Below are 57,671 nucleotides of genomic sequence, written 5' to 3'. Positions count from 1 at the left end.
CAGTCAGCTTTTGCAGACGTGGTCAAAGCACGTGAAGATGAAGTCAGACAGAAGAATGAAGCTGAAGCCTACGCAAATGATATTATCCCAAGGGCTCGCGGGCAGGCCTTCCGTGATATTCAGGAAGCTGAAGCTTACAAGAGTCAGGTGGTTGCCAAAGCAAATGGTGAAGCCAGTCGTTTTGTTCAGGTTATGACCGAATACGAGAAAGCCCCGTTAATCACCCAGGAACGTCTCTATATTGATGCTATGGAATCTGTCTACAGTCGCAGTCAGAAAGTAATGGTAGATATTGATAGCGGTGGAAACAATGTTCTTTACTTGCCATTGGATAGAATGCGTAGCAGTGGTGGTAATGCTCCTCGTGTAGATTTAAATAACTTGAATTACCCGACAACGGGTAATAGCACCACTACATCCACAACAAGTTCTTCTGATCAAGATGGATCACGTAGCCGGGGAGGACGTTAATCATGAGTTCTAAATTTACTACAATTATTTTTATTGTTGTCCTGGCATTGATCACGATGAGTTCTGCCATCTTCTTTGTGGATGAACGTGAGCGCGTTATATTGCTTCGTTTAGGTCAAATTGAACATGCTGACTTTGAGCCGGGTATTCATTTCAAAATTCCATTTGTGAATGAAGTTCGTCGTTTTGATGGTCGTATTCTCAGTCTTGATGCCACACCAGCACGATACCTGACCGGCGAAAAGAAAAACGTTATTGTGGATTCTTTTGTCCTATGGCGTATTTCAAATGTTGCTGATTACTTCACTTCGATGGGTGGAGATGAAGAAAGCGCCAAATTACGCATATCCCAGATTATCAAAGATGGGCTACGTGCCGAATTTGGGCGCCGCACGATTCAGGAAGTGGTTTCTGGTGAGCGTTCTGAGATGGTCAGTGGCTTGATGGATGAAGCAAACAGGATTTCAAACGAGTTTGGTATTGAGGTTGTTAATGTCCGCATTAAGCGTATTGATTTGCCTACTGAAGTAAGTTCATCGGTTTACACGCGGATGGAAGCTGAACGTGAAAGGGTAGCGAAAGATTTACGGTCACGCGGTGCAGAAGAAGCTGAAAAAATCCGTTCAGATGCAGACAGACAACGTACCGTAATACTGGCTGAGGCAAATCGCCAATCAGAAATGTTACGTGGTGAAGGTGATGCGATTGCAACCCAAATTTATGCCGATGCGTATGGTCAGAATGAGAATTTTTATTCATTCTATCGCCGTTTAGGTGCATACAAGCATATCTTCCAAGGAGATGACATGCTGGTCATTGAACCGAAAGGCGATTTCTTCAGCAGTTTTAGTGACTTGAATACATTGGAACAGTGAGTGACTCACTGATTCAGAGTCTATGGCTCGCCACCGCATTAATGTTGATCATAGAAGGGATTTTGCCGTTTGTTAATCCCACAGCATTAAGGCGAGCCATACTCCAAATTGCCACAATGACGGATCAGCAAATACGCATAACAGGATTGCTGAGTATGCTGGCTGGCCTGTTGATTTTATACTGGGTTAATTAATTTACATGACACTAAAAGAAAGTTGGTTGCTCCCTGAGGGCATCGATGAATTAATGCCTGAAGAGGCTGCACAGCTGGAACGAATGCATCGGCTGTTGGTTGATCGTATGCAAAGTTGGGGCTACCAGCTTGTTGTACCGCCTCTTGTTGAATATCTGGATTCCTTATTAACCGGCACCGCAAAAACCCTGGATCTGCAAACCTTTAAATTGATAGACCAGTTATCCGGCCGATTGCTTGGAATTCGCGCTGATATGACCCCCCAAGTTGCCAGAATCGCTGCCCATCGTTTACGCGATAATTCAGATGTATTACGTCTTTGCTACATCGGTAGCGTATTGCATACATTGCCGGCTGGTCAGGCCAGTTCACGTAATCCGATCCAATTAGGGGCTGAAATATACGGCCATGCTGGTCCAGAAAGTGATATGGAAAGTATCCAACTGATGGTCGAGTTACTGGAGATCAGTGGGGTTTCAGGTTCAATCTCTTTAGATATTGGTCATGTTGGTATTTATCGTGGATTAGCGGATTTTGCAGAATTGGATGATGAGCAAGAGCAGGCATTGTTTTCTGCCATGCAACGCAAAGCCTTGCCGGAAATACTGCATTTATTATCAGGTTACGCTATTGCTGAAAACGCTAGTAATATGTTGGCGGCCCTATCCGAGTTGAATGGTGACGTCAGCGTTTTGGATAAAGCAAAACGAATATTACAGGATGCCCCTGATTCGGTATTAAAAGCACTCGACACACTGGTTCTTCTTGCTGATATGGCAAAACAACGGTTACCAGAGATTCAATTGAATTTTGATCTGGCAGAGCTTCGAGGCTATCACTACCATACGGGAGTGGTTTTTGCGGCTTATCAGTCAAATTCGGCACAGGCGATTGCCTTAGGTGGCAGATATGACGATATTGGTCAGGATTTCGGTCACGCTCAGCCAGCGACTGGCTTCAGTCTGGATCTGAAAAAGCTGGTAACCAGTTTCCCCAAACCAACTGAAAAACGTCAGGTTATAGCGACGCAATGGTCAACTGATCAGCAACAGCTTGAATTGGTCTCAAACTTACGTGAACAGGGAAATATTGTTGTATTTGATTTACCTGGCAGTACCACACAAACTGAAAAAACATTGATTCAACAAGATGGCCGCTGGCAAGTGGTCGATACAGGAAATAACACGCGTGGCTAAAAATATTGTAGTAATTGGTTCCCAATGGGGTGATGAAGGTAAAGGCAAAGTCGTTGATCTGTTAACCGACAGTGTCTCTGCCGTTGTGCGTTTTCAAGGCGGACATAATGCAGGACATACCCTGGTTATTGAGGGCAAAAAAACCATTTTGCATCTGATACCGTCCGGTATATTGCGTGAACATGTTCAATGCCTTATTGGTAATGGTGTGGTGCTATCGCCAGAAGCATTGATCAAAGAAATGAACGAATTGGAAGCCAATGGTATTCCGGTTCGCCAGCGTCTTAAAATCAGTGCTGCCTGTCCGTTGATTCTGCCTTATCACGTAGCGCTGGATGTCGCCAGAGAGTCACGCCGTGGCAAAGACGCGATTGGCACCACTGGCCGAGGCATCGGTCCAGCCTATGAAGATAAAGTGGCTCGTCGGGGGCTGCGGCTTGGCGATCTGGCTAACGAGCAAAAATTTGTGGAAAAACTGCGTGAAGTTGTCAGCTTTCATAATTTTGCCTTGATAAATTACTATCAGGCTGCTCCTGTGAGTTTTGAACAGGTACGTGATGAAACTTTAGCCATGCGTGATGTACTGTTGCCAATGATTGCCGATATTCCGGCTATGCTGCAGCAGTATTATCTCAACGGTGATCGCGTGATGTTTGAAGGTGCTCAGGGCGCGTTGCTGGATATTGACCACGGAACCTACCCTTATGTCACTTCATCCAATACGACTGCCGGTGGTAGCGCAACGGGTGCGGGTGTTGGACCTTGTCATATTGATTATGTATTGGGTATTACCAAAGCCTATGCTACTCGTGTCGGCGCAGGTCCATTTCCATCAGAATTAAGCTGTGGGATTGGTAAACATTTATCTGAAAAGGGACACGAAAAAGGTTCGACAACCGGTCGTGATCGTCGTTGTGGCTGGCTTGATATGGTGGCGCTAAACCGTGCCAGCTGGATTAACAGCATTACCGGTTTATGTTTAACAAAACTGGATGTACTGGACGGACTGGAAACGATTCGCTTATGCATTGGTTACAAACGCCATGGAGAAGATGTAACCGTTCTGCCACTGAGTGCTGATGAGTTTGAGGGATGTGAACCGGTATATATTGATATGCCTGGTTGGCAGGACTCCACCTTGGGTATCACTGAGTTTGATGCCTTGCCGGAAAATGCTCGTAATTATATTAACAAGATTCAGGAATTGGCCGGTGTGCCGATTGATATTATTTCCACCGGTCCCGACCGCTGTGAAACGATTATTCGCCGTGATTTGTTTAGCTTGTAATTCCTGTTGTAAGCCTTATCAAAACGCCCTCTAACAGAGGGCGTTTTTGATCATGGAATTATTTTCTATCAGGTGAAATCGCGGCATATATTGCCGAATAATCAGTATTCTCCAGACCCATAGCAATTGTTTTATCCAGTAATCGACTGATACCTTCTAATGCACTGGTATCAAGACGAAGTTGCTCCCCAACCTCGAGAAATAAACGAGTATCTTTTGCAAGATGTTTGGTCGGGAAATTAGGATCGCTGAAATCACGATTGCGCATACGATCCAGCTTTTTATCAAAGGTTGGAGCATATAAAGCACTTTCACGCAAAATCTGCATAAATTGATCAACGTCAATCCCATTCTCTTCAATCAAGGCCAGACTTAATGAAAAGGTTGCTGTAAGGCCAGCAATTAATTGATTCAACGCTAGCTTAATGGTCGCTGCCTGGCCAGTCCTTCCAATATATCGAGGCGTTTCGCCAATCATTTTTAATAAAGGAAGCGCCTGTTGATAATTATCCTCTGTTCCAGCTGCCATCAGAATCAGTTTGCCGCTTCGCGCTTCTGGCAAACTTCCTAAGACCGGGCACTCAAGATATTCTGCACCGGCATTGTTTAGCTGGTGTTCAATGTGCTGCGACTGTTGTGGTGCGATCGTACCCATTTGGATAAACAACTTATCCATAAATGCGCCGGGCGCAACACTGTCCAAAACGGTAGCAATAGCATCGGCATCGCTTAACAGTAAAACGATAATCTCGCTTTTTTCAACAGCTTCACTGGCAGCACTACAGATACGGGCGCCATGTGTGTTTAAATCTGCAATTTTTTCAATACTTCTATTGTAAATACTCAACTCACATTGTTGGGTGAGAAGGTGTTGTGCCAGGGCATTTCCCATAAGGCCACCACCAAGAATACCTATTTTCATAATGACTCCAGTTTGGATGAATTAAAAAGTCTATTCTTACATAGATGCTACGTGCGTTGTGGGATACAATATGCGGGCATTTACAGCCGCTACAGGGGAAAACTGTGTACAAAAAAAACATGAGCATTGCTGATTTTGATGACGAGTTGTTTCAGGCAATTTCTGCTGAAGAACAGCGTCAGGAAGATCACATCGAATTAATTGCTTCTGAGAACTATACCAGCCCACGGGTGATGGAAGCTCAGGGCTCATTGTTAACCAACAAATACGCAGAAGGTTATCCCGGTAAACGTTACTATGGCGGTTGTGAACACGTTGATACCGCTGAAGATTTGGCTATTGAACGAGCAAAAGCTTTATTCGGTGCTGATTACGCTAACGTGCAACCACATTCAGGTTCACAGGCCAATGCTGCAGTTTATCTGGCTTTATTGCAACCCGGTGATATGATTCTGGGCATGAGTCTCGCACACGGTGGTCATTTAACTCATGGCGCAAAAGTCAGTGCTTCTGGCAAAATCTATAACTCCGTGGCTTATGGCATCAGTAGTGCTTCTGGTGAAATTGATTACAGTGAAGTTGAACGACTGGCAAAAGAACATCAGCCTAAATTGATCGTTGCCGGTTTTTCGGCTTATTCTCGCATTATCGACTGGCAAAAATTCCGTGATATTGCGGATTCAGTCGGTGCATATTTACTGGTTGATATGGCTCATATTGCCGGCTTGGTCGCTGCAGGCCTGTATCCAAATCCGGTCCAAATCGCTGATGTGACAACCACAACGACTCACAAAACATTAAGAGGCCCGCGTGGTGGTCTGATTCTGGCCAAATCCAATCCTGAAATTGAGAAAAAGCTGAACTCAGCCGTTTTCCCTGGTTTTCAGGGTGGGCCATTAATGCATGTCATTGCGGCAAAAGCAGTTGCTTTCAAGGAAGCAATGTTGCCGGAGTTCAAAACCTATCAACAGCAAGTTGTGAAAAATGCCCAGGCGATGGCCAAAGTCTTTATGGCACGTGGCTATGATGTAGTCTCTAAAGGAACCGATGACCATTTGTTCCTGGTCAGCTTTATTGAAGCTGGTTTGACTGGTAAAGAAGTTGATGCCTGGTTGGGTAATGCCCATATTACGGTCAATAAAAATGCTGTGCCTAATGATCCACAATCACCATTCGTTACCTCTGGTATTCGTGTCGGAACACCTGCGGTTACAACACGTGGCTTCAGCGAGCAGGATTGCACCGATTTGGCAGGCTGGATGTGTGATGTTATTGATAGTCATGGTGATGAAAAAGTGATTGCAGCTATTCGTGACAAAGTAATGACGATCTGCAAACGATTGCCAGTTTATTCATAAGTTTGAGCTGACTGATGCGTTGCCCGTTTTGCGGAGCTGAAGATTCAAAAGTCGTCGATTCGCGTCTTTCTTCTGAGGGAGATGCGATTCGACGACGTCGTATGTGTCAGGAATGTAATGAGCGGTTTACCACTTATGAAACCGCTGAGCTGAGTTTGCCAAGGTTGATTAAGCGTGATGCCACCCGTGAAGCGTTTGATGAAAATAAATTACGCGCGGGCATTATGCGGGCCCTGGAAAAACGCCCGGTCAGCATTGACGCTATTGATAATGCCGTAAAAACTATCACTCGACGCTTATGGGCAACGGGTGAAAGAGAAGTGCAAAGTCGTCTGGTGGGTGATTGGGTAATGGATGCATTACGTGAACTGGATGAAGTAGCTTATGTCCGATTCGCATCTGTTTATCGAAGTTTTCAGGATGTGAATGCGTTTCGGGAAGAAATTGAACGTATGGAAAATCGTGCATTATCTGACAAAGACAGCTGAATCTTACGGTCAGCACCAGTTTGTTCCAACGCATCATTCGAATGCGATTACAATCATAACGAACATTAATCTGTGGAGGCACTCCCAATGAGCCAACACGAACAATTTATGGCACAGGCAATACAACTTGCCTGGAAAGGATTATATACAGCAGATCCAAACCCTCGCGTTGGCTGTGTGATTGTAAAAAATGATCAGATAATCGGCCAGGGTTGGCACCATCGTGCCGGAGAAGCACATGCCGAGATAAATGCTCTGCATGATGCCGGACATGATGCAGAAGGTGCAGATTGTTATGTAACCCTTGAGCCCTGCAGTCATTTTGGACGAACTCCGCCATGTGCTGATGCATTAATCCGTGCGGGTGTCAAACGTTTATTTGTTGCAATGACTGATCCGAATCCGGTTGTTTCTGGAACAGGTATTCAGCGTATTGAACACGCGGGTATTGAAGTTCATCAGGGGATTTTGCAATCTCAGGCGGAACAACTAAATCCAGGCTTCATTCAACGTATGCGCCTCGGCAGACCCTATGTACGAAGTAAAATGGCGATGAGTCTTGATGGCCGCACCGCAATGGCTTCAGGAGAAAGTAAATGGATAACTGGCGCTGAAGCGCGTGCCGATGTACAGAAACTCCGGGCTCGCAGCTCAGCGATCCTGACAGGGGTCGGTACGGTACTGGCAGATGACCCGTTACTTAACGTTCGTCATGTAGATGACTGGTATCCTCATGGTGAGAGCATCCGTCAGCCGCTAAAAGTTGTCGTCGACAGTGAACTGCGTATGCCGAATTCAGTCCGGATCCTCAATGACGCTAAAGTATTGTTGTTTACCGCTTGTGAGCGAATGGTTCGCGCTGATGTGGAAACCATTGTATTACCTGCGCCAAACAATCAGGTTGATTTGAGCGGTATGCTGGCTGTATTGGCCAAGCGTGAAATTAATGAAGTAATGGTCGAAGCAGGTGCAGTGTTAAATGGTGCTTTGTTACGATCACAATTAATTGATGAAATGATTTTTTATGTGGCACCAAAACTGATGGGGGATGCGGCCAGAGCTGTATTTCATTTACCGGGCATGGATCGCATGGCGCAAAATATTCAATTACACATTACCGATATACGGGCAATTGGTCAGGACTGGCGTATTACCGCAGTCCCAGAGTACAACGAGGCTTTTTAAACATGTTTACAGGTATTATCGCGGCCGTAGGCCAGCTGAAATCACTGGAATCACGCGGCGGTGATATTCGTTTGCATATTGATCCGGCCAAACTAGATCTGACTGACGTAAAACTGGGCGATAGTATCGCGGTCAATGGTGTGTGTTTAACCGTAGTCGAAATGGCGAGCAGAAGTTTACAGTTTGATGTCTCTCAGGAGACCCTACAACGAACCAGTCTGGGACAATTAAAAAAGGGTAGCGAAGCCAATCTTGAAAAAGCCCTTGCCGTTGGGGATCGTTTAGGCGGTCATATGGTTAGCGGGCATGTTGATGGTTTAGGTGAAGTGATCAGTAAAACGGCTTCGGCCCGTTCCTGGCAATATAAGATAAAAGTCCCGACAGAGCTGGAGCGTTATATTGCAGAAAAAGGTTCAATTACCATCGATGGGGTCAGTCTGACCGTGAATGGCGTATTTGATGGAGGTTTTGATATCAATATCATTCCGCATACGCTTGAAGAAACCATTATCCAACACTATCAAACCGGCACTCGGGTCAATCTGGAAGTGGATTTGATTGCCCGTTATCTGGAACGTCTGTTACCTCAGACTGGCTCCACCATCAGCCGGGATTTTCTCACTCAACAGGGTTATATTCGCTAAATGCAAATCAACAGCACCCAGGAAATTATCGACGACCTCAAGCAAGGCAAAATGGTCATCATCATGGATGATGAAGATCGCGAAAATGAAGGCGATTTAGTGATGGCGGCGGATAAAGTTACTGCTGAAGCCGTTAACTTTATGGCTAAATTCGGTCGGGGATTGATTTGCCTCACATTAACTGAAGATCGTTGCCGTCAGTTGCGTCTGCCACTTATGGTGATCGATAATCAAACACCTTATGCCACCAACTTCACTGTTTCAATTGAGGCGGCTGATGGCGTGACCACTGGTATTTCTGCAGCCGATCGTGCATTAACCATCCAAAAAGCCGTCGCACCTCAGGCTAAACCTGAGGATCTGGTGCAACCCGGACACATCTTTCCATTAAAAGCACAACCAGGTGGCGTTTTAACTCGTGCCGGACACACAGAAGCAGGTTGTGATTTGGCTTATCTGGCAGGCTGTACGCCGGCCGCAGTTATTGTCGAAATTCTCAATGATGATGGCACCATGGCCCGCCGTCCGGATCTGGAAAAGTTTGCCGAAACCCATCAGCTTAAAATAGGCACGATCGCAGATTTAATCAGTTATCGTCTGCAAAATGAAATGACGATTAAAGCGATGTCGACCTGTGAATTTCCCACCGAATATGGTGATTTCACTCTGCACAGTTACCAGGATGATGTAAGTGGTCAAACCCATCTGGCGTTAGTATATGGCGAAATTAATGCAGAACAGGAAACATTAGTACGTGTGCATATGGCCGATCCTTTAGGGGATTTACTGGCATCGAAACGTGAACCAACCCATTGGCCTTTACCGGATGTGATGCAACGAATTCAGCAAGCTGGAAAAGGTGTGCTTGTGGTATTAAGACAGCCAGAACAGAACAAACAACTGGCCGCAAAAATCGCCCGTTATCAGCAGCAGGATCAAGGCGAAGCTGCACCGTTCAAAGCCAGCTGGGATCTGAGAACCTTTGGTGTTGGCGCGCAGATCCTTGCAGATTTAGGGATACGTAAAATGCGGGTGATTGGTACTCCAACCAAGCTGACCGGTGTTTCTGGTTTTGGACTTGAATTAACCGGGTATGTAGAAGACTGAGCCAGTATTAGTGAGTCATCATATTTACATTGTGGCGGGTGAAGCTTCGGGCGAAGCGCATGCCGCTCGTCTGGTGTCCGCATTAAAGCAGCAGCAACCTTCAATCTATATAACGGGTATTGGCGGTGACAAAATGCGGGCTGCAGGGGCTGATATTAGTATTGATTTTGCTGAATTAGCGGTAATGGGACTAGTGGAGGTGATCAAACGCTATCCCAAAATCAAAGGCATTTTTAATCAGGTGGTCGAGGAATTACGCCGTCAGCCACCAGATTTGTTAATTTTGATTGATTATCCTGGCTTCAACCTAAAACTGGCAAAACAAGCCAAAAAACTCGGCATTAAAGTTTTGTATTACATCAGTCCGAAGATCTGGGCCTGGCGGGCAGGGCGCATCGAACAAATCAAACGTTATGTTGATCATATGGCCGTGTTATTTCCGTTTGAACAGGAAATCTACGAGAAAGCAGAGGTTGCCGTTACCTGTGTAGGGCATCCTTTAGTTGATGCTGTGCATACCCAGTTATCCAAAACTGCAGCACGGGAAAAATTCTTATTAGATAAAGATATTCGGGTTATTGGTTTATTTCCCGGCAGCCGTCGCAGTGAAATTTCAGTCTTACTGCCAGTGATGCTGGAAGCGGCTGAACGAATAGAAAAACGGCATTTTCCGATTCAGATAGTCATTCCCCAGGCCCCCGGTATTGATGAAAGCTTTCTGCAACAGTATCTGGCTGGCTCATGTTTGAATGTAAGGGTTATCAAGGATGATTTTTATGAGGTTATCCAGGCCTGTGATGCGATTGTTGCTGCATCGGGTACCGTGACGCTGGAAATTGCGTTACTGGGAGTCCCCCATTTTATTACCTATAAAGTTTCTCCATGGAGTTACCGGATACTCAAACGTCTGGTGAAAATTCCCTATGTTGGGTTATGCAATATTGTGACAAAACAGCCGGTGATTAAAGAGTTGCTCCAGGATGACGTTACGCCAGTCCGGTTGGAACAGCAGCTAATGGATCTGCTTACCCATCCCCAACGGCAGCAACATGCTGAAAACATTCGTCAGCAGGTCAAACAAGCACTTGGTCCAAGTGGCGGGGCAGAGAATGCTGCCAAACTCGTACTGAGTTTAATTTAATGCAGTCGGTTGTTTTAATTGCTGGAATAGATGAAGTTGGCAGGGGGCCTTTGGCAGGGCCAGTGGTGACCGCAGCAGTCATACTCGATCCTAATAAACCTATTACAGGATTGACCGATTCTAAAAAGCTCAGTGAAAAGCGCCGCGAACAACTTGTCCCGTTAATTGAGGAATATGCTTATGCGTGGGCGTTGGGCCGGGCAGAAGTGGAAGAAATTGATCAATTAAATATTTTGCAAGCCAGCTTATTAGCGATGCAACGTGCAGTGGCCGCTTTGCCTTTTGAGCTGGAACATGCACTGGTTGATGGTAATCATGCCCCCCAATTGACTTGTCCGGTCACCACAATCATTAAAGGTGATTTAAGTGAACCAGCCATAGCGGCGGCTTCCATATTGGCAAAGGTTGCCAGAGATCGTGAAATGTTGGTGTTGGATCAGCTTTACCCTGGCTACGGACTCGCGAAGCATAAAGGGTATCCGACGGTACAGCATCAGCAAGCACTAATGGATTTAGGACCTTCACCAATTCACCGACAGTCATTTGCCCCGGTTCGCCGGGCAATGAGATAAATTAATGCAATTTCCGGCTATCGTCTTTAAGCATGGTATTATTCGCACCTTATGCTTTCGATAAATTCACTCATTAATTCATTCAAACGGATCAAAGCCGGTAAAAAAAGCCGTGCAGCAGCCGAGGGAGCCGCACCACTTATTGTGTCGCGCGCCGATCATAATATTTCTCGACAGTTAATCAGTCCCAGTGCCTTAAAAGTGCTTTATACCCTTAAAGATGCTGGGTTTGAGGCCTATCTGGTCGGTGGCTGTGTACGGGATTTGTTATTAGGTTACGAACCCAAGGATTTTGATATTTCTACCAATGCTCTGCCTGAGCAGGTGCATCGGTTATTTCGTCGCAGCCAGTTAATTGGTCGTCGTTTCAAACTGGTTCATGTGCGCTTTGGTCGTGATGAGATTATTGAAGTAGCCACTTTCCGAGCGCCACCTGAAGCTAAAAATCATGTCGATAAGCAAGGTCGTATCATGCAGGATAATGTGTACGGCACATTAGAGCAGGATGCATGGCGTCGCGATTTCACCATTAACGCCCTTTATTACAACATCAGAGACTTCTCTATTGTTGATTACACCGGTGGTATTGCCGATTTGCAGGCAGGTCTGATTCGCTTAATTGGTGATAAACCCGTCAGATATCGTGAAGATCCGGTGAGAATGCTTCGTGCTGTACGGTTTATGGCTAAATTGGGTTTAAAGCTGGAAGCCGAAACCGAACAATTGATTGTGGATCTGGCCCCATTACTCAGCGATATTCCTCCGGCCAGATTATTTGATGAAACCTTAAAACTGTATTTAAGTGGGCAGGCAGCAGTAACTCACGAGTTACTTTGTCACTACGGTGTGTTTGATCATCTTTATCCTCAAACCGCGGCTTTGTTACATCAGGAAAATAATGGTTTTCCTCGCACTTTGCTGATGAAAGCGTTGGAAAATACCGATAAAAGACTGGCTGACAACAAGCCGGTTACTCCCGCGTTTTTGTTCGCTGCATTATTATGGGAGCCATTGCGCCAACGTTGGCTGGAACTGAGTAAGGAAATGCCCGAAATACCCGCCATGCAGCGTGCTGCCGGTGAAGTATTATCCGAGCAGATTCAAACCGTCGCCATTCCCAAACGCTTCAGTCTGGTTACCCGTGATATCTGGACCATGCAACCACGATTGACACGCCGTCAGGGTAAACGTGCTTTTGCTTTGTTATTGCATCCCAAGTTTCGTGCTGGTTACGATTTTCTGGCATTGCGGGCCCAATCCGGTGAACCTTTGCAAGAGCTGACTGACTGGTGGACAACCTTTCAGCAGACATCTGCTACTGCGCAGGCCGAAATGGTAAATGCTTTAGGTAATGGCGGAGAGACAGATAAACGTAAACCTCGCCGTCGCCGCCGTCGTAAACCTGCTAATAAAAAAGTTGAATAATGCTCGTTTATATTGGACTCGGCAGTAATCTGCAAAACCCACTGCAACAGATAAAAACGGCAATAAATGATGTACAGTCATTAGCCGGAGTAACCATCATCACCGTATCCTCGTTGTATCAGAGCCCGCCCATGGGGCCAGCCGATCAACCTGATTACATTAATGCGGTGATCTCACTGGAAACATCTCTCAGTCCACATCAGTTACTTGATGCTTTACAATCTGTTGAACAACTCCATGGACGCGAACGAAAGCGGCATTGGGGTGAACGGACGCTGGATTTGGATATTTTGCTCTACGGTGAGCAAATATTAGATGATGAGCGACTGAAAATACCGCACCCAGGCATGCATGAGCGGGCCTTTGTGTTATATCCATTGGCCGAAATAGCACCGGATATTGAGATTCCCGGCATAGGTGCTTTACAGCAAATATTGCTCTCCTGCCCGCAAGGTGATTTACAACTAGTGGATAAGATTAGCTTATGAAAACATTGCCACATCGCTATATTGTTGTCGAAGGTCCTATTGGTGTCGGCAAAACCCATCTGGTTAAAAGGTTGGCTGATAGCTTTTCTGGAAATACCTTGTTGGAAGCGCCGGAACAGAACCCCTTTCTGGAACGCTATTACCTGCATCCCAAACAATCCGCATTGCCAACGCAGCTGAGCTTTCTGATGCAGCGCGTTAAATTAGCCAAAACACTACAACAGGATGATTTATTTACCTCATTGCATGTTGCTGATTTCATGCTGGAAAAAGACCGTTTGTTTGCCCAGATATCGCTCGATGATGACGAACTGGCCTTATACAACATGGTTTACGATAGTTTGACCATGCACCATCGGACACCTGATTTGGTGATTTACCTGCAAGCCTCTCTGCCGATCCTGAAAACCCGGATTTCTCAGCGTGGTATCAGTTATGAGCAACATGTCGAGGATGCTTATCTAAAACGATTGGCTGATTCCTACGCTGATTTTTTCCATTATTACGATGCTTCTCCATTATTGATCGTTAATGCAGAACAAATTGATTTGGTGAAAAGTGAAGCCGATTATCAGCAATTGCTGGATCAGATCTGCACTATCCAGAGTGGTCGTCAGTATTACAATCCGTTACCGGTGAAAGAGAAAAACTCATGAGCCGTACCAGTCTCAATCAGCTACGTAAAATGAAAGCCGAGCGTAACAAAATTGCCGTGCTGACGGCATATGATTCAAGTTTTAGTCACGTTCTGGAACAGGCTGGAGTTGATATCGTATTGGTGGGTGACTCACTTGGAATGGTCATTCAAGGTCAGGAAAGCACCTTGCCAGTCACGGTCGAGCATATGATTTACCATACCGCCAATGTGATTCGCGGTAGTGAACGTCTGTTTGTGATCACCGATATGCCGTTCATGAGCTATGCCAATACTGATCAGGCTTTGCACAATGCAGCCCGGTTAATGGCCGAAGGCGGGGCGCAGATGGTTAAACTGGAAGGGGGAGCAGAGCTGGTTGAACTAATTTCTGCCTTAACCCGACGTGGCATTCCTGTTTGTGGTCATCTGGGATTATTACCCCAGTCAGTGCATAAGCTGGGTGGGTATCTGGTTCAGGGGAGAGAACAGTCTGCTGCGGATAAAATTCTGCAGGATGCGATTAGTTTGGAAAAAGCAGGTGCCGATATGCTGGTACTTGAGTGCGTCCCTGCGGCATTGGCGAAGATCATCAGTGAAGCGCTAACGATTCCGGTTATTGGCATTGGTGCTGGCGCTGACTGTGATGGACAGGTTTTAGTGTTACACGACATGTTAGGGATCACTCCTGGTAAACGTCCGCGTTTCAGCCATGATTTCCTGGCCGACAGTGGTCACATCCCTGCAGCAATAAGTCGTTATGTTGAAGCCGTTAAAAATAGTGAGTTTCCCACAGCTGAGCAACAGTATTAATGCAAATTGTTGAATCGATTCTGAGCCTGCGTGGTCAGATAAAGACCTGGCGTGCTGAACATCGGACTATTGCCTTTGTACCGACGATGGGAAACCTTCATGACGGGCATATCTCTCTGGTGAAAAAAGCCCAGACTCTGGCTGACAAAGTGGTGGTCAGTATTTTTGTCAATCCATTGCAGTTTGATGACAAACGGGATTTAGCCAACTATCCCCGGACGTTGCAGACAGATATTAAAAAGCTGACTCAGGTGGGCTGTAATCTGTTATTTACTCCTGATACTGAGGTGATGTATCCGCAGGGCAAGGATTTTCATACCTTTATTCACGTGCCTGGTATGGATGACAAGCTCTGTGGTCTTGAGCGACCCGGACACTTTGATGGTGTTGCCACAGTCGTTACCAAGTTCTTCAATATAGTGCAGGCCGATGTTGCGGTGTTTGGTGAAAAGGATTACCAGCAATTATTGCTGATTCGTAAACTGGTGGCTGATTTGAACTTGCCGATTAAGATCGTGGGCGCAGCTACTGTAAGAGAAGATAGTGGTCTGGCGATGAGTTCTCGTAATCAACATTTAAACGAAACGCTGAAACAGCAAGCTGCAGCGTTGTATTCAAATCTGCTTGAACTCAAACAACAGCTGGAGTCTGGCAATCAGGACTATTCGGCTTTACTGGCTCAAGCCCATATGCAATTAACTGCTTCCGGGTTTACATTGGATTATATTGATATTCGTCGGGCAGAAGATCTGCAATTGGCTAATCCTGCAGTGGATAAAGAGTTGCGGTTGCTGGCGGCGGGACGTGTGGGCAGTGTAAGATTGATTGACAATATTGCTTGTAACCTTGCTTGAGCTTTCTTAAAAAGCGATAATATACGGCTTACTAACGGAATTTTGCCAGCTATGCATCTGACACTGTTAAAAGCTAAATTACATCGTGCCTGTGTAACCCATTCTGAACTGGAATATGAGGGTTCATGCGCGATTGATGGCAAATTACTCGAAGCCGCCGGCATTCACGAGTATGAACAAATTCATATTTACAACGTCGCTAATGGCGAACGTTTCGTGACGTATGCAATTCGAGCTGAAGACGGTTCTAATATCATCTCAGTTAACGGTGCTGCGGCACATAAAGCCTCTCCGGGCGATCGCATTATTATCTGTGCATATACTGCTATGAATGCAGAAGAAGTAAAAAGCTTTAAACCGACGTTGGTATATCTGAATGAAAATAATGATATTACCCATATGCGTCATGCTATTCCTGTCCAAGCGGCCTGATTAAACCCCTTAGATATAACGGTTTGTGAGACTGTCACTGAACAGTCATCAAACCGTTATTTTTTTGTCATATGTGTTCTCTAGACTTTGCAGCATGAAGTTACCAGAGAAACCTTATGCTCAATATTGAACAAGCTGTTCAACAAAAATTCCCCAATTTTCAAAATCAAAAACCTTGGGTCAGAATTCCGACGTTAGGCTTTCTCCGAAAAATCACTCATGAACAGGAAGTTAATCGTTTCCTGGAACAGCATAAGCAGCTTGAAGGCTTTGATTTCATTGATGAGGTCCTGGATTACTTCAACTTCAGCTATAGCATTACGCATCGTCATCGTAACAATATTCCGGCTACAGGTCGTGTTGTCATTGTCGCCAATCATCCATTAGGTGCGTTAGATGGGCTATGTTTATTAAAACTGGTGGGTGAAGTCAGGCGTGATGTGAAAATTGTTGCCAATGACATGCTGTTGAATTTTTCAGCATTAAGTTCGTTGTTTCTGCCGGTAGATAATCTCTCCAAATCTACCCGTAAAAGTAGTATTGCCAGGATTGTTGAGTGTCTGAACAATGATGAGGCTGTGATTGTGTTTCCGGCTGGAGAAGTTTCACGTATACGACCCGGTGGTGTTCGTGATGGTAAATGGAACAGTGGGTTTTTAAATTTTGCCAAAAAAACGCAATCGCCCATTTTGCCGATATATGTTGAAGCCAGAAACTCTTCGCTGTTTTATAGCGCCTCGATGGTTTATAAACCATTGTCAGGCATGATGCTGGCGCATGAAATGTTCAATAAAAACTCCAAAACTATCTCGATGCGGGTAGGGGAGTCTATTGCTTATCAACAGGTTGAACAATTGCCGTTGATAAAGGCCGAAAAAGCCAAGTTATTAAGGCGCCACTTATATCGACTGGCCAAAGGTAAAAAACCGCTGTTTGTCACTGAGCAGACGATTGCCCATCCGCAGGAACGTCGGGCAATCAAAAAAGAATTGCAGCAGGCTGAATTATTGGGTGAAACGGCCGACAATAAAAAAATATATCTGTTTGACTATCAATCAAATTCAGCTGTTATGCAGGAGATTGGTCGTTTACGGGAAATCACTTTCAGACAGGTTGGCGAGGGAACAGGTAAAAGACGTGATTTAGATCATTATGATCGTGATTACCGGCACTTAATTCTCTGGGATGAGCAGGAACTGGAGATAGCCGGTGCTTATCGAATTGGCGAAGTCGCTCGTATTATGAATGCAGGTCGTGATATCTATACCAGTGAATTGTTTCAGTTTACTGCGGCAATGCAGCAATATTTCCCGGTAAGTATTGAATTGGGTCGCAGCTTTGTCAGCCCCAAATACTGGGGTAAGCGCAGCCTGGATTATTTATGGTATGGCATCGGTGCCTACCTAAAACGTTATCCAGAAGTACGGTATCTATTTGGTCCTGTCAGTTTGAGTAATACCTATCCTGATTTTGCCAAGGCGTTGATTGTCAGTTTTTATCAAAAGCATTTTGCCGATGCAGAAAATCTGGCGAAGGGCAGAGTCCCCTATATATTTGATAATGAAATCAAGCAAAGGGTTAATTCAACGTTAGTGAATCATGATGCTGACAATGACTTTACGGCGGTACGCGAGCAACTGGCGCATATGAATGTAACGGTGCCGACACTCTATAAACAATACGCCGATATTTGTGAGCCAAGTGGTGTGCGGTTTATCGATTTTAATATTGATGCCAATTTTGGTAACTGTATCGATGGACTGGTGATGGTTGATCTGCAGCAATTAAAACCAGCTAAACGCAAACGTTATTTAGATGAAAAAAATACCTAACATCACCCGTGGCAGCGTTTAAGTTTTTTTCCACTGCCACAAATGCATTTATCATTCCGGCCAAGTTTGATGGGAGGCAGAAATTCACCATCAAGATAAAACCATAGGCCATCCTGTCGACAAAACCGTGATCTTTCATGTAATTGCCCCATCGGATTATCCAGATAAAAGGCAATAAATTCGACCTCAGCTTCATCGCCGTCTTGTGAATGTTCGATAATAGTTAAACCCAGCCATTGTGTTGTTTGCATCGTTTGCTGCAAGCTGTTTGTGTCGTCTGGCTGTCTTTGAGATGGATGCAAGGTAGTCTGCAAATAATTGCTCTGTTTCATTACAAACGCACTATAACGCGAACGCATTAACTGTTCAGCCGTGACTGCAGTCTGTTTACCCTGATGTAATAAACCACAACAATCTTGATACGTTTTCCCACTAAGGCAAGGACAGTCTTGGTCACTCATTAAAATACAATCTTCATTAAGTCAGGATGTTGAAAGGTATAGTTAAGTTTTGTTTTAATTTTTTGATTACTGATTATTTTGTATTTAACTTCTGTTTCAGTGTCAAACTCGGGAGCGGGTAGCCCCATCAACTTTCTCGCATAACTATAAAATTCACGTTTGCTGGGATGGGTGTCAGCACAACCGTTAAAGGTTTCTCCCCAGGCTTGCTGTTGCAAAATGGCATCAATAATACCGAGGCAATCATCAAGGTGAATCAGATTCACCGGAGCATCTGCTTGAGGCACACGACGACCATTTCGGAAAAACCTGCCTGGATGACGGCGTTTATCAATCAAACCACTGAAACGTAAGATGGTTGTTTGGAAATGATTGCTGGATTGAAACTGCTGTTCTATTTTCCACAAGATGCTGTCGTGGTCTTCAGCATGTTCATCCTCATTCACTTCACGATTGAGACTTTGATAAACCGAGGTGGAACTGATAAACAATATCTTTTGAATCGGTGATTTCTCGATTTGCTGAATAAGATTGGTAAAACCAGTTTGATTTTTAGAGGTAATATTTATAATCAGAATTTCGCTATGCAAAAATTCTTGGATATCGGATATCTGGTCAATATCAACATAAAATGCGCTGGCACCAGCTGTAGAAATTTCAGAGAATCTTTCACGATGACGAGTCGATGTTTTTACATGAAAGCCTTGTTTATATAGTTGAGTTGCCAGTGGTAAGCCCAGCCAGCCGCTCCCTAAAATACTGATAGTGTTAATGCTCATTTCCTTCTAGACAAAGACATAATTTGTCTATTGTGCAGCTTGATGTAGATCAAAACAAACCACTTCGTTACATAGGCCTAACCTATAAACACGTTATGCTAAGGTTATGATCGTTACCAGGAGTTACTGATGAAACAGAATATGCAGACTCAACCATTCGAACAATCCTGGCATCACCTTAGTTCAGAGGAAAGTTTGTCACTACTCGAGAGTGACAAGCATGGATTGGATTCCGAAACTGTTGAACAACGTTTGCAGCAATTTGGTGAAAATCATTTGCCTCGGGTTAAAGGGCGTTCAGCAATAGCCAGGTTATTTGCTCAGCTGCACAATTTGATCATTTATGTGTTGTTAGCTGCAGCGTTGCTTACCGCTTTGCTGGGGCATTGGATAGATTTCTGGGTAATTCTTGCGGTTGTCATATTAAACACGCTAATTGGCTTTATTCAGGAGGGAAAAGCCGAAAAAGCGCTTGATGCTATTAAAGATATGCTGGCGCCTCATGCAACAGTAATCCGTAGTGGGCATCGTCTGCAGATTGAAGCCGATCAGTTGGTTCCCGGTGATGTAGTGGTGTTGGAACCCGGTGATAAAGTGCCAGCAGATTTACGTGTTTTCAGCGCAAAAGGCTTACAAATTCAGGAAGCGGTATTAACCGGCGAATCGGTTGCTGTTGAAAAACACAGTGAGCCGGTAGCGGCAGATGCTGTGTTAGGTGATCGATTGTGTATGGCGTATTCCGGCACCTTGGTCACATCCGGTCAGGGACATGGCGTTGTGGTTGCGACCGGAGCACATACCGAGATTGGCCGAATCAGTGGCATGATTTCCGATATCGAAAATCTCACTACCCCGTTACTACAGCAAATTTCAGTGTTCTCTCGCTGGCTGACCCTGGTCATTATGGTGATTGCCGGATTGGTATTCAGCTATGGTTACTGGTTGAATCAGACCCCGCCTATTGAGATGTTTATGATTGTGGTTGGTGTGGCCGTAGCGGGTATTCCTGAAGGTTTACCGGCTATTCTGACCATCACGCTGGCGATTGGTGTGCAACGCATGGCCAGTCGCAATGCCATTATTCGACGGCTTCCAGCAGTAGAAACTCTGGGCGCGGTATCCATTATCTGCTCTGATAAAACCGGTACCTTAACCCGCAATGAAATGACGGTTTCCACTGTGATGAGCTCGGTAAATAACTATAGCGTCAGTGGTGTGGGTTATTCTCCAGCGGGTGAGTTTACTATTGATGATCAGGCCATTGAAACCGAACAGCACGAAATTTTAACGTTGCTTTTACGCTGTGCCGCTATTTGCAATGATTCGGCATTAAAGCGACGTGGTGATGATTGGCTGGCCGAAGGCGATCCGATGGAAGCAGCGATGCTTAGCGCCGCATTAAAGGCAGATTTTACACTGGAGGAGCTGAAACAATTTTACCCAAGACGTGATGTTATCCCGTTTGATACCGCACATCGTTTTATGGCCACCCTGCATCATGATCACCAAGGCCATGACTTTATTGCTGTAAAAGGTGCACCGGAAAAACTCATCGAGCTTTGCCAATTTCAACGAACAGAACTAGGAGATGTGGAAGTTGATCAGACTTATTGGCATGCACAGATTGAAAAAATTGCAGCAGAAGGCCAGCGAGTGCTGGCCGTGGCCACTAAAACGGTGGAGCAACATACAGGGGAATTGCAGTTTAAAGATTTAGACCAGGGATTGGTGTTACTGGGCTTGATCGGGCTGATTGACCCACCCCGTGAAGAGGCCATTACTGCTGTCAGTGATTGTCATAAAGCCGGTATTCAGGTCAAAATGATTACCGGTGATCATGCCGCAACAGCCAGTGCGATTGCAGCAAAACTGGGTTTGCATCATACGAAAACAGTGTTGACCGGGCACGATCTCACACAACTCAGTGACGCAGAGTTGCAACATGCTGTTCACCAAACTGATGTTTTTGCCCGTACAGCACCGGAGCATAAATTAAGGCTGGTCAGAGCTTTACAGGCCAATGGTCATGTTGTTGCGATGACGGGGGATGGGGTAAATGATGCCCCGGCATTGAAACGAGCAGATGTAGGGATAGCAATGGGACAAGGGGGGACTGAGGCAGCCAAGGAAGCGGCAGAAATGGTGTTAGCCGATGATAACTTTGCTTCGATTGCCAAAGCTGTTAGAGAAGGACGTACGGTATATGACAACTTGAAAAAAGCCATCTTATTTTTACTGCCCATCAATGGAGGTGAATCATTAAGTATTATTGCGGCAGTAATGGCGGGCATGACCTTACCGATCACTCCTTTACAGATATTGTGGATCAATATGGTCAGCTCAATTGCTTTGGCGTTATCTCTGGCATTTGAACCGGGTGAAGAGAATGCCATGAAGTGTAAACCAAGACAACGAGATGAAAAAATGCTCTCCGGGTTTCTGGTCTGGCGTATCAGCTTTGTGTCATTACTGTTTGTTATTGGGGTTTATGGCATGTTTTTATGGACCCAGTCTCAGGGGGCTTCAATTGAACAATCCCGGACATATGCCGTGAATACTCTGGTGGTGATGGAAGTATTTTATCTGTTCAATGTGCGTTGTTTAAACAGTGCATCCTGGTCAATCAAACGGTGGTTCACCTCATCTATAGTGTTTATTTCAATCGGAATGGTCATTTTATTGCAGCTGATTTTTACCTACGCGCCATTTATGAACACATTATTTGAATCAACTCCAATTGGATTACGCCATGGTACCGAGATCATTGCGGTGGGTATTGTTATGTATTTGATTTTAGAGCTGGAAAAATGGCTGCGTCGATTTATGAGCAACCATCATAAAGTTGAAGAAACAGTTAGTTAAAGAGAAAATTTGATTGCTCTCAATTGCCCAACGGTTTTATTTTCGTCGGGAAAAGTGTTTTATCAAACGGCGAAGCACCAAAACGATAAAACCGCTTAAACCAAATAAAATCAGTGCTATTGGCCAGGGAATAGCGTGTGGTTTTGGATTAACTGGTGGTTGCTTGTGAAAAGAAGCTGGAATATTACGTTCAGCTAACTCGATAGTAACCCACTCATCCCTATCGGCCGGTGCCGTTTCCACATATTCGCTAAAACTGTAAACCGGTGCATCACCATAGATCCGACTAGATGGTATTTGTGGTATTCGGACAAACCAGATGGCCTCAATAGAATCAGCAAGAATTTTTTCGTAGCTAGAAAGCGATCGTGTTGCTTGACCGGTTGTTAAACGTAGTAAATCTTCCCCAATAGCATCAAATGCTACGGCTGGTAACAGGCGAGTGGTTTCGGTCGTCAGATAATCATAAATCTGTCTGGCTGCATTCAGATCCATTTCAATAATAGCCGTATAAAAATAGGCACCAATCGCCTGAACATAGCCATTTATGCCACGTGTGGGGATATTCCAATTTAATGCACGCAAGCTATCGATGCTGATGCCGGTACAGTTTGCGTCTGCGTGGTTATAAATGAAATTACCCCGATAGAAATAATTCATTACCTGATTAATAGATTGTTGAAATTCTGCTGCTGGCTGATGATTTTTAAGCGTAGCTACCAGCATGTAGGACGGCCGATAATAATTTTGTCCGGCATTGAGGTCTGCCAGATAGTTGTCCATTGGAGTGACGGCAGCAATAATGCCTTTTTCACTGATGGTTTCCAGATTGTAAAAATTATTGACCAGCCAGTCAGCGTAACTGCCATTATCACCGAACTGGCCGGTCACTACTGCAAAATGCCCCGCCAGAGCTTCATGATCATCTCCCTGAGCACCATTAAGCATCAAGCCTAAAACCGGTTTACCAGCAGCCTCCATGGCAGAGCCGAGCGTTCGCTCCCATAACAGACGACTTTGATGTGGTTGTTGTACGCCGCCATCATCAGCCTGAACCAGAGCTTGCAAATCTTCATCTTCGCTGAGTGGCAATAACTGATAATTGTTAATGGCAAAATCCAGCGGCCAGACGGTGCGCGCAATAAATGCATTCCCCGTCATTTTGCCGCGTAAACGAATATCGCGTTGTTTAAAAAACTCAGTGGTATTTTTATTCCAGAATGATTGATTTTGTGGAATTTTAGCTATTGTTTCAAAATTGACTTGTGTGCCGTCATCCAGAATAAGTGATTTACCTGATTTATTGAGCCTGGCTGACTCAATTACTGTAGGGGAAGCAATCCATATGGGGATATTGTCATTAATTTCAGCTTGTTTTTCCAGCCATTTGGGTAAGCTGACTGATGCAGAAGATGGCGTTGGTAGGGAAGCAATAATCTCCTCCTCAAAATACCATTTAGCCTGATCTGATAGATGGCAGTTTGTACAACTTCCACTGGTCAGTGGAGGTTGTACCATTTCTGCTGAAACAGGATCAAAAAATGGCGTTGACTGGGCAAAACTTGTGCCCAGCAACACAATGAACAGGGAGGGTAGAAATGACATGCGGCAAGCATATCATGTGACAGCGTTGTTTTTAGCCTGGTGGATTTCGGCTTTTAAAGCCTCATCAAGTTTAAGCTGACGTGCTAGCTCATCCAGATACACTTTTTCCATAAAGCTATCTTCATCAATCATAATCAAACTGGCCAGATACATTTCAGCGGCCATTTCCTGTGTAGATGCTAATTTGGCAATTTCAGCAGGATTAACCGGTTTTTTTAACTCAGAATCTATCCAATGTTTTAGCTCAGAATCATCTGTGATTTGCGCAACTTGCTGATCAATTAACAAACGTTCCTCATCATTAATATGCCCATCAGCTTTGGCGGCACCAATCATGGCTTGTAATATTGCCTGGCTATGCAGTTCAGCTTCTGGAGCGGGTAAGCGGTCTAAGGTTTGTGGCATGGCTTGAGGTGCGGTTTGTTGATTGTTTTGCTGCCAGCTCTGATAAGCTTTAAATGCAACGGCACCCAATGCCGCCACACCGCCATATTTCAGAACACTGCCACCCATTTTGCGAGCTTTTTTATTCCCGAGCAGAAGACCTACCGCTGTTCCCGCCAAAGCGCCCCCACCAGCCCCCGTTAAAAACTGACCAATTTTATTGTCACTGGTATTGGAACTAGTATTTTGCTTGTCGAGAAACTGCTGACCAGATTGCAGAAGTTTATCCATCAGACTGCGTGTGTTCATTTGCTAATATCTCCAGGTTTGGATGTAATTCAAGTGGCTTGCCCGCATAATGTGATTCTCTGACCGCGGTTATATTAAATTGGTTTTACCTTAACTGAATTAACTTAAATGAAAATGAATCCAGCACATCAAAAAGGCTCGTCAAAAGCATTTACCATTATTTTCTGGTTGTTATTAATGGGGTCTCTGACCTTATTTTTTAATGGCTTTATTGAACAGAAATATAATCCTAACCGCCATCTGATGGAGATGGAGGCAGGTCTGGGGACAGATGTGGTGTTATTGCGAAATCAAGCAGGACACTATGTTGCTCCAGGATTTATCAATGGGCATGAAGTGACCTTTTTGCTGGATACCGGTGCAACCAATATCAGCGTGCCGGCAGGAATTGCCAGAGAGGCGGGTCTGAAGCAGGGCCGACAGGCGATGGTCAATACGGCAAATGGCGTGGTTCCTGTGTATTCTACCGAATTAGATACCGTGCAGCTGGGCGCAATCAAATTACAGCATATTCAGGCACATATTAACCCTCATATGTCAGACGATATTGTGTTGCTTGGTATGAGTTTTATGAAGCATCTCGAGATGACGCAGCGTGATGGTACGTTGACGCTCAGTTTACCTGGAATCTGATGTCTGGCCACTTTTTTCAACAGCCCATTTTTCATAATGTGAACCTGGCTCACCCGGTTGAAAACAACACGTCACCCAAAAATTACCTATCAATTCAGTTATCACTGATTTTGCACCATCACTGGTCTGCCACCATTTATTGAGTGCAAAACCTTGTGGCGCCGCCGCATATATACCTATTTCGACATTGGGGAATGCCTCACGATATAAACTGCGAGTTCTTCTGGCATGTACATCACTGGTATGGACGTTTAACCCTTTTAAATCAGTCTCTTTCAACGCCAGCCAGTCTCGCACCATTACCGCACTGAGATAGGTACGTTCCTGTGCGGATTCCGGCGCAGGAATCATAATCAGTTTTTCAGCATCCAGACCATGCTGCACCATAAATGCACCCGCCTGTTCAGCATAGGAAGCATGGGCCGGGCTTAAGAAACGGACATTCGGGCCGCCTGTGGTGATCATATATTGATACTGTTCAGCATTAAATATCGCCAGGGCTGCCAGCAAACTGTCTTCATCCTGCCAGCCTTCCACTACCAGATATGTTCGATCCGCGACTGGATCGGTAGGGGCGAGGATAACGGCCAGTTGTCTTAATAGAAGCAAACTACAAAGGGTTAGCAGTAATAAAATTATTAAGCCACCCCAAATTGTTGGAAACCACAACTGGCGTTTTCTAAATAAGCTGAATTTAGACAAAAAGCTATCCCTGATAATAAAACAATTAAGGTTAAGTCAGAATGGCCTGGCTCAGCCTTCCTGTCCATAACGCTGATGCAAGATGCCAACGCGCTCAACATATACTTCTGTCTCGGCATAGGGGGGGATGCCCTTGTAACGTTTGACCGCGCCTGGACCGGCATTGTATGCGGCCGTTGCGAGTTTGATATTCCCATCGAAAGTGTGTAACAAACCGGCCAGATATTTCACGCCACCTTCAATATTCTGTTGCACATCAAATGCATTGGTGACCCCCAGATCTTTAGCAGTACCAGGCATCAGTTGCATCAAACCTTGTGCACCTTTTTTAGATAAAGCTTTGGCATTAAAAGCCGATTCGGCATGAATAACGGCACGGACCAGAGCGGCATCAATTTTATATTTTTTGGCCATGGTTCTGACCGTGTCAGCATAATCGTCGGTATTCAGACTGATGGTATGCCAATTTATCTTTGAAGTGGGATTACAGGCATAACATTCATAAGCCAGAACCTCAAAGTCACCGTTTAACGGTTTCTTATCAGAAAAACTGAAACTTTCCCCATCATTGGAAAGTGATTTATAAATGATGGTTTTATTGCTGTGAATAGATGTGGGCTTACGAACATCGATATCAGCATTACTAAATTCCACCACACCGTCACTGTTTCGGACCTGTTTAATATCATTTGCCAGCACTTCTCCCGTCAATACGAGTGAAAGCAGTGAAATATAAAAAGGTTTAAGCGTCATGGATACTAAAAATAACGGCCAGCTGAGCCAATGACAATAACTATTAAGCCAAGAATGAGATTTGCTCGTACAAATTTGCGAATTTTATCCAGTTCATTAGCCGAGGCGATCCAGTCATGTTCTGCTACAGCCCATTTGAGTTTGCGGTAAGGGTTAAAAAATACATGCATAAACAATAGCATCATGAAAATTCCCAGTAGCAACATGATATGCACATGAATACCGACGGCTCCCATACCGCCCAGCATAAACAGCATGCCGAAGCCGGTAATCAATATCGTGATCACTGACGCCCATACCCATGGAAAAAATCGTTTAAAAACACTTGCCCAAAGCGGAAAGCGCTGTTCGGGTTCAAGTAAGGTCCCAGCAACGGGGCGTAAAAACATAAAAGCGAAAAATAATCCGCCCACCCAGATAACCGAAGCCAGTAAATGTAAACTTATTGTAATGCCCATAATAATTCTCTCTAAGTTGTTATCGTTTTAATGGGAATACCAGCAATTTTCTGCCGCCATTCCTGAGGACCCGTTTGATGTACCGAGCTTCCGCGACTATCAACTGCTACAGTGACGGGCATATTTTCTACATAGAATTCACGAATTGCTTCCATGCCTAATTCTTCAAAAGCTATCAAGCGTGAAGATTTAATTGCTTTTGATACCAGATAAGCAGCGCCACCCACCGCGATCAAATAGGTCGATTGATACTTTTTGATTAAATCGACGGTTTGTTCACCGCGTTCGGCCTTGCCTATCATGCCTAACAGACCTGTTTTCGCCAGCATGGTTTCAGTAAATTTATCCATCCGGGTTGCCGTGGTGGGACCTGCTGGACCGACAATTTCATTTTTAACCGGATCCACCGGACCGACGTAGTATATAAAGCGATTATGAAAATCCAGCCCTTCGGGTAACGGCTTACCACTATCCAGCAAATCAGCAATCTTTTTATGCGCTGCATCCCGGCCGGTTAAAAAATGACCGGTGAGTAATAAGGTATCACCAGGTTGCCATTGTTTAATCTCATCATGCGTTATTGTGTCGAGATTGATATGCCGGGTGTTTTCCGCAGCCTGCCAAGTGATTTCTGGCCAGTCAGTTAAAGAGGGCGGGGTGAATGTTGCCGGACCAGAACCATCCAACGTGAAATGCACGTGACGGGTGGCGGCACAATTAGGAATCATGGCAACGGGAAGCGAAGCCGCATGGGTCGGATAATCCTTGATCTTGATATCCAACACCGTCGTTAGACCGCCTAAACCTTGAGCACCAATTCCCAGTTGATTCACTTTTTCGTATAACTCAACCCGCAACTTTTCAGTGGCCGTTTGTGGGCCACGTTCCAGCAAATCCTGAATATCAATATCTTCCATCAGGCTTTGTTTAGCCATCAGCATGGCTTTTTCTGCCGTTCCGCCAATGCCAATACCCAGCATGCCAGGCGGACACCAACCCGCACCCATTTTGGGAACAGTTTCCAGTACCCAATCCAACAGACTATCGCTAGGATTCAAAATGGTGAATTTGGCTTTGTTTTCGCTACCACCACCTTTGGCGGCAATATCAATTTCTATCTTGTTGCCGGGCACCAGTTCGGTGTAAATCACTGCTGGTGTGTTATCACCAGTATTTTTGCGGCTGCCAATCGGATCAGCGACGATAGAAGCACGTAATACATTATCCGGATGTTGATAAGCCTGACGTACGCCCTCATTAACCATATCTTCCAGGCTTTGCTGGGTCTGCCATTGCACTTGCATACCGACTTTGAGAAATATATTAACAATGCCGGTATCCTGACAAATCGGCCGGTTGTTTTCAGCACACATCCGTGAGTTGACCAGAATCTGTGCTATTGCATCTTTCGCCGCCGGCGATTGTTCACGCTCATAGGCTTTGCTCATCGCCTGAATAAAATCCTGAGGATGATAATTGGCAATAAACTGCAACGCATCAGCAATGCTTTGCACAAAGTCCTGTTGGCGAATTACTGTCATGTTTATGCTGTTGCCAACTTTTGTTGAATTGCTTCAAGCACACGCTCCAAAGCGAATTCATCCGCTTCACCTGACGCACGATGTTTATATTCAATCACACCGTTATCCATACCACGTTCGCCCAAAATCAAGCGATGGGGTATGCCGATAAGCTCCATATCTGCAAAAGCGACACCCGGACGCAAACCACGATCATCAAGTAATACATCGACACCAGCAGCAAGCAACTGCTGATAGATCTTCTCAGCTTCATCACGAACACGTTGTGATTTATGTGCATTGACGGGCACTAATACCACTTCAAATGGTGCGATCGCTTGTGGCCAGATAATGCCATTCTCATCATTGTTTTGTTCAATAGTGGCTGCAACGACACGAGACACACCAATGCCGTAACAACCCATAGTGATGACCTGAGATTGTCCGGTTTCGGTTAACACCACGGCATTGAGTTTGCTGCTGTAGTTTTCACCGAGCTGGAAAATATGACCTACTTCAATACCTCGGGCAATTTCCAACGTGCCTTGGCCATCAGGGCTAGGATCACCTGCTACTACATTACGTAAGTCTGCTGTTTCTGGTTCTGGACAATCGCGGCCCCAGTTCACTCCGGTCAGATGTTTTTCATCTTCATTGGCACCACAGATAAAATCTGCAATGTTTGCCGCGGCATGATCAACAACCATTGGAATGTTCAGGCCGACCGGACCGATAGAACCGATATTGGCGCCGGTGGCTTCATGCACCTGTTCAGGCGTTACGAACGTTAAAGGAGCAGCAATTAACGGATGTTTTTCCGCTTTGATTTCATTGAGTTCATGATCGCCACGCAGTACCAAAGCGACAACGCTGTTTTTCTCAGCGCCTTCTACCAGCAATGTTTTCAGACATTGCGAAGCAGTTACTTTTAAAAAGTTGCTGACATCCTCAATGGTATGTTTGTGGGGAGTTTCAACGGTTTGCATGGCGGCAGATGCTGCAGGACGCTCACCTGCTGGTTTGACTGCTTCAGCCAATTCAACATTGGCAGCGTAATCACTGCTATTGCTAAAGGCAATCGCATCTTCACCTGAACTGGCCAGTACATGGAATTCATGTGAGGCATTACCGCCGATACTACCGGTATCTGCCAGTACTGCACGGAAATTCAATCCGATACGCTGGAAAATGCGTGTGTAAGTTGCATACATTTCATCATAGGTTTGCTGCAAAGATGCTTGATCCACATGGAAGGAATACGCATCTTTCATTAGAAACTCACGAGCTCGCATCAAACCAAAACGTGGACGGATTTCATCACGGAATTTGGTTTGAATCTGATAAAAATTAACCGGTAATTGTTTGTAACTGCGAATTTCCTGACGCACCAGATCAGTAATGACCTCTTCGTGAGTTGGGCCATAACAGAATTCACGTTGATGACGATCAGTTATACGCAATAGTTCAGGACCATACTTTTCCCAGCGCTGGCTTTCCTGCCACAATTCAGCTGGTTGCACGGAAGGCATTAATACCTCCTGGGCTCCGGCTTTATTCATTTCCTCACGCACAATTGCTTCGGTTTTACGCAGTACCCGCAAACCCATCGGCATCCAGGTATACAGACCGGATGCCAGACGGCGGATAAGGCCTGCCCGCAACATTAACTGATGGCTGACGATTTCAGCGTCTGCAGGTGTTTCTTTTAAAGTGGAAATGAGAAGCTTCGAAGTACGCATGGAAAAGGTGATTCCTGATTATTGAATTAAAAAACTGCGCTGACACACCGTATCAGCGCAGTTGAATTTTGTTAGAAAGTACTGTGATCCCAGCCCCAGTTTTGTCGTTCGGAGTCGGTCATACTGATGTAAACACGGCTGCCACTGACGCCAATCTGCTCCTCAATCATCGAACATAAAGCATCAGATAACGCTTTGCGGTCGCTGGGCAGGCCAAGCGAACGATAATCCAGAATAGCGGTAGGCTCAGTACTGCCGCCAAAAGACATTGCAGTTTTGGATTCAACAGCCACCATCACATAACTTTCCGGTTTACCAGAAGCCTGCGCTACGGTTTTACTGGCAACTTTAAGTAAGGCTGTTTCATCAGTAATAGGCTGATTGGTCACAATATTTAAATAAGGCATGGTTACTTCTCCTGTTTACAGAATTGGTTAACTTGCTGTTTAAGCGTGCTTATTTTCTGTTGTCTTTCTTCTTCAGTTGGGCGGGTCACATTGCCCTCTGAGTCCATCACGCGCCGACCGGGATTGTCCTGGTACTGCTGTAAATTATATTTGGCAATTCGACAGTTTTCCGCTAAAGCTTCAGCAGCCTGTTCTTCCTGTTGTTGATTTTGTTGTTGCTCCTCACGGGCTTCATCGCTTGCTTTCTGTTGTTCAATCAGCAACTCGATTTCTTTTTTTGCCGCTTCCGGATTCATCGACGGTGGAGGGGGGGTATCCATTTTTTCATAGGGTTTATCGACAGGCGGGGTTTGTGAGTAGATAACTTCACCATCATCATCAACCCACTTGTAAGCATCCGCCTGAACCGTCATGGCAAGGACTAAAGCAAGACAGCAACAGCTTAATTGCGGTATAAACATCACGGATACCTATAAAATAAATCATTATTCTACGCCAAAGCGCTATTTCATAAAATGTCTGATAATACTGTTCGTTTTGAATTAAAAATTCCGGTGGAAAAAGGCTCCGTAAATGCCATCGATCTGTTAGCTGACCACTGTGAACTTTCCCGTCAGCAAATCAAGCAGGCGATGAGCAAGGGAGCTGTCTGGTTGCAAAAAGGTAAACGCACCCAACGTTTGCGTCGAGCGACAAAAAACTTGAATTCTGGCGAGCTGTTACAGCTTTATTACGATAAGAGTTTATTGGATCAAACCCCTGTACCCCCAAAGTTATTACATGATTTTGGGGCTTACAGTGTCTGGTTTAAACCCGCCGGTATGTTGGCACAAGGCACCGAGTGGGGCGATCATTGCAGTTTACTGCGAGTATCCGAGCTGGCCTTTGCTAAACCGAGACAGAGTTTTCTGGTGCAACGGCTGGATCGGGAAGCTTTTGGATTGATGATTATTGCCCATCAGCAAAAAGCGGCGGCTCAGTTATCTACCTTGTTTCAACAACGAAAGATTGAAAAGCACTATGAGATCGAAGTGGATGGTGACGTTGAATGGCAAAAACTGACCGTTAATTCCCCTTTGGATGGCAAGCATGCTGTCAGCCATTTTGCTAAGTGTACTTATGATGCTGATAAAAACCGAACAGTGTTAGCTGTCTCAATTGAAACGGGACGTATGCACCAAATTCGCCGTCATTGCGCATCGATTGGCCATCCCGTCTCTGGTGATAGCCGTTACGGGAAAAAGACTGCAGATGGTTTGCAGTTGAAAGCCAGCCGTTTAGTTTTTGATTGTCCTATTACTCATAAAAAACAAATATTTAGCTGCTGAATACGTTGACATTAGTTTTTTTACGGCGTAATGATCTGCTATCAAAATTCTATGGAAGGGGCCTTTCATGAGTCGGACTGAGCAACAATATGTTTTAGATCCTGAATATGGTCAGTTTTATGGTGATGATGATCGCCGCCGATATCAACGACGTCAGCTGCAAACGCGACGGGAACAGATCCGTTTTGATTTGAGTCATGTGTTACGTCGTTCGGGACGTGATCGCCGATTAGTACCCGGAAATCAACAGACCAGAAAAAATCATTAATTCGGATCCGCCAGACGCATGATCCCGCCTATGTAGAGACTTTGGGAAAGGCCTCTTGCTGCCAGGAAAATGAGCAAGGCAGCCCATAATCCGTGATTGCCAAATGGCTGTAGTAGGTAAAATGCTGGCAGATAGCAACAGAATGCTGAAAACAACATGGTGTTTCGCATTTCCCGGCTGCGTGTTGCTCCAACAAAAAGTCCATCCAGCAAATATGACCATACCGCAATCAGCGGCGCAATAATCACCCAGATAAGATGCATACCAGCATAGTCAATCACCGCCTCTATACCGGTTAATAATCGGATAATCCATTCCCCAAACAACAGATATGTCAGCGAAAACAAAGCCGCCATTAATACTGACCAGAATGCAGTCAAGCTAAGTGCTTTTCTTAACATGGAGGGGGATTTACGCCCTATGGCCTTGCCGGTTAATGCCTCGGTTGCATTGGCAAATCCATCCAGTACAAATGCCATCAGAGTAATAAAGTTCAACAGCACACTATTGGCAGCCAATACTGTATCGCCTTGTCGGGCGCCCTGGGTGGTAAACAGAGCAAAGCAGGAGATGAGCAAAAAGGTTCTGATCATCACATTGCCATGAACAGTTAAGCCATGCCGGCTTTGTTGCAGCACTTTCTTACTGAGTGATAAATGAATACCGCTTTTATTTAGCCCGTAATGATTAAGTAATACCAGTCCCACTATCAAACCGGTGTATTCAGCGATAACAGATGCCAGCGCAACGCCATCAACATCCATTCCCAGGCCCATGACAAATAAGCCATCCAGCAGAATATTGGTAATATTGATTACCAGCACCATCAGCAAAGCTGCTTTTGACGCTTCACGACCAATCAGCCAGCCCAGTATGGCGTAATTTATAAGTGTCGCTGGTGCGCTCCAGATCCTGATATCAAAGTAGATGGCGGCAAATTGTTCGACTTCACCACTACTGTCTACCAGATGCAAAGCCACATCACGTATCGGCATCTGCAGCAGCAATAATATCAAGGCAATTATCAATGCCAACCAGATGGATTGCATTAATACAGCCTGCATTTTTGCGGTACTATTTTCACCATAAGCTTGTGATGTCAGGCCAGTGGTGGCCATTCTGAGAAAGCCAAACCCCCAGAAGACAAAGGTAAAAATCATGCTGCCGATCGCTACGGCGCCGAGATAATGCGCTGCACTGAGATGGCCAACCATCGCTGTATCGACCATCCCCAGCAGTGGGGTAGAGATGTTGGCGATAATCATCGGTCCGGCGATTCGCCATACCTGACGGTGCGTTACTATGTGTTCTGTCAAATTAACTATCCATCAATATATGCCCGTCATGTCTCGGGTACCCTGGATTCAAAAGTCGATACAGCTTGGAAAACAATGATTTTAACGAATAAAAACAGCATACCCTATGGATGTGAAGCTGATGTGGATTGAATGGTTAAGTTATGCCGCAGCAGGAATAGTGGCCGGTACGCTTGCCGGGCTGTTTGGTATCGGCGGGGGACTGGTCATTGTACCGGTGTTGGTATGGCTTTTCAGCAAACAAGGGCTGCCGGATCAATATCTGATTCATATGGCGGTTGCCACTTCACTGATGACCATTGTTGTAACATCAATGTCTTCTATCTTTGCGCATTGGCGACTGGGAAATATTTCGATGCTGGCGGTCACCCGTTTGGTTCCAGCATTACTTTTTGGGAGTTTTGGTGGAGCTCTGCTGGCCAGTTTAATCAGCGGTGATATGCTGCAGATATTTTTTGCTACCTTTGCTTTGTTAATGGCATTGCGGATTTGGCTACCTAATGCCAGTACAACGTCTCCTGCATTGTTAAACCGATTGCCTTCGAGTTTGTATGGTTTGTTTAGTGGTGCACTTTCGGCGCTAGTCGGTATCGGTGGAGGAACATTGATTGTCCCTTATCTGCTGATGGCTCGTCTTAACATTCAACAGGCGATTGGATCTGCTGCATGCTGTGGTTTGCCAATTGCCATTGCAGGAGTGATTGGCTTCATTGTGTTTGCTCCAAGTGAAATAAATCAGCAATCTGCCTGGCAAACAGGTTTCGTACATTGGCAGGCATTTCTCGGCATTATCCTGACCAGTGTGATTTTTGCCCAGTTTGGTGCCAGACTGGCAAAGCGGTTACCTGCACATTGGTTGCGCCGTCTGTTTTCGCTGTTACTGATTTGTGTCGCCGCCTATTTTTTCAGTCGATAACGTCTGGGCTTGTTGATCGTTCATCTCACAACAGAGGCGGAGATGAAAGATCAATAAAGCCCTAAAGAGATGTCGGCTTTGATGCTTGGACAGTTTCTTTTATAATTGGCGGGTTTCTTTTACCCCTATTTTTTATTGGAGCAATCGCTTTATGAATCTTGACCGAGTCGGCCCAGGCAGCAATCTGCCTGAAGATATCAACGTTATTATCGAAATTCCTGCAAATGCCAATCCGGTTAAATATGAAGTTGATAAAGCGACTGGCGCGCTGTTTGTTGATCGTTTTATGAATACCGCTATGTTCTATCCGGCAAATTATGGTTACGTGCCGAATACGTTGTCTGATGATGGTGACCCGGTAGATGTATTGGTGGTGACGCCATTTCCATTAATTAACGGATGCGTGGTGGCATGCCGTCCAGTCGGTATGCTGAAAATGACAGACGAAAAAGGCGAAGATGCCAAAGTCGTTGCGGTCCCTCATGACAAAATGTATGACCATGTTAAAGATATCAATGACGTGCCGGAATTTTTGCTCAATCAGATCGCACATTTCTTTGAACATTACAAAGATTTGGAAAAGAACAAATGGGTTAAAATCGAAGGCTGGGCAGGAATTGATGCGGCCAAACAGGAAATTGTGGACAGCGTTTCACGTTACCAAAATGAAGCGAAATAATTATCATTGAATTGATAACTAAATCTGTTTTTGCACACGGCGAACTGATGTATGTCAGTTCGCCGTTTGTCATTTTAAGACTGGAAACATCATGACACAGATAATTGTTCAGGGACCTCAACTCACTCGGGAACTGGCCGATGAAATTGCTGAAAAACTAACGGGGCAATGCCAATGGCGAGACAGTTTTGCATTGATTGAAAATACCCAGCATGCAGATTTGTCGATGTTACGACAACAGTATGCTGTCGATATTAATGTCCTTCCTGCTGAGTTTGAAACAGATAATTGCCGTTTGATAGTAATGGACATGGATTCGACCTTAATCACCATTGAATGTATCGATGAAATTGCGGACTTCATGGATCTTAAACCGCAGGTGGCAGCGATTACGGAGGCTGCAATGCGTGGTGAGATAGATTTTGAAACATCACTTAAACAACGGGTAGCGCTATTAAAAGGACTGCCCGTCGATATGCTGGATCGTGTTTATAACGAACGTCTTATGCTCAATCCTGGTGCAGAGTTGATGTTAAAAACGGTGCAGCAGGCTGGAATAAAAACCGCACTGGTTTCGGGCGGATTTACTTTTTTCACCGATAAACTGAAAAAGCGTCTCAATCTCGATTTTACCCAGGCCAATGTACTGGAACATGAAAAGGGTTATCTCACAGGTAAAGTAACCGGTGATATTTGCGGTGCTCAGGCCAAAGCCGATTTTTTAATTAAATGTTGCGCCGAACTGAATATTGAAAAACACCAGGCAGTGGCAATTGGTGATGGTGCAAATGATCTGTTGATGATGGCTGAAGCGGGTATGAGCGTGGCTTATCATGCCAAACCCAAAGTGCAGCAAGCTGCCGATACAGCTTTGAATCACTGTGGTCTTGATGGTGTGTTGGGACTATTGCAACGACCTTAATCAAAGGCGTAATCTTGAATTAACAGCAGGTGCCCCCATCTGCTACAACTAACCAAATAAAGAGGTAACAACAATGGATATTATGGAGCGTATTAAGCAGGCGATTGAATCAAACCCGGTAATTCTGTTTATGAAGGGTACGCCTGAGTTTCCACAATGTGGATTTTCCAGTCGCTCATCACAGGCGCTGACTGCCTGTGGCTCAGAATTTGCTTATGTGAATGTATTGGCTGATCCTGAAGTTCGCGAAAATCTTCACCGTTATGCTGACTGGCCAACCTTTCCTCAGCTGTATATCAATGGTGAATTAATTGGTGGATGTGACATTATTATGGAACTGTACGAAAACGGTGAGCTCAAACAGATGGTTGAAGCAGCGAGTTGATTTTTGCGATGGCAGATAAACATGATCAAGATTGGCAGACCGAGCATGATTTTGCGGTTGCGCCGTCTAAACCTGATTTAAAACAACCACCCAAATATCGGGTGATCATGATGAACGATGATTACACGCCGATGGACTTTGTGGTGGAGGTTTTGGAAACCTTGTTTGATATGGGGCGTGAACGTGCCACACGAACCATGTTACAAGTGCACACTGAAGGACAGGCTTTATGCGGTATCTTTACATTTGAGATCGCTGAGGCCAAAGTGGAACAAGTGAACAGTTATGCCCAAAGACATGGGCATCCTTTACAGTGCACCATGGAACAGGAATGAGATGGCTGCAACGACAATAGGCGGATAGCAATATGCTGAGTAAAGAACTTGAACACACGCTGAGTCAGGCATTCAATTATGCTCGACAAAGATCCCATGAATTTCTGACGGTTGAACATTTATTATTAGCCTTACTGGAAAATGGACAAGCACTGGCGGTGCTCAAAGCCTGCGAGGTGGATATCAATGCCTTGCGTCAGGATCTGACCGATTTTCTTGCAGATAATCTGCCTACATTGGCCGAAGACAGCGATCGCGAAACTCAGCCAACGCTGGCTTTCCAACGCATTCTGCAACGTGCAGTGATGCATGTGCAATCTTCTGGTGGTGAAGAGGTAACCGGTGCTAACGTACTGGTTTCAATTTTCTCTGAACAGCAATCTCAAGCGGTTTATTTACTGCAGAAGCAAGATGTCAGTCGACTGGATGTGGTCAACGCTATCAGTCACGGCAGCATCGAAAATCTGGCAGAAGAAACCAAAAGCGAAAAGATTGAAGTTGAAGACGGGAATTCCGAAAGTAAAAGTCCATTGGCGTTATATGCCACTAATCTGAATGCCGAAGCCAAACTGGGTCGGATTGATCCATTAATCGGCCGTGCCAATGAGATTGAGCGGACATTGCAGGTGCTATGCCGTCGCCGTAAAAATAATCCTCTGTTTGTCGGTGAAGCCGGTGTTGGTAAAACTGCGCTGGCGGAAGGTCTTGCCAAACGTATTGTTGATGGTGATGTACCCGAAGTGCTGGAGCAGGCAGTGGTTTATTCATTGGATATGGGCGCTCTGGTTGCTGGTACCAAATACCGTGGTGATTTTGAAAAACGTCTGAAAGGATTGTTGCGCGAAATCAAACAACAGGATCATGCGATTCTGTTTATTGACGAAATCCATACCATGATTGGTGCGGGGAGTGCAGGAAACAGTGCGATGGATGCTGCCAATTTGCTTAAACCGTTATTGGCCAATGGCGAATTGAAATGTATCGGCTCAACAACCTATCAGGAATATCGCAGTATTTTTGAACATGATCGTGCTTTGGCACGGCGTTTTCAGAAAATTGATGTGCCTGAACCATCCGTTGCAGAAACCATTGAAATTTTAAAAGGTTTAAAGCCTGGCCTGGAATCACACCACAATGTGCGTTACTCCAATGCTGCAATTGAGCAGGCAGCAGAACTGGCCGCCCGTCATATCAACGACCGTTATCTGCCGGATAAAGCGATTGACGTATTGGATGAAGTTGGTGCTGCCCAACGTATTCTGCCAAAGTCAAAACGCAAAAAAATGATTGGAATCCAGGATGTCCAGCAGATCGTTGCCAAGATTGCTCGTATTCCTGCCAAGACAGTCAGTAATGCAGATAAAGATAATCTACGTAATCTTGAACCGAACCTTAAACACGTTATTTTCGGTCAGGACGATGCGATTTCTGCATTAAGCTCGGCAATTAAAATGGCACGTTCCGGTTTGGGACATCCCGAGAAACCCACTGGTGCTTTCCTGTTTGCAGGGCCAACCGGTGTAGGTAAAACAGAAGTTACTCGTCAGTTGGCGCATATCCTTGGGGTAGAACTGATCCGCTTTGATATGTCCGAGTATATGGAACCTCATACAGTTTCCCGTCTGATTGGTGCTCCTCCAGGTTATGTAGGGTTTGATCAAGGTGGGTTATTAACCGATGCAGTCATTAAACAACCACATGCTGTGTTGTTGTTGGATGAGATTGAAAAAGCTCATCCCGATGTCTTTAACCTGCTATTGCAAGTGATGGATCATGGGACACTAACGGATAATAATGGCCGTAAAGCGGATTTCCGCCATATTGTATTAGTAATGACCAGTAATGCCGGTGCACAGGAAATGGGCCGCAGCTCGATTGGCTTTACCAAACAAGAGCATCATATGGATGGTACGGAAGCATTGAAACGTGCATTCTCACCTGAATTCCGTAATCGTCTGGACGGTATTATTCAATTCCAGCCGCTTACTAAAGAAGCGATTCTACGTGTTGCTGATAAAGCGGTGCTTGAATTGGAAATGCTATTGCAGGATAAAAACGTGACCATCGAAATTGATAATGATGCGCGTGAATGGTTGGCAGAGCATGGTTACGATGTACAAATGGGTGCCAGACCAATGGCGCGACTGGTACAGGAAAAAATCAAGCGTCCGTTGGCCGATGAATTGTTATTTGGCAAACTCAGCGATGGTGGCCATGTAAGAGTTATCCTGAAAAATGATGAACTGTTTCTGGATATCGTCAAAGAAACAGAATCTGTGTAACCCTAAACGACAAACCCGGTAGTTATTAACTTAACTACCGGGTTTTTTTATGTCTGTTATATTCCAGAATCCCAGCTTATCGGGACTTATATAACGGTAAGTTATTCACCTGTTTCACAAAATCTTCACATCTTTATATAACAGATGTCGCTAACTCACTGATTATCATAGAGGTGATCTTAAGTTGTTGAATGTAAACATATATTTTAGTTTGAGCATTTTTTGACCATTTTGTGCAGAGTGCTTAAATATGAACAGCTTAGAGACTAACTCCAAAGTTAAACACAGACTTATCCACAGAAAATGTGAGTAACTTTACCGTTTGATGACACAGCAAAAAACAAGCCAAAAACCTCAAAAAATTCTTTAGAGCTCTATGCCTTTTTGAGCACGGATACCATCACGAAATGCATGTTTGACATCCTCAATCCGGCTGACGGTATCAGCCGCTTCAATGATGCTGTCCGGTGCTCCGCGGCCAGTAATAATCACGTGTTGCATTGCCGGGCGGGCAGCTAAATCAGCTATTACTTTATCTGCATCGAGATATTTCATTTTTAAGACAATATTCAGTTCATCCAGCAGAACCACGTTGATACTGTCATCCTGTAACATCGTTTTAACAATATCCCAGCCTGCTTCTGCGGAAGCTTTATCCTGCTCCAGGTTTTGCGTATCCCAGGTAAAACCATCGCCAACCACGTGATAACTCACCTGCTCAGGAAATCGACGATAAAAAGCTTCTTCGCCAGTACTCATCGCCCCCTTAATAAATTGCACGATACCGACTTTCATATCATGGCCCAATGCTCTGGCAATCATGCCAAAACCTGATGAACTTTTACCTTTGCCGTTGCCAGTTATGCACAGCAATAAACCTTTATCCTTAGTGGCTTTTTGGATCTTCTGATCAACCACTTCCTTGTGACGTTGCATGCGATCTTTATGGCGTTGGCTTTTCTCAGAATCAGTCATAATTTTCCTAAAATAAAACAAAAAATATTAATAATGCAGTTTCAAGCAGTTCCACCATTGCGCCCGCAGTATCACCGGTAAACCCGTTTAATCGACGCTCCATCAGGTAGCGTAGCAACAGAAAAACCAATAACCCAAACAACAGGGCAAACAGGCCGACACTGAATAAAGCCAATACACCGATTAGAAGCATCAACCGTCGTGTATGCACGCCAGATTGCTGTTGTTTGAGGATGCTGCCTAAACCGTGGGGCCGCACATAATCAGTGGTTAAAAACAATAATGGTAAAGCTGTGCGGGCCAGTATCACAGACCAGATTAATGCCCACCAGTTCTGTTCGGCGAGTAAAACTGTCAGCATGACAAACTTAATTAACAGCACTAATACGATTGTCACCACTGCAATAGGGCCAGCTGCCGGGTCTTTCATAATGCTTAGGGTTTTAGCTTTATCGCCAATGCCACCCAACCAGGCATCGGCACTGTCAGCCAATCCATCGATATGTAATGCCCCGGTGATGGTTACCCAGACCGCTAATACCAATATGGCGGAGACCATTGGTGACTGAGATGTCAGGTTCCAGCCCAGAAGGCTTAACACGATACCGATTAGTAAGCCGACAACTGGATAAAACAATAACGAGCGGCCAATATCCTGTGCAGTAAATTCACCCTGCAATCTGACCGGCAGAATAGTTAAAAACTGCAGGGCGATTAACAAAGCTCGCATTAGTTGATGGCTCCGGCGATGGCCGCTTCTTCAAACGTCGCCATTTGATTGTGCAGAGCGCAGGCCATTCTTAGTAACGGAATAGCAACGGCTGCGCCACTGGCTTCGCCTAACCTCATATTGAAGTTCACTAAAGCCTGAGCCTCAAGCGCCTGTAAAATCTTGCTATGCCCGGGTTCGGCGCTGTGATGACTGAATAAAAACCACTGCCGACTACCAGGACAGATTTGTTCAGCAGATAAAGCCGCCACGCTACTAATAAAGCCATCAATCACCACCGGCAGACCAGATTTGGCGCAGTGTAAATAACTGCCGACCATGGCAGCAATTTCAAAGCCGCCCAGGTAACGCAAAATGGCTAAGGGAGAATCCAGATGGTTTTTATGTAATAACAAGGATTCTTTAATGATAGTTGCTTTATGCGAGACGCCTTCAGCATTTAGTCCGGTGCCTGGACCGGCCAATTGACTGGCTGGTAGATTCAACATCGAACAGGCCATTGCACTGGCTGCTGTGGTGTTGCCAATTCCCATATCACCGGCGATATAAAGCTGGGCGCCGTTCTGCATGCAGCATTCGACATTATGTTGACCAATCAGCATGGCTTGTTGGCATTCGGCTTCAGTCATCGCAGCTTGCTGGTGAAAGTTGGCAGTACCATTAGCAATCCGCTGATCTTGCACACCTTTAATCTCTTCCAATTCACTGACCGTGCCAACATTGATCACGTCCAGCGAAGCATCCAAATGCTTCGCCAATACGCTAATAGCCGCGCCACCACTGGCGAAATTACGAATCATTGCGGCGGTAACGGATTGTGGATAGGCCGAAATATTTTCTACCATTACACCATGATCAGCTGCATAAACGGTGATATGCACATGATCGGCTTGGGGCGTTGTGCCTTGCAGTGCTGCCAGTTGCACTGCTAATTGTTCGAGTTGACCTAATGACCCTGCCGGTTTGGTCAACTGGCTTTGTCGCGTTAACGCTGCATCTGCAGCATTTTGGTCAATCGCTTTGGCAGGTAATGTTAACCATTGGGTGAAGTCGATCATTCAGTTTCCTTTCAAAGCATGCGGCAAACCGGCCACGGTGAGGATGACATTATCCATCAGCACAGCAAGTTGTTGATGCAGGCTGCCGGCTTCATCACAAAAGCGCCGGGTCAATTCGCCCATCGGCACAATGCCCATACTGGTTTCATTGCTGACCAAAATGATGTCAGCCTGTAGAGTTGGCAAGGTCTCAAGTAATAGTTGGATTTCGTTAGTTAATAAATTCTCATCATCGGTGAGCAGCAAATTGGTCAGCCATAAGGTCAGACAATCCACCAAAATACATTTATCTGCATCGTCCTGTTGCTGCAATGCAGCGGCAAGATTTAGCGGTACTTCGATAGTAGTCCAATGAGCAGGGCGTTGCTGTTGATGCAATGCAATACGCTGCTGCATTTCACTGTCATCAGCACGAGCCGTCGCCACATAGCAGACGGCTAATTTACTGTTGATAGCGCGTTGTTCAGCCAGTCTGCTTTTACCGGATTTTACACCGCCAAGGATCAGGGTTTTAGCCATTTGCTGCCTTTAAAATAGTCAGTAGTGCTGTGGTATCCATATGCTGCTCAACCATCTCTGCCAGTCGTTCAATATCTGCTTCCCGCAAAGCATGATAATCCGAACTGCTTACGTTATTCAGTCCAGCCCATTGCAGCAAGGCATCACAGCTTGTTTGCTGTTCAAAAAGTCCATGCAGATACGTGCCGATAATCTGATTATCTTCGCTGATCGCTCCATCCGGGCCATGCGATAACTGTAGCAGCGGACGCAATAAAGCTTTGCCTTCGGTGACACCGGCATGAATTTCGTAGCCACTGATGGCAGCATTATTGAATAATAACTGTCCCTGATTTTGCCGTAGTTGTTTCTCGGCATGCAGGGTAGTGTACATATCCAGTAAGCCGAGACCTGTTTTGCAAGTGCCAGGCAAACCCTCAACGCCAGTTGGATCATCAATCTGCTTACCCAGCATTTGAAAACCTCCACAAATCCCCAGCAGTTTGCCCTCGTATCGCAGATGTTTTTGAATCGCTGCAGGCCAGCCTTGCTGTTCCAGCCATTGCAGATCAGCGCTGACATGTTTGCTACCTGGCAGAATGATCAAATCGGCTGGCGGTATCGGTGAATCTGGGCCGATAAATTGTAAGTTTACGTTTGGGTGCAGCCGTAATGGATCCAGATCGGTATGGTTGCTGATACGAGGCATGACCGGTACGATAACGTTCAGCACATTTTCGGCTTTTTTCACCTGAGTAATATTAATCGCATCCTCGGCCTCCAGATGCAGACCATGCAGATAGGGCAGAACGCCCAGAACCGGCTTGCCAGTGCGTTGCTCCAACCAGTCCAGACCGGATTGCAATAAGCTGATATCACCGCGAAAGCGATTAATTACAAAGCCTTTAACACGCTGTTGCTCAGAAGCTGACAGAAGATCCAAAGTACCCACCAAGTGAGCAAATACACCGCCACGATCAATATCAGCAACCAGGATCACTGGACAGTCCACGGCTTCAGCGAAACCCATATTGGCAATATCCCGATCGCGCAGATTGATTTCTGCCGGTGATCCGGCACCTTCCACCATTACGACATCATATTGTTTAAGCAGACGGGCATGCGATTCCAATACTGCCGTCATCGCGGTTTTTTTATAGTCGTGATAAAGGCGGGCATCCATGTTGGCAATGGCTTTGCCATGAATAATGACCTGAGCACCGGTATCACTGTTGGGTTTCAGCAAAACCGGATTCATATCGATATGCGGCGGCAGGTTGCAGGCCTGGGCCTGAACGGCCTGAGCACGACCAATTTCACCACCATCTGCTGTAACAGCACTGTTCAACGCCATATTCTGCGGTTTAAAGGGTGCGACAGAGTAATCCTGTTTGACCAGCCAGCGGCATAACGCCGTTACCAGTGTGCTTTTACCAGCATCCGATGTTGTTCCCTGAACCATTAAAGTCTTAGCTGTCATGGTTGTTCGACCTTCTGTAATGCGGTTTCCAGACGTAGCCAGTCCTGTTCAGTAGCCGGTAAGCCAAACCTTAAGGCTGCCGGTCGATCGAATAATCGACAGAGAATACCTTGTTGGGCCAGTTGATGATGAATGCTGGCAGCATGAGCGGTTTTAACCCATTGAAATAAGGCGCAACCGCCGCTGGGTGTTAATTTATATTGACCGAGCAGCTCTGTCAGTCGTTGGGCATGTTGCGGTAAATACTGACGCGATTGCTGTTGCCAGTTTTTATCAGCTAATGCCTGCGAGGCAATCCATCTGGATGCTGTAGCAATCGGCCAGGGGCCAGATTTTTCGGCTATTTTCTTTAACAAATCAGGGTGTGTGATCACAAACCCGACTCTTACACCGGCCAGGCCAAAAAACTTTCCCAGCGAACGTAAAATGATTAATCCATGCTGGCAAGGAAGTGGTGCCAGACTTTGCTCTGGTATGATATCAAGAAACGCTTCATCGACGATCAACCAGCCATTACGCATTTGCAAACGTTGTTGCCAGTTTAATAAACGTTGTCTATCAAACGTTTCACCGCTGGGATTATTCGGGTGAATAACAATCACCACATCAAACATATCAATCTGTTGATCCAGCTCAAAACTTTCCAGCGCGACCACTTCATGACCGGCTACCTGCCAGCAATGGCGATGTTCTTCGTATGCTGGTGAAAGAATAGCAACGCGACAAGCTGATCTTAATGTCGGTAAGATTTGTATGGCGGCCTGCGATCCGGCAACTGGCAGAATATGTTCACATTGATAATACGCTTTAGCCTGATCGATTAAATCATCTTCATTTTCAGGCAGTCTTGCCCAAATTTCTGCCGGGATCTGTTCTGGTACGGGCCAGCCGTTTGGGTTTATACCAGTAGATAAATCCAGCCATTCCTTTTGAGCAATGCCATATTGTTTGGCATAAGCTTGAATTCTGCCGCCGTGATTAAGCATAAATGATCCCCGTAACAATCCCTATGACGGAAAGCCATAACAACACACTGTAAGACACTAATCTTAGAGCACGCCCAATATCATTTGCTTCAGCAATATTTGACGTGCCGAGCAAGGGGCGTTGGTGCCATTCACCGTGATAACAAGCAGCCCCACCGAGTTGAACATCCAAAGCCCCCGCACCAGTGGCCATTACCGGGCCGGCATTTGGGCTGTCCCATAACGGTGCTTGCTGATGCCAGCAACTCAATGCCTTTTGAGTATTGCCAAGCAGGGCATAACTTAAAGCGGTCAGTCGGGCGGGTACAAAATTTAATACATCATCCAACCGAGCTGCCGTTTTACCAAAATAGAAAAAGCGTGGAGTTCGATAGCCCCACATGGCATCCAGCGTATTGACCAGACGGTAGGCAACCGCTCCGGCTGCACCACCGATAACAAACCAGAAAAGCGTACCAAAAACGGCATCGTTACCATTTTCCAGCACGGATTCAATCGTCGCTTTATTCACATCAATATGATCTTTATCACGACTGACAATTCGGCTGGTCAATGTTCTGGCGTGTTTGATATCGCCTTGTTGCATGGCATGCAGAATAGGCCTGGCATGGTCAAATAGACTGCGATGACCCAGGCACAGCGTTAACAGCACCACGGAAAATAAGCTGCCCCAGAACGGAATCTGGCTGATCAGGTAAGTAAGAACCGTTATTGGAACCACACAAATGACCAATGCCAGAATACCCAAAAAAAACTGAACAAACCGATGATGATGGGAGTGATTAAGACGTGCTTCGATTTTGTTCACCAAAGTGCCGAAGCCGACCAGAGGATGGAACCGTTTCGGTTCACCGACAAACCAGTCAATGATCAAAGCGCTGAGCATGATAATAAAGGTCATGACTTAGTATTGTTTTCCCAGCGGTTTTCAAAGATAAGTTCATCCAGAGGCTGACGTTGTCGCCAGTTTTCCTGCTCCAGCATGGGCTGTTGGTAAAAATCATCAACATGACCCAGACACAGAATCGCCACCGGGCAGGCCCCATCAGGAATCCCCAATAAATCGGCTAATTTTTGGGGATCAAATAAGGAGACCCAGCCCATGCCCAATCCTTCGGCACGGGCAGCCAGCCACATATTCTGAATGGCACATGAGACCGATGCCAGATCCATTTCCGGCAGGGTGCGGCGACCAAAAATATGCGACTCACGTTTATCCATCAACGAGACAACCAACACTTCAGCGCAATCCTTGATGCCTTCGACTTTCAGCTGCAGAAATTCTGTTTCACGCTCACCCAACGCCTTGGCAGTCAGCACTCTTTCATTTTCAACGATTTGATGAATAGCATTGCGGATGCCGGTATCGGTAATCCGAATCATCCGCCAAGGTTGCATCAGTCCTACGCTGGGAGCCTGCCAGGCTGCTTGAAATAATCGCTGCAGAATATCCTGATCGATTGGATCAGCAATAAAATGCCGCATATCACGACGCTCACCAATAGCGCGATATACAGCCTCACGATCCTGGTCATTAAAGCGGTATTTATCCTGACTCATGGGGTAAACCAGCGGGCAATGAGTTCAGGGGCTGACGGAAAATAAAAGTGGATATAGCTGGCGGTCAGGCGTTGTTGCTGAAACACGGCTTCACTGACTTTATTGCCATTCGGGCATTCAGCATAGATGATAGCGGCCGGTTGGGTTTCCAACATGGAATGGTGGTAGGTATGCCCACGTAAAGTGTGATTATCAAGAGTGACTTGTTGCAAAGCCAAGGCTGTCAGTCTGGCTTGTAATTTGGCATCAGCTGCCAGCACGCCACACATTTCAGCCTGATGGCCATTTTTATCAGTCAAGGAACGGCATAGATACAACATGCCACCACATTCAGCCACAACCGGTTTATTGGCATTAATGTGTTCACATATCGCCTGGCGCATCGACATATTTTGGCTGAGTGTTTCCAGATGCAGTTCAGGGTAACCACCGGGCAGATAAAGGCTATCCACCTCAGGAAGCGTTGTATCCGTTAATGGTGAAAAAAATATCAGCTCAGCCCCCATAGCGGCTAAACAATCCAGATTTGCCTGATAAACAAAGGCAAACGCTGCATCCTTAGCCACGCCGATGCGAAGATCTTTTAATAATGGCGGTAAAGCTTCAACAGGTTCGTAGTCTAGTTTGATTTGCGGTAAAACAAATTCGGGATTGAGCTGAATGCTATCTGCCAGTCGGTCCAGACGCTCAGTCAAATCCGTGAGTTCATCAGCCTGAACCAAACCCAGATAACGGCTGGGCAGACTTTCAATTTGACGAGGCATATTAGCAAGGCAAGGTAAATCGTTAGGTAAAGCGGACGTCAGCATTTCAGCATGTCTGGCACTGCCCACACGATTGGCCAGAACACCAGCCAACGTCACATCCGAACGAAAGTTGGCTAAGCCGAATGCTAAAGCGGCAAATGTTTGTGCCATGGCACTGGCATCAATGACCGCTAACACCGGGATTTCTATAATGGCAGCTAAATCAGCTGTGGAAGGCGTACCATCAAACAAACCCATCACGCCTTCAATCAGAATGATATCTGCCTGTTTGGCGGCGTCGGCAATCAATTGTCTGGAGTGAGTTTCACCGACCATCCATAAATCAACTTGATAAACCGGATGGCCGGAGGCAAATGACAGGATCATTGGGTCCAGAAAGTCTGGACCCACTTTGAAAATTCGGACCTGTTTACCCTGACGTCGATAATGCCACGCCAAGGTCGCGGTAACGGTTGTTTTACCTTGACCTGAGGCGGGGGCAGCAATAATCAGCGCAGCGCAGGTTTGCGGCTGCTGTGACATTAACGTAGCTGATTACTGCGCTGGCTCAAATTCGCAAAACGGAAGCTGATATGAATCACCGCGGCAGCAGCAATATAAAAGCTTAATTTACTCAGGTTGCCAGGATAGGACTGGACAAACCGGGTCAGATACTCAGCCATGGTTGGATCGACATAACGACCTGAAAACCAGTAAAAACCACCGCCACTGAACAGGCCGGCAACTGCGGTAACCGTCACCAGCGTCATCGCCAGTGTAAACAGAGCAGTCCAGTTAAATTGGTATTTGGATTGAAACCAGCGACCTGCCAGCCACAAACTTCCATATGCAGGCAGTAAAAAGCCATAAGATGGCGAAACACAGAAATTACTGGCGCCGCCTATGTATACCGACATCAAATCCAGCACAACAGCCAGACCTAAAAAAGCCGGAAACCACAATTTTGAGGCCAGATAAAATCCGGCGAGCATAAATACTGCCCAGGAGGCGCTGGGTAAAACGTTGATATCGGCGAAATGATGACCACGAGTCATCACCATTAATAAGACAAGAAGTGCAGCCACGATCAGTTGCTGACGTAGAGATAATAACGACATTGAGGTTCTCCGATGTGCTCACCCGCACAACTTGGTTAATAGCATTTTCGGTCAACAGACCAGGATATTTCAGGCCGGTCTCCGGACTCATGAGCGGTGTTGTCACCGGTTGAACACCTTCCCGTAATAGATACAGTGGCGTAACGTTCAACCTGAACTCATTTACCGTTGCGGGGGCAGTGTCGGGTTTATCCAATGTTTGGCTGCACCGACTTCCCGTTTCATCACTTTCGCGACACCTGAAACTGCCGACAGAATAAGGATTAGCAAGCTATATTGTCAATTTGGAAATCATTAATTGTCCTTATCAGGTTTGACGATAAGCCATGGGAGATTTAAGATGCGCGCCTCTTCAGGTGCTTTGATATCCATCAGAGTTAAACGGGAAGTTGGTGAAAATCCAACACTGCCCCCGCAACGGTAAACGTTGAAAATGCATCCAATCAGCCACTGCGTATTAATCGTGGGAAGGCGGATGTACTGGCGCAAGCCACAACGTGAGTCCGGAGACCGGCCTGAAGTTCATCACAACCGAATCGTGTTGTGTGACTTTATTAACCTGGATCGCGGGTGAGCGTATCCCTAGGAGACAATATGAAACCTTCAACAAAGGCCATGCCTTTGCGTGTCAGTGCACGACTGACTTTGGCGGCACTGGCTACTTCCACCTTCTCTGTTACGGCTCTGGCTGAACAGGAATCCCTTGATGCAATGACGATTACGGCAAACCGTATGCCCACGGAAAATGCATTGGCCCCGAATACCGTTATCACACGTGCGGATATAGATCGTTTGCAGATTAATAATTTGCCCAGCTTACTGTCACGGTTTCCAGGTATGGATATTTCAAATAGCGGTGGCTTGGGGAAAAACAGCAGTGTCTATTTACGAGGCACAAATTCAGATCATGTGCTTTTTTTAGTTGATGGGGTTAAATGGCATTCTGCTACATCAGGAGGGGCTGCCATCCAGGACTTTCCGGTAAATCAGATTGAACGAATTGAAATCGTACGTGGACCGAGGTCTGGTTTGTATGGTTCAGAGGCGATTGGTGGCGTCATTCAGATATTTACCCGGCAAGGTAAAAACCAGGATCCAACTCCCTATGCTTCGGTGGATATTGGTAGTCATAATACTAAACAGGCAAGTGCGGGCGTAAGTGGAGGTAATGAAACGACTCGTTATCATGCCAATTTCTCGCATCAATCAACCAATGGAATTAATGCCAGAGAAGAAGATAATCCGGATCATGATGGTTATCGAAATAATAGTGTTTCAGCAAAAATTGATCACGATATCAATAAGGACTGGAGTGTTGGAGCGAATTTTTTACGCGCTCAATCACAAAATCATTATGATAGTTTTTCCCTGACCGAAGATTTTTATGCTGATAATATTCAACAGGTTATGGGTGTAAATTCACGTTATCAATTCACGGATAATTGGCTAATGTCCTTTAATTTATCTGAATCCCGCGACGAGTCAGATAATTATGCGGATGGTACTGCCGATGGCACGTTCAATACTCGTCATCGGTTTTTCAGTCTGGTTAATACTTTTATGCTGTCAAAACAGCAACGTCTCAATGTTGGGCTGGATTATGATAACGATCATATTGAGGGCACGATTGATTACGATGAAACCTCACGTGATAACAAGGCGATTTTTATCAGCTGGCAGGGGCATGCAGGTAATCACAGTTGGTTATTAAGTACACGTCATGATGATAATGAAGCCTATGGGGAAGAAACTACTGGCACTGCAGAGTGGGGCTATCAATTAACACAGGCACTTCAGTTTACGGCGAATGTAGGAACTGCATTTAAAGCCCCAACATTTAATGAACTTTATTATCCAGATGTTGGTTTTTTTGTTGGCAATCCCGATTTAGAAGCCGAAAAATCCAAAAACTATGGCGTTGGTTTGTTAGGCAACACGGATTGGGGTACTTGGGGAGTTCATGCTTTCCAGAACAAAATCCGTGATTTGCTGGTGTATCAATTTCCCACCACTGAAAATGTGGCTGAAGCCAAAATTAAAGGTCTTGAGTTCGATTTGGCTACAACGCTGATGAATTGGCAGGTACAGTTCAATGCGACTGTGCTTACACCCGAAGATGAAGAAACGGGTAATAAGCTACCACGCAGAGCACAGCGCTTCGCGAATCTGCATGTTGATCGTCAGTTTGGTGATTGGTTAATTGGCGGCAGCTGGAAAGTCAGTGATTATCGTTATGATGATGCCGCTAACAACACGCGTTTAAGTGGTTATGGTCTGGTGGACTTCAGAGTGGCTTATCAGATAGATAACGACTGGTCAGTTAAGTTAAATGCAATGAATGTATTCGATAAGGAATATCAAACCGTCAACAACTTCAATACCTTAGATCGCACTTATATGTTGTCTTTACATTATCAGCAATAAGGTAATTCATTGTTGCATGCTCAGTCATTGTTGGCTGAGCATAACTGCTTAATTTCACCATTATTAATAAAGCCATTTTCCAATATTTCCTTAAATCTCTTTCCTGAGGTTTATTTCTCTAAGCCACTTAAGGATAAAGCTGGTCAGCAATAAGGCTTATCTTTTAGAATGTCAGGATTTTCCAGCTATTTCAGAGTTGTCATGACCAATCTTAAAGACAAAGGTTTTGCTACCCGCGCAGTGCGTGCCGGACAGGTAAGAACGCCCGAAGGTGAACATTCCGAACCGATTTTCCCCACATCGAGTTTTGTGTTTGATAGCGCGGAACAGGCGGCAGCACGATTTGGCGGAGATGAACCGGGAAATATCTATTCACGGTTTACCAATCCAACCGTACGTACTTTTGAACAACGCCTGGCGTCATTGGAACAGGGTGAGTCCTGCGTGGCAACAGCTTCGGGCATGTCCGCTATCCTTGCTACTTTTATGGGCTTATGCGCTGCCGGAGATCATATTGTTTCTTCACGTAGTGTGTTCGGTACGACACGGGTTTTGTTTGATAAGTATCTGAGCAAATTCGGTTTGCAGACAGACTATGTGCCGTTAACCGATCTGGCAGCCTGGAAAGCGGCGATCAAGCCCAATACCAAAGCGTTATTTCTGGAAACACCTTCCAATCCACTTAACGAAATTGCTGATTTAGCTGCATTATCGGCTTTGGCTAAGCAACATGACTGCCTGTTAATTGTTGATAACTGTTTCTGTACACCGGCGTTGCAACTACCATTAGTACTCGGTGCCGATATCGTCATTCACTCGGCGACCAAATATATCGATGGGCAAGGACGTTGTGTGGGTGGTGCGGTGGTCGGCGATGCGCAACGGGTTGGAGAAGAGGTATACGGTTTCCTGCGTTCAGCAGGCCCCACCATGAGTGCATTCAATGCCTGGACTTTTCTGAAAGGTTTGGAAACACTGGATTTACGCATGAAAGCGCATTCAGCCAATGCCAATCAACTGGCACATTGGCTGCAGCAGCAGAAACAGGTTACCCAGGTGTTTTATGCGGGGCTCGAGTCACATCCAGGACATCAGTTGGCAAAACAGCAACAATCTGATTTTGGTGGCATTATTGCGTTTGAAGTCAAAGGCGGACAGGAAGCTGCCTGGAAATTGATTAATGCCACACAGTTTATTTCGATAACGGCCAATTTGGGTGATACCAAAACCACTATCACCCATCCGGCCACAACAACTCATGGTCGAGTGTCAGTTGAGGCGCGAGCTGAATCAGGTATCAGTGATGGCATGCTACGTTTATCGGTAGGCTTGGAAAATGTTGAGGATATTCAACAGGATATACAGCGCGGTTTGGATCTGCTTTAAGCCTGACAAGTAAATAACTGAACTATCGGCATAAAACCTGCATATTGAGTCTGAAATAAAACAATTCGCGTCAGGAAATCGTCAGTAATGACATTTTCTGCCGCTTTTCAAGTCAAACAGGTTGTTTTTATGCAGAGAATATTGAAGCTATTACTGGCACTGCCGCTCATCTGGTTTGCGTTACCCGCACTCGCGGATACTAACCCAAACGCTGATGTACGCATCATTATTGATGTCTCTGGCAGCATGAAACAAAATGACCCCCAGAATCTACGATCGCCGGGCCTGAGATTATTAGGTGGGTTGATGCCGGGTGATGCTGAAAGTGGTGTCTGGACCTTTGCCCGCTACGTAAACATGCTGGTGCCATTACAAAAAGCTGATGATACTTGGCGAGAACGCGTTCAGCAAAAATCCTCCGAAATTCACTCTCATGGTTTATTTACTGATATTGAGCAGGCGCTGCAAAAAGCCACAGCTAATGTCAAAGTTTCTGATCCAGCCAAGCAACGCAGCATTATCCTGTTATCAGATGGTCTGGTTGATTTGCATCAGGGAAAAGCATCCAGCGATCAATCACGGCAGAACATCATCAATAAATTGTTGCCGCAAATAAAACAAAAAGGCTTTCGTATACATACCATTGCCTTATCTGAAGACGCTGATCACGAACTGCTTAAACAATTATCAATGGCTACAGATGGCTGGTATCACCAGGTGGATAATGCGGATGAGCTGGAACGTGTTTTTCTGCATCTGTTTGAACAAGCCACTCAACGTGACTCGGTTCCACTTGTGGATAATCGATTTACCATTGATACCAGTGTCAATGAAATGACGATATTGGTGTTTCGTGAAAATGAAACCGATGTCACCCAACTGGTTCAACCGGATCAAAAAAACCAATCATATGAAACTCATGAGCCATCAGTAAGCTGGATGCAGGAAAAACATTTTGATTTGATTACTATCGATCAACCAATGTCTGGAGAGTGGTTTATTGATGGCAATATCGATCCGGATAACAGGGTAATGGTATTGACAGATCTGCGGATGGAAACAATTGATCTGCCAAATAATATTCTTGCTGGAGAGCAGTTTGATATTGTCGCCAAATTAACCGACCATGGTAAACAGATTGATCGACAGGATTTTCTGCAACTGGTTACGGCAGAGTTAAGCACTCAACCATTGCAGGGTGAACCGATCAATAACAAAATGACCTTAAATAACCAGACGGCGACGTTTATGGCAAATTTGGGCAAGCTGTTTGACAGCGGACAAAATGATATTGTGATCACAGCAAAAAGTGATACATTCGAACGTCAGCGGCGACAATCCGTCAACGTAGTAGCGCTGCCATTTGATGTCACTGTTACTCAACTGGATGTTGATAGTCGCAGTCATCGACTGTCTATGTCTGCTGATGCCAGTATGATTGATCCTCAATCTCTGCAAATCTCTGCTTTACTCAGTGCACCAGATGGCAGTGAATTCCCCTACGAAGTATTACGGCAGTCTGAAAATGCCTGGCAGTTGACAGTGGCCGATTTACAACCTGAAACCGCTTATCAATTATCGTTGCAGATTCGGGGGGAAACTCCGGCTGGCCGTAATGTTTTTTTACAACCCAAGCCTATCCAGTTGCTTGACGAAGCAGCCGGTGCGTCACTGACAATTACTTCAGAAACGCCTATTGCTGCCGAAAAGGTTAATGATGAGCCATTTGAACCGGTGATAATAGATCCTGTTGCGGATGAACCTAATGCAGAAATACCTAAATCAACCTTCGAGCTTTCTGACACAGTCATTTTAGCTATTGGTAATGCCGTTATTGTGTTGTTATTAATAATGGGATTCTGGTTTTGGCATCGCAGCCGTCGCCGGCAGCTTTTACCTGGAGACTTATTATAAATGTCGATGACTGATCCGGTTTTTCAATGGCTGGCCTATGAGCTGGCAGCCATCTATGCTGTTTTGTTTATCTGGATGTTTATCCGTGCGCATCGCAAACATAAACGCACCAAAGCTGCAGCGGCACGTACTGCCAAATTAATCAAAAATAACTACGAGCAACGTGTGGCTGCATTAGGCAGTCAACTGAGCGAACGCTATGGATTAAGCGGTGAAGCACTGGATTCAATGGTCGAGGAATTGGTGCTACGTGAAAAAGAAATTTTTAAATCAATTGTTAATTTGTATTCTGAGCAAGACGAAAAAACACTGCATAACTTTCCTGACCAAATCACCTCGCTAACTGACGCAACCCTCAGCATTATGCAGGCTGATAACGAGCAGGATCCTGATGCCCCGGAGATAGAGGCGGTTGATGAAGAACTGGTCGAGGAATCTGCGGTTGATACTGAATTACCAGAAGAACTGTCAGAGCCTGAAGTTGATACTGAACCGGAAGAAGAACCTGTAGCAGATTTTGATGGTGTATTTGATGATGAGAATGCAGACACCATTGTTGAACAGATGGAAAAGCTTGATGACGAAACGGTTGTTGTCGAAGAGCTAAGTGATACAGATGAAAATTTTGATATTGAACTGGCAGAAAGCGAATCAGATGAAGTCGATGTCGATGATATTTTTGCTCAAAACCAGATTGTTGAGGAGTCTCTTGCCAGTGAATCAGATAATAATCCTGCTGATTCGATGACAGATTTTGATTTGGCTGCGGATGAACAGGCCAAAGAAGATGAACCAGAACCAGAACCTGAACCGGCAAGCAGCTCGATGCGGATGGCTGATTTTCTGAAGACTGACTGGAATCCGGTAATTCCTGATGTTTACGGTAAAACATCCACTGAAACGGAAGTTAAAGAAAACCAGCCAGATATTGAAACCGAGACCGAAACAGTCAGTGCTGCGACTGAACCAAAAGGTATGAAGGCCCACTTGAATAAAGCCTGGACCAATCAGGTGCCTGATATTTATGGAAAATCCACAATTCCTGTAGCAGGTAATGAGGAAATAACTGACGACGGGGCAGCATTTGAACATCAAGAACTGAAATTTCATGCTTTTGAAAGTGATGACTTAGCCTATCAAGGTCTAACTAAGGCTGTTCAGCCAGCCGATATTGAATTAGATATTGAACAAATTGACGAAGTGGATTCAGACGCAAAAGATATGATTTCGGCTACCGAAATTGATGATCTTATGCGTGCCACTGACATGTCGTTAGAAAGTGCTTCTAATGATCTTGAGCAGGAAAATACAGAGTTCGAAAACGTTATTGAAAATGATGCAGAAACCAGCCTCCCTGAAGAAAATAAATTAGCAGAATCTGATATCGATGCCATTGAGTCACATAATGAGCCTGTTGAACAGTCTGAATTAGACACTACTTTGGCGGAGTTGGATGAGTCAGTTATATCGGATCTCACTTTTGAAGAGACTGCAGAACCTTTCGAACGAACAGAAAGCATTGAACTGGCTGGAAGTGATAATGCAGCTGCCGAAACATTAGAAGAAACTCTGCAACAAAATGAAGAAGATTATCCATCTGTTTCAGAACAAGATTCGTCTATGGATGAACAGGAGATGATAGCCGAGCAGGCAGAGTCTACTGATCTAAACCAACAGCCATTTGAAGAATCTTCAGAACCTAACACTGAGGCAGAAATAAACAGCTTTGCTGAGGAGTTTGCTGAAACGGACTGGGATACAGATTTGTTTATTGAGCAAGCTGATTCCGCTGGGATGGCTGAAGCTCAAGAACCGTCTGCCAGTCAGAATGTACAGGATATCTCCGAAGCAGATCAGCCGTTTGAACAAATTGATTCTGAGGAAATTGCAGCACAGAATGCACATGAAGAACCCGTACAGCCAGAACCAACAGAATTCGAAAATATTGAAGAAACCGCATCAGTAGATGATTCAATTGCTGAGGACATTGAGTTTGCAGTGCAGGAAGGGCCGAATAGCCAGAATTCGCCAGCCAGTGCTGATGTTGAAGTTGATTTCACCGAGCAGCTTTCACCAGAAGAAAAGATGGCAGAAAACTCAATCGAACAACCCGAAGAGTTAGTGTCAGCAGACACTGAAAATGCTGAAGAAGCCTTATCAATGGATGATTTGAGTTCACCAAATATCGAGTCTGATGAACAGCAAGAATCCATTAGTCAGAACTCGGATAGTCATTCTGAAGCAGCTGAATCGCTGGAACAATTTGCATCTACTGAAATGTTACCAGAAGAATCAGCTGAAACTACCGAAGATAAAGATTCATCAGAAATTAACATTATTGAAGAAGCTTCAGACATAGCTGATTCAAATCTTGAAAGCAGTGAATCCGCTGAACCAGAAGCACCGGTTAGCCAGAATTCATTGGAAAATGTTGATGATGAGGTTGAATCAGCTGAGCAGTTTTCACCAGAGGATATGCTTGCAGAAAATTCAGTTGAACAGCCTGAAGAGTCAGTCTCTGCAGAAACTGAAAATGCTGAAGAAACTCCATCAGCCGATGATCCAAATGCAGAAACAGAAAGTCTCGAATTTGCTGAACTGGATGAGCTGATTAATGGAAATGCTCAGGTTTCCGCTGAAGAACCCAAACCCTTCGCTGAAGCTCCGCCAGCCGATATGGAACTGAATGATACGTCCTCAGCTGATCAACATAAGACTGGATCGGAGCTCAACAATCAAAGCGACTCGATTGAAGAGAGCCAAACAGAGGGCTCGGTTGCCGAAATTCAAACCGAAGCGCCACAAGATAATGAGACTGAAAGCTTATCTGAAATAATGGCGTCACAGCCAAACGATGAAGACGCAATCAGTGATAACCAAACTAAGAATATTGCGGAAAAGGCAGAAGAGCCATTTAATGAGATTGATAAGCTGCGAGCCAAACTGCGGGAGCGAACTGAAAGATTAAAAGCAGCAAGGCAGCAACGGCTAGATGAAACTCAGGCGGAGAATCCATTTACTGAAACAACATTAGAAGATTCAGCCACTCCCAATCAAAGTGTTCAGCAATCATCTCCAAACGACGCAACAGATATTGCTGCTCTTCAAACTGATCCATTGACCGAAAAGGTCGATACTGAAAATGAATCAAATGATTCTGTTACACAAGATGAGACTTTTCAGTTAACTGAAGAGGAACACTTGCAACAAAAGCTATTAGCCGCGCAAATGTCCGAAGAGGATACTGAACAGACAGACTCAGATGAAAGCCAAACTCCTGCTGAAGCTGAATTATCATCAATTGAGCAGATGGAGGAGAATGAAGCAGAAGATGAAAGCTCTCAATTCCAATCCTCTGAAGAATTAGCAGCACCTGTTGATGATATGGATAATATTTTTGAGAAGGAGACCGAACTCGCTTCTCATGTTAATGAATTGGAAATTTTAGAACAGGATCAAAGTGTAGATAACGAATCGATTCAATTAAATGATGACGTAGAAGCTAATCTTTCACCAAATAAAACACCATCGTCAGAAGCTGACGAATGGGTAGCAGAGCTGTTAAATGAAGAGCATCTGGCTGATTCAACGACTGATTTACCGACGGAATCTTTGACCGATGATGACTCAGCAAGCAAAATAATGCAGGCGAGTGAACAAACTATTGGGTCAGAAATAGATCGAACTGAAACAATTTCTGCCGAAGCCGAAGCCGAAGCCGAAGCCGAAGCCGAAGCCGAAGCCGAAGCTGAAGCCGAAGCCGAAGCCGAAGCCGAAGCCGAAGCCGAAGCCGAAGCCGAAGCCGAAGCCGCAGCCGAAGCCGAAGCCGAAGCC

Annotated in this window: 56 protein-coding genes and 2 riboswitches (1 of these 58 only partly in view); of the genes, 33 read left to right on the top strand and 23 right to left on the bottom strand. The window is 45.3% G+C overall.

The annotated features are described in order from the left end of the window. The 5 genes in view from hflK to B3S93_RS08610 are tightly spaced (at most 5 nt apart) and all read left to right on the top strand, a layout consistent with a single transcriptional unit that may run on beyond the window. Positions 1-471, top strand: the end of a protein-coding gene (gene hflK, locus B3S93_RS08630; protein ID WP_292357706.1) for an FtsH protease activity modulator HflK. It extends 744 nt beyond the left edge of the window; 471 of the gene's 1,215 nt are visible here — the last part of the coding sequence; the start codon falls outside the window, past its left edge; its stop codon occupies positions 469-471. A gap of 2 nt (positions 472-473) precedes the next feature. Further along, positions 474-1,346: a protease modulator HflC gene (hflC, locus tag B3S93_RS08625; RefSeq protein WP_292357704.1), complete on the top strand. Its 873-nt coding sequence runs from the start codon at positions 474-476 to the stop codon at positions 1,344-1,346. Then, positions 1,343-1,540: a DUF2065 domain-containing protein gene (locus B3S93_RS08620; protein ID WP_292398488.1), complete on the top strand. Its 198-nt coding sequence runs from the start codon at positions 1,343-1,345 to the stop codon at positions 1,538-1,540. The genes hflC and B3S93_RS08620 overlap by 4 nt, the downstream gene beginning before the upstream one ends. Positions 1,541-1,545: 5 nt before the next feature. Next, positions 1,546-2,736, top strand: coding sequence for an ATP phosphoribosyltransferase regulatory subunit (locus B3S93_RS08615; protein WP_292398485.1), 1,191 nt, complete (start codon positions 1,546-1,548; stop codon positions 2,734-2,736). Beyond that, positions 2,729-4,024, top strand: coding sequence for an adenylosuccinate synthase (locus B3S93_RS08610; protein ID WP_292398483.1), 1,296 nt, complete (start codon positions 2,729-2,731; stop codon positions 4,022-4,024). Before B3S93_RS08615 ends, B3S93_RS08610 begins: the two co-directional genes overlap by 8 nt. Before the next feature lie 58 nt (positions 4,025-4,082). Here B3S93_RS08610 and B3S93_RS08605 read toward each other — a convergent pair whose 3' ends face one another. After that, entirely contained in the window at positions 4,083-4,946 is an 864-nt protein-coding gene (locus B3S93_RS08605; protein ID WP_292398480.1) for an NAD(P)-dependent oxidoreductase, read from the bottom strand. Positions 4,947-5,050: 104 nt separating this feature from the next. On the opposite strand from B3S93_RS08605, the gene glyA reads away from it, so the two are divergent. The 14 genes from glyA to B3S93_RS08535 all read left to right on the top strand — a co-directional run bounded on the left by glyA (position 5,051) and on the right by B3S93_RS08535 (position 17,919). Beyond that, complete coding sequence (gene glyA, locus B3S93_RS08600) at positions 5,051-6,304, top strand: serine hydroxymethyltransferase (RefSeq protein ID WP_292398477.1); 1,254 nt, start codon at positions 5,051-5,053, stop codon at positions 6,302-6,304. 14 nt (positions 6,305-6,318) lie between these two features. Next, positions 6,319-6,792: a transcriptional regulator NrdR gene (gene nrdR / locus B3S93_RS08595; protein ID WP_292357693.1), complete on the top strand. Its 474-nt coding sequence runs from the start codon at positions 6,319-6,321 to the stop codon at positions 6,790-6,792. Between the two features lie 87 nt (positions 6,793-6,879). Continuing rightward, entirely contained in the window at positions 6,880-7,977 is a 1,098-nt protein-coding gene (ribD, locus tag B3S93_RS08590) for a bifunctional diaminohydroxyphosphoribosylaminopyrimidine deaminase/5-amino-6-(5-phosphoribosylamino)uracil reductase RibD (protein ID WP_292398474.1), read from the top strand. A 2-nt stretch (positions 7,978-7,979) separates the two neighbouring features. After that, on the top strand, positions 7,980-8,621 hold the full coding sequence (locus tag B3S93_RS08585; RefSeq protein ID WP_292398471.1) for a riboflavin synthase: 642 nt from the start codon (positions 7,980-7,982) through the stop codon (positions 8,619-8,621). Continuing rightward, a complete protein-coding gene (gene ribBA, locus B3S93_RS08580; protein WP_292357688.1) occupies positions 8,622-9,728 on the top strand; it encodes a bifunctional 3,4-dihydroxy-2-butanone-4-phosphate synthase/GTP cyclohydrolase II in 1,107 nt (368 codons plus the stop codon). It abuts the gene before it with no gap. Positions 9,729-9,738: 10 nt separating this feature from the next. Then, the gene (lpxB, locus tag B3S93_RS08575) at positions 9,739-10,869 is read left to right on the top strand and encodes a lipid-A-disaccharide synthase (RefSeq protein WP_292398469.1); all 1,131 of its coding nucleotides are present in this window, start codon (positions 9,739-9,741) and stop codon (positions 10,867-10,869) included. After that, positions 10,869-11,441 (top strand): ribonuclease HII, encoded by a 573-nt coding sequence (gene rnhB, locus B3S93_RS08570; RefSeq protein WP_292357683.1) that lies wholly within the window; start codon positions 10,869-10,871, stop codon positions 11,439-11,441. Before lpxB ends, rnhB begins: the two co-directional genes overlap by 1 nt. Positions 11,442-11,492: 51 nt before the next feature. Continuing rightward, entirely contained in the window at positions 11,493-12,866 is a 1,374-nt protein-coding gene (gene pcnB / locus B3S93_RS08565) for a polynucleotide adenylyltransferase PcnB (protein WP_292398466.1), read from the top strand. Then, positions 12,866-13,354, top strand: coding sequence for a 2-amino-4-hydroxy-6-hydroxymethyldihydropteridine diphosphokinase (gene folK / locus B3S93_RS08560; protein WP_292357680.1), 489 nt, complete (start codon positions 12,866-12,868; stop codon positions 13,352-13,354). The genes pcnB and folK overlap by 1 nt, the downstream gene beginning before the upstream one ends. Continuing rightward, on the top strand, positions 13,351-14,010 hold the full coding sequence (locus B3S93_RS08555; RefSeq protein WP_292357678.1) for a deoxynucleoside kinase: 660 nt from the start codon (positions 13,351-13,353) through the stop codon (positions 14,008-14,010). The genes folK and B3S93_RS08555 overlap by 4 nt, the downstream gene beginning before the upstream one ends. Then, positions 14,007-14,801 carry a 3-methyl-2-oxobutanoate hydroxymethyltransferase gene (panB, locus tag B3S93_RS08550; RefSeq protein ID WP_292398463.1) on the top strand — a complete coding sequence of 265 codons (795 nt, stop codon included), beginning with the start codon at positions 14,007-14,009 and terminating at the stop codon, positions 14,799-14,801. Before B3S93_RS08555 ends, panB begins: the two co-directional genes overlap by 4 nt. Beyond that, the gene (gene panC, locus B3S93_RS08545) at positions 14,801-15,655 is read left to right on the top strand and encodes a pantoate--beta-alanine ligase (RefSeq protein ID WP_292398460.1); all 855 of its coding nucleotides are present in this window, start codon (positions 14,801-14,803) and stop codon (positions 15,653-15,655) included. Before panB ends, panC begins: the two co-directional genes overlap by 1 nt. 51 nt (positions 15,656-15,706) lie before the next feature. Continuing rightward, a complete protein-coding gene (gene panD, locus B3S93_RS08540; protein WP_292357672.1) occupies positions 15,707-16,087 on the top strand; it encodes an aspartate 1-decarboxylase in 381 nt (126 codons plus the stop codon). Positions 16,088-16,203: 116 nt separating this feature from the next. Continuing rightward, positions 16,204-17,919: a lysophospholipid acyltransferase family protein gene (locus tag B3S93_RS08535; RefSeq protein ID WP_292398458.1), complete on the top strand. Its 1,716-nt coding sequence runs from the start codon at positions 16,204-16,206 to the stop codon at positions 17,917-17,919. Positions 17,920-17,921: 2 nt separating this feature from the next. On the opposite strand, the gene B3S93_RS08530 is transcribed toward B3S93_RS08535, so the two are convergent. Together B3S93_RS08530 and B3S93_RS08525 are read right to left on the bottom strand one after the other, a co-directional pair. Then, positions 17,922-18,380 (bottom strand): YchJ family protein, encoded by a 459-nt coding sequence (locus B3S93_RS08530; protein ID WP_292398456.1) that lies wholly within the window; start codon positions 18,378-18,380, stop codon positions 17,922-17,924. Beyond that, a complete protein-coding gene (locus tag B3S93_RS08525; RefSeq protein ID WP_292398453.1) occupies positions 18,380-19,159 on the bottom strand; it encodes an SDR family oxidoreductase in 780 nt (259 codons plus the stop codon). The genes B3S93_RS08530 and B3S93_RS08525 overlap by 1 nt, the downstream gene beginning before the upstream one ends. A gap of 129 nt (positions 19,160-19,288) precedes the next feature. On the opposite strand from B3S93_RS08525, the gene B3S93_RS08520 reads away from it, so the two are divergent. Beyond that, entirely contained in the window at positions 19,289-22,021 is a 2,733-nt protein-coding gene (locus B3S93_RS08520) for a cation-transporting P-type ATPase (RefSeq protein WP_292398450.1), read from the top strand. Positions 22,022-22,057: 36 nt separating this feature from the next. Here B3S93_RS08520 and B3S93_RS08515 read toward each other — a convergent pair whose 3' ends face one another. Both B3S93_RS08515 and B3S93_RS08510 read right to left on the bottom strand, forming a co-directional pair. After that, the gene (locus B3S93_RS08515; RefSeq protein ID WP_292398447.1) at positions 22,058-23,626 is read right to left on the bottom strand and encodes a hypothetical protein; all 1,569 of its coding nucleotides are present in this window, start codon (positions 23,624-23,626) and stop codon (positions 22,058-22,060) included. A gap of 12 nt (positions 23,627-23,638) precedes the next feature. Further along, positions 23,639-24,319 carry a tellurite resistance TerB family protein gene (locus B3S93_RS08510; RefSeq protein WP_292357660.1) on the bottom strand — a complete coding sequence of 227 codons (681 nt, stop codon included), beginning with the start codon at positions 24,317-24,319 and terminating at the stop codon, positions 23,639-23,641. Positions 24,320-24,427: 108 nt separating this feature from the next. On the opposite strand from B3S93_RS08510, the gene B3S93_RS08505 reads away from it, so the two are divergent. Continuing rightward, entirely contained in the window at positions 24,428-24,952 is a 525-nt protein-coding gene (locus B3S93_RS08505; protein WP_292398445.1) for a retropepsin-like aspartic protease family protein, read from the top strand. Here B3S93_RS08505 and B3S93_RS08500 read toward each other — a convergent pair. The 7 genes from B3S93_RS08500 to B3S93_RS08470 all read right to left on the bottom strand — a co-directional run bounded on the left by B3S93_RS08500 (position 24,938) and on the right by B3S93_RS08470 (position 30,992). Further along, positions 24,938-25,654 carry an ElyC/SanA/YdcF family protein gene (locus B3S93_RS08500; protein WP_292398442.1) on the bottom strand — a complete coding sequence of 239 codons (717 nt, stop codon included), beginning with the start codon at positions 25,652-25,654 and terminating at the stop codon, positions 24,938-24,940. The two genes, B3S93_RS08505 and B3S93_RS08500, sit on opposite strands and share 15 nt — an antisense overlap. A gap of 51 nt (positions 25,655-25,705) precedes the next feature. Then, entirely contained in the window at positions 25,706-26,407 is a 702-nt protein-coding gene (locus B3S93_RS08495) for a lytic transglycosylase domain-containing protein (protein WP_292357654.1), read from the bottom strand. 5 nt (positions 26,408-26,412) lie between these two features. Continuing rightward, a complete protein-coding gene (locus B3S93_RS08490; protein ID WP_292357653.1) occupies positions 26,413-26,865 on the bottom strand; it encodes a CopD family protein in 453 nt (150 codons plus the stop codon). Between the two features lie 11 nt (positions 26,866-26,876). Beyond that, positions 26,877-28,406, bottom strand: coding sequence for a fumarate hydratase (locus B3S93_RS08485; RefSeq protein WP_292398440.1), 1,530 nt, complete (start codon positions 28,404-28,406; stop codon positions 26,877-26,879). Between the two features lie 2 nt (positions 28,407-28,408). Further along, a complete protein-coding gene (locus B3S93_RS08480) occupies positions 28,409-30,124 on the bottom strand; it encodes a proline--tRNA ligase (protein ID WP_292357649.1) in 1,716 nt (571 codons plus the stop codon). Between the two features lie 71 nt (positions 30,125-30,195). Beyond that, positions 30,196-30,531, bottom strand: a complete 336-nt coding sequence (locus B3S93_RS08475; RefSeq protein WP_292357647.1) for a phenylpyruvate tautomerase MIF-related protein — start codon at positions 30,529-30,531, stop codon at positions 30,196-30,198. Between the two features lie 2 nt (positions 30,532-30,533). After that, positions 30,534-30,992, bottom strand: coding sequence for a DUF4124 domain-containing protein (locus tag B3S93_RS08470; RefSeq protein WP_292357645.1), 459 nt, complete (start codon positions 30,990-30,992; stop codon positions 30,534-30,536). Positions 30,993-31,046: 54 nt separating this feature from the next. On the opposite strand from B3S93_RS08470, the gene B3S93_RS08465 reads away from it, so the two are divergent. Together B3S93_RS08465 and B3S93_RS08460 are read left to right on the top strand one after the other, a co-directional pair. Further along, complete coding sequence (locus B3S93_RS08465; RefSeq protein WP_292398436.1) at positions 31,047-31,859, top strand: RluA family pseudouridine synthase; 813 nt, start codon at positions 31,047-31,049, stop codon at positions 31,857-31,859. Between the two features lie 67 nt (positions 31,860-31,926). Next, positions 31,927-32,127 (top strand): hypothetical protein, encoded by a 201-nt coding sequence (locus B3S93_RS08460; RefSeq protein WP_292357641.1) that lies wholly within the window; start codon positions 31,927-31,929, stop codon positions 32,125-32,127. On the opposite strand, the gene B3S93_RS08455 is transcribed toward B3S93_RS08460, so the two are convergent. Beyond that, on the bottom strand, positions 32,124-33,443 hold the full coding sequence (locus B3S93_RS08455) for an MATE family efflux transporter (RefSeq protein ID WP_292398433.1): 1,320 nt from the start codon (positions 33,441-33,443) through the stop codon (positions 32,124-32,126). The two genes, B3S93_RS08460 and B3S93_RS08455, sit on opposite strands and share 4 nt — an antisense overlap. Before the next feature lie 106 nt (positions 33,444-33,549). Between B3S93_RS08455 and B3S93_RS08450 the strand changes: the two genes are divergently transcribed. The 6 genes from B3S93_RS08450 (at position 33,550) to clpA (ending at position 38,962) form a co-directional block, all read left to right on the top strand. After that, positions 33,550-34,359 carry a sulfite exporter TauE/SafE family protein gene (locus B3S93_RS08450; RefSeq protein ID WP_292398430.1) on the top strand — a complete coding sequence of 270 codons (810 nt, stop codon included), beginning with the start codon at positions 33,550-33,552 and terminating at the stop codon, positions 34,357-34,359. Positions 34,360-34,510: 151 nt separating this feature from the next. Further along, the gene (gene ppa, locus B3S93_RS08445) at positions 34,511-35,038 is read left to right on the top strand and encodes an inorganic diphosphatase (protein ID WP_292357635.1); all 528 of its coding nucleotides are present in this window, start codon (positions 34,511-34,513) and stop codon (positions 35,036-35,038) included. Positions 35,039-35,129: 91 nt separating this feature from the next. Continuing rightward, positions 35,130-35,960: a phosphoserine phosphatase SerB gene (serB, locus tag B3S93_RS08440; RefSeq protein ID WP_292357633.1), complete on the top strand. Its 831-nt coding sequence runs from the start codon at positions 35,130-35,132 to the stop codon at positions 35,958-35,960. Positions 35,961-36,033: 73 nt separating this feature from the next. Next, positions 36,034-36,345: a Grx4 family monothiol glutaredoxin gene (gene grxD / locus B3S93_RS08435; protein WP_014707423.1), complete on the top strand. Its 312-nt coding sequence runs from the start codon at positions 36,034-36,036 to the stop codon at positions 36,343-36,345. Positions 36,346-36,353: 8 nt separating this feature from the next. Beyond that, complete coding sequence (gene clpS / locus B3S93_RS08430) at positions 36,354-36,680, top strand: ATP-dependent Clp protease adapter ClpS (RefSeq protein WP_292357631.1); 327 nt, start codon at positions 36,354-36,356, stop codon at positions 36,678-36,680. A gap of 32 nt (positions 36,681-36,712) precedes the next feature. Next, positions 36,713-38,962 (top strand): ATP-dependent Clp protease ATP-binding subunit ClpA, encoded by a 2,250-nt coding sequence (gene clpA, locus B3S93_RS08425; RefSeq protein ID WP_292357629.1) that lies wholly within the window; start codon positions 36,713-36,715, stop codon positions 38,960-38,962. Positions 38,963-39,328: 366 nt separating this feature from the next. On the opposite strand, the gene cobO is transcribed toward clpA, so the two are convergent. From cobO to B3S93_RS08375, 10 genes are read right to left on the bottom strand one after another with little or no spacing between them, the layout of a single operon-like run. Then, complete coding sequence (gene cobO, locus B3S93_RS08420; protein ID WP_292357627.1) at positions 39,329-39,937, bottom strand: cob(I)yrinic acid a,c-diamide adenosyltransferase; 609 nt, start codon at positions 39,935-39,937, stop codon at positions 39,329-39,331. 7 nt (positions 39,938-39,944) lie between these two features. Then, positions 39,945-40,667, bottom strand: coding sequence for an adenosylcobinamide-GDP ribazoletransferase (locus tag B3S93_RS08415; RefSeq protein WP_292398426.1), 723 nt, complete (start codon positions 40,665-40,667; stop codon positions 39,945-39,947). Further along, positions 40,667-41,725 carry a nicotinate-nucleotide--dimethylbenzimidazole phosphoribosyltransferase gene (gene cobT / locus B3S93_RS08410; RefSeq protein ID WP_292398423.1) on the bottom strand — a complete coding sequence of 353 codons (1,059 nt, stop codon included), beginning with the start codon at positions 41,723-41,725 and terminating at the stop codon, positions 40,667-40,669. Before cobT ends, B3S93_RS08415 begins: the two co-directional genes overlap by 1 nt. Next, positions 41,726-42,244, bottom strand: coding sequence for a bifunctional adenosylcobinamide kinase/adenosylcobinamide-phosphate guanylyltransferase (gene cobU, locus B3S93_RS08405; protein WP_292398420.1), 519 nt, complete (start codon positions 42,242-42,244; stop codon positions 41,726-41,728). After that, positions 42,237-43,703: a cobyric acid synthase gene (locus B3S93_RS08400; protein ID WP_292398417.1), complete on the bottom strand. Its 1,467-nt coding sequence runs from the start codon at positions 43,701-43,703 to the stop codon at positions 42,237-42,239. Before B3S93_RS08400 ends, cobU begins: the two co-directional genes overlap by 8 nt. Then, positions 43,700-44,689 carry a threonine-phosphate decarboxylase CobD gene (gene cobD / locus B3S93_RS08395; RefSeq protein ID WP_292398414.1) on the bottom strand — a complete coding sequence of 330 codons (990 nt, stop codon included), beginning with the start codon at positions 44,687-44,689 and terminating at the stop codon, positions 43,700-43,702. The genes B3S93_RS08400 and cobD overlap by 4 nt, the downstream gene beginning before the upstream one ends. Further along, positions 44,682-45,590 (bottom strand): adenosylcobinamide-phosphate synthase CbiB, encoded by a 909-nt coding sequence (cbiB, locus tag B3S93_RS08390; protein WP_292398411.1) that lies wholly within the window; start codon positions 45,588-45,590, stop codon positions 44,682-44,684. The genes cobD and cbiB overlap by 8 nt, the downstream gene beginning before the upstream one ends. Further along, the gene (gene bluB / locus B3S93_RS08385; RefSeq protein WP_292398409.1) at positions 45,587-46,249 is read right to left on the bottom strand and encodes a 5,6-dimethylbenzimidazole synthase; all 663 of its coding nucleotides are present in this window, start codon (positions 46,247-46,249) and stop codon (positions 45,587-45,589) included. Before bluB ends, cbiB begins: the two co-directional genes overlap by 4 nt. After that, positions 46,246-47,538 carry a cobyrinate a,c-diamide synthase gene (locus B3S93_RS08380; RefSeq protein WP_292398407.1) on the bottom strand — a complete coding sequence of 431 codons (1,293 nt, stop codon included), beginning with the start codon at positions 47,536-47,538 and terminating at the stop codon, positions 46,246-46,248. The genes bluB and B3S93_RS08380 overlap by 4 nt, the downstream gene beginning before the upstream one ends. Next, complete coding sequence (locus tag B3S93_RS08375; RefSeq protein WP_292357609.1) at positions 47,538-48,113, bottom strand: hypothetical protein; 576 nt, start codon at positions 48,111-48,113, stop codon at positions 47,538-47,540. Before B3S93_RS08375 ends, B3S93_RS08380 begins: the two co-directional genes overlap by 1 nt. 55 nt (positions 48,114-48,168) lie before the next feature. Then, positions 48,169-48,371: riboswitch (cobalamin riboswitch) on the bottom strand. Positions 48,372-48,450: 79 nt separating this feature from the next. Continuing rightward, a riboswitch (cobalamin riboswitch) is annotated at positions 48,451-48,646 on the top strand. Between the two features lie 61 nt (positions 48,647-48,707). Between B3S93_RS08375 and B3S93_RS08370 the strand changes: the two genes are divergently transcribed. The 4 genes from B3S93_RS08370 to B3S93_RS08355 form a co-directional block, all read left to right on the top strand. Then, on the top strand, positions 48,708-50,537 hold the full coding sequence (locus B3S93_RS08370; RefSeq protein WP_292398404.1) for a TonB-dependent receptor domain-containing protein: 1,830 nt from the start codon (positions 48,708-48,710) through the stop codon (positions 50,535-50,537). A 201-nt stretch (positions 50,538-50,738) separates the two neighbouring features. Next, positions 50,739-51,923 carry an O-succinylhomoserine sulfhydrylase gene (locus B3S93_RS08365; protein ID WP_292398402.1) on the top strand — a complete coding sequence of 395 codons (1,185 nt, stop codon included), beginning with the start codon at positions 50,739-50,741 and terminating at the stop codon, positions 51,921-51,923. Between the two features lie 87 nt (positions 51,924-52,010). Continuing rightward, positions 52,011-53,837, top strand: a complete 1,827-nt coding sequence (locus B3S93_RS08360) for a vWA domain-containing protein (protein ID WP_292398399.1) — start codon at positions 52,011-52,013, stop codon at positions 53,835-53,837. Continuing rightward, positions 53,838-57,671: hypothetical protein (locus B3S93_RS08355; protein ID WP_292748645.1), on the top strand; the 3,834-nt coding region annotated here is incomplete at its 3' end.

It is taken from the genome of Methylophaga sp. UBA3613, from assembly GCF_002375415.1.
In the GTDB taxonomy this organism is placed as follows: Bacteria; Pseudomonadota; Gammaproteobacteria; order Nitrosococcales; family Methylophagaceae; genus Methylophaga.
This window is presented reverse-complemented; position numbering and strand designations above follow the sequence as displayed.

Coding starts and splice junctions, on each gene's coding strand:
- hflC (WP_292357704.1), top strand. CDS start 474: ATGAGTTCTAAATTTACTACAATTATTTTTATTGTTGTCCTGGCATTG.
- B3S93_RS08615 (WP_292398485.1), top strand. CDS start 1,546: ATGACACTAAAAGAAAGTTGGTTGCTCCCTGAGGGCATCGATGAATTA.
- B3S93_RS08605 (WP_292398480.1), bottom strand. CDS start 4,946: ATGAAAATAGGTATTCTTGGTGGTGGCCTTATGGGAAATGCCCTGGCA.
- nrdR (WP_292357693.1), top strand. CDS start 6,319: ATGCGTTGCCCGTTTTGCGGAGCTGAAGATTCAAAAGTCGTCGATTCG.
- ribD (WP_292398474.1), top strand. CDS start 6,880: ATGAGCCAACACGAACAATTTATGGCACAGGCAATACAACTTGCCTGG.
- B3S93_RS08585 (WP_292398471.1), top strand. CDS start 7,980: ATGTTTACAGGTATTATCGCGGCCGTAGGCCAGCTGAAATCACTGGAA.
- ribBA (WP_292357688.1), top strand. CDS start 8,622: ATGCAAATCAACAGCACCCAGGAAATTATCGACGACCTCAAGCAAGGC.
- rnhB (WP_292357683.1), top strand. CDS start 10,869: ATGCAGTCGGTTGTTTTAATTGCTGGAATAGATGAAGTTGGCAGGGGG.
- pcnB (WP_292398466.1), top strand. CDS start 11,493: ATGCTTTCGATAAATTCACTCATTAATTCATTCAAACGGATCAAAGCC.
- folK (WP_292357680.1), top strand. CDS start 12,866: ATGCTCGTTTATATTGGACTCGGCAGTAATCTGCAAAACCCACTGCAA.
- B3S93_RS08555 (WP_292357678.1), top strand. CDS start 13,351: ATGAAAACATTGCCACATCGCTATATTGTTGTCGAAGGTCCTATTGGT.
- panB (WP_292398463.1), top strand. CDS start 14,007: ATGAGCCGTACCAGTCTCAATCAGCTACGTAAAATGAAAGCCGAGCGT.
- panC (WP_292398460.1), top strand. CDS start 14,801: ATGCAAATTGTTGAATCGATTCTGAGCCTGCGTGGTCAGATAAAGACC.
- panD (WP_292357672.1), top strand. CDS start 15,707: ATGCATCTGACACTGTTAAAAGCTAAATTACATCGTGCCTGTGTAACC.
- B3S93_RS08535 (WP_292398458.1), top strand. CDS start 16,204: ATGCTCAATATTGAACAAGCTGTTCAACAAAAATTCCCCAATTTTCAA.
- B3S93_RS08530 (WP_292398456.1), bottom strand. CDS start 18,380: ATGAGTGACCAAGACTGTCCTTGCCTTAGTGGGAAAACGTATCAAGAT.
- B3S93_RS08525 (WP_292398453.1), bottom strand. CDS start 19,159: ATGAGCATTAACACTATCAGTATTTTAGGGAGCGGCTGGCTGGGCTTA.
- B3S93_RS08520 (WP_292398450.1), top strand. CDS start 19,289: ATGAAACAGAATATGCAGACTCAACCATTCGAACAATCCTGGCATCAC.
- B3S93_RS08515 (WP_292398447.1), bottom strand. CDS start 23,626: ATGTCATTTCTACCCTCCCTGTTCATTGTGTTGCTGGGCACAAGTTTT.
- B3S93_RS08510 (WP_292357660.1), bottom strand. CDS start 24,319: ATGAACACACGCAGTCTGATGGATAAACTTCTGCAATCTGGTCAGCAG.
- B3S93_RS08505 (WP_292398445.1), top strand. CDS start 24,428: ATGAAAATGAATCCAGCACATCAAAAAGGCTCGTCAAAAGCATTTACC.
- B3S93_RS08495 (WP_292357654.1), bottom strand. CDS start 26,407: ATGACGCTTAAACCTTTTTATATTTCACTGCTTTCACTCGTATTGACG.
- B3S93_RS08490 (WP_292357653.1), bottom strand. CDS start 26,865: ATGGGCATTACAATAAGTTTACATTTACTGGCTTCGGTTATCTGGGTG.
- B3S93_RS08485 (WP_292398440.1), bottom strand. CDS start 28,406: ATGACAGTAATTCGCCAACAGGACTTTGTGCAAAGCATTGCTGATGCG.
- B3S93_RS08480 (WP_292357649.1), bottom strand. CDS start 30,124: ATGCGTACTTCGAAGCTTCTCATTTCCACTTTAAAAGAAACACCTGCA.
- B3S93_RS08475 (WP_292357647.1), bottom strand. CDS start 30,531: ATGCCTTATTTAAATATTGTGACCAATCAGCCTATTACTGATGAAACA.
- B3S93_RS08470 (WP_292357645.1), bottom strand. CDS start 30,992: ATGTTTATACCGCAATTAAGCTGTTGCTGTCTTGCTTTAGTCCTTGCC.
- B3S93_RS08465 (WP_292398436.1), top strand. CDS start 31,047: ATGTCTGATAATACTGTTCGTTTTGAATTAAAAATTCCGGTGGAAAAA.
- B3S93_RS08460 (WP_292357641.1), top strand. CDS start 31,927: ATGAGTCGGACTGAGCAACAATATGTTTTAGATCCTGAATATGGTCAG.
- B3S93_RS08450 (WP_292398430.1), top strand. CDS start 33,550: ATGGATGTGAAGCTGATGTGGATTGAATGGTTAAGTTATGCCGCAGCA.
- ppa (WP_292357635.1), top strand. CDS start 34,511: ATGAATCTTGACCGAGTCGGCCCAGGCAGCAATCTGCCTGAAGATATC.
- serB (WP_292357633.1), top strand. CDS start 35,130: ATGACACAGATAATTGTTCAGGGACCTCAACTCACTCGGGAACTGGCC.
- grxD (WP_014707423.1), top strand. CDS start 36,034: ATGGATATTATGGAGCGTATTAAGCAGGCGATTGAATCAAACCCGGTA.
- clpS (WP_292357631.1), top strand. CDS start 36,354: ATGGCAGATAAACATGATCAAGATTGGCAGACCGAGCATGATTTTGCG.
- clpA (WP_292357629.1), top strand. CDS start 36,713: ATGCTGAGTAAAGAACTTGAACACACGCTGAGTCAGGCATTCAATTAT.
- cobO (WP_292357627.1), bottom strand. CDS start 39,937: ATGACTGATTCTGAGAAAAGCCAACGCCATAAAGATCGCATGCAACGT.
- B3S93_RS08415 (WP_292398426.1), bottom strand. CDS start 40,667: ATGCGAGCTTTGTTAATCGCCCTGCAGTTTTTAACTATTCTGCCGGTC.
- cobT (WP_292398423.1), bottom strand. CDS start 41,725: ATGATCGACTTCACCCAATGGTTAACATTACCTGCCAAAGCGATTGAC.
- cobU (WP_292398420.1), bottom strand. CDS start 42,244: ATGGCTAAAACCCTGATCCTTGGCGGTGTAAAATCCGGTAAAAGCAGA.
- B3S93_RS08400 (WP_292398417.1), bottom strand. CDS start 43,703: ATGACAGCTAAGACTTTAATGGTTCAGGGAACAACATCGGATGCTGGT.
- cobD (WP_292398414.1), bottom strand. CDS start 44,689: ATGCTTAATCACGGCGGCAGAATTCAAGCTTATGCCAAACAATATGGC.
- cbiB (WP_292398411.1), bottom strand. CDS start 45,590: ATGACCTTTATTATCATGCTCAGCGCTTTGATCATTGACTGGTTTGTC.
- bluB (WP_292398409.1), bottom strand. CDS start 46,249: ATGAGTCAGGATAAATACCGCTTTAATGACCAGGATCGTGAGGCTGTA.
- B3S93_RS08380 (WP_292398407.1), bottom strand. CDS start 47,538: ATGTCACAGCAGCCGCAAACCTGCGCTGCGCTGATTATTGCTGCCCCC.
- B3S93_RS08375 (WP_292357609.1), bottom strand. CDS start 48,113: ATGTCGTTATTATCTCTACGTCAGCAACTGATCGTGGCTGCACTTCTT.
- B3S93_RS08370 (WP_292398404.1), top strand. CDS start 48,708: ATGAAACCTTCAACAAAGGCCATGCCTTTGCGTGTCAGTGCACGACTG.
- B3S93_RS08365 (WP_292398402.1), top strand. CDS start 50,739: ATGACCAATCTTAAAGACAAAGGTTTTGCTACCCGCGCAGTGCGTGCC.
- B3S93_RS08360 (WP_292398399.1), top strand. CDS start 52,011: ATGACATTTTCTGCCGCTTTTCAAGTCAAACAGGTTGTTTTTATGCAG.